General features: G+C 56.9%; 46 protein-coding genes, 2 tRNA genes and 1 riboswitch (2 of these 49 running past the window's edge). Of the genes, 29 read left to right on the top strand and 19 right to left on the bottom strand.

Translation table 11 applies throughout. The features are described from left to right. Positions 1–2,816, bottom strand: the 5' portion of a protein-coding gene (locus LF252_RS12775) for a SusC/RagA family TonB-linked outer membrane protein (protein WP_226269981.1). The gene continues 208 nt to the left of window position 1, outside the view; 2,816 of the gene's 3,024 nt are visible here — the first part of the coding sequence; its start codon is at positions 2,814–2,816; its stop codon lies off the left edge, out of view. A gap of 474 nt (positions 2,817–3,290) precedes the next feature. Next, a riboswitch (SAM riboswitch) is annotated at positions 3,291–3,382 on the bottom strand. Between the two features lie 381 nt (positions 3,383–3,763). Between LF252_RS12775 and LF252_RS12770 the strand changes: the two genes are divergently transcribed. The 7 genes from LF252_RS12770 to LF252_RS12740 all read left to right on the top strand — a co-directional run bounded on the left by LF252_RS12770 (position 3,764) and on the right by LF252_RS12740 (position 10,331). Continuing rightward, the gene (locus LF252_RS12770) at positions 3,764–5,083 is read left to right on the top strand and encodes an APC family permease (protein WP_226269980.1); all 1,320 of its coding nucleotides are present in this window, start codon (positions 3,764–3,766) and stop codon (positions 5,081–5,083) included. 66 nt (positions 5,084–5,149) lie between these two features. Next, positions 5,150–6,319, top strand: a complete 1,170-nt coding sequence (locus tag LF252_RS12765; protein ID WP_226269979.1) for an LLM class flavin-dependent oxidoreductase — start codon at positions 5,150–5,152, stop codon at positions 6,317–6,319. Positions 6,320–6,413: 94 nt separating this feature from the next. Beyond that, positions 6,414–7,553 (top strand): TlpA disulfide reductase family protein, encoded by a 1,140-nt coding sequence (locus LF252_RS12760; RefSeq protein ID WP_226269978.1) that lies wholly within the window; start codon positions 6,414–6,416, stop codon positions 7,551–7,553. A 354-nt stretch (positions 7,554–7,907) separates the two neighbouring features. Next, positions 7,908–8,600: a hypothetical protein gene (locus LF252_RS12755; protein WP_226269977.1), complete on the top strand. Its 693-nt coding sequence runs from the start codon at positions 7,908–7,910 to the stop codon at positions 8,598–8,600. Then, positions 8,597–8,920, top strand: a complete 324-nt coding sequence (locus LF252_RS12750; RefSeq protein WP_226269976.1) for a recombinase family protein — start codon at positions 8,597–8,599, stop codon at positions 8,918–8,920. Before LF252_RS12755 ends, LF252_RS12750 begins: the two co-directional genes overlap by 4 nt. Positions 8,921–9,361: 441 nt before the next feature. Further along, positions 9,362–9,616 carry a hypothetical protein gene (locus LF252_RS12745; RefSeq protein WP_226269975.1) on the top strand — a complete coding sequence of 85 codons (255 nt, stop codon included), beginning with the start codon at positions 9,362–9,364 and terminating at the stop codon, positions 9,614–9,616. A gap of 418 nt (positions 9,617–10,034) precedes the next feature. Next, positions 10,035–10,331, top strand: a complete 297-nt coding sequence (locus tag LF252_RS12740; protein WP_226269974.1) for a hypothetical protein — start codon at positions 10,035–10,037, stop codon at positions 10,329–10,331. A 78-nt stretch (positions 10,332–10,409) separates the two neighbouring features. Here LF252_RS12740 and LF252_RS12735 read toward each other — a convergent pair whose 3' ends face one another. The 4 genes from LF252_RS12735 to LF252_RS12720 all read right to left on the bottom strand — a co-directional run bounded on the left by LF252_RS12735 (position 10,410) and on the right by LF252_RS12720 (position 12,646). Continuing rightward, on the bottom strand, positions 10,410–10,604 hold the full coding sequence (locus tag LF252_RS12735) for a hypothetical protein (protein ID WP_226269973.1): 195 nt from the start codon (positions 10,602–10,604) through the stop codon (positions 10,410–10,412). 107 nt (positions 10,605–10,711) lie between these two features. Then, positions 10,712–10,785 (bottom strand) — tRNA-Arg (locus LF252_RS12730). Between the two features lie 129 nt (positions 10,786–10,914). Then, positions 10,915–11,640, bottom strand: a complete 726-nt coding sequence (locus tag LF252_RS12725) for a TVP38/TMEM64 family protein (protein ID WP_226269972.1) — start codon at positions 11,638–11,640, stop codon at positions 10,915–10,917. 70 nt (positions 11,641–11,710) lie between these two features. Continuing rightward, on the bottom strand, positions 11,711–12,646 hold the full coding sequence (locus tag LF252_RS12720; protein WP_226269971.1) for a DUF2167 domain-containing protein: 936 nt from the start codon (positions 12,644–12,646) through the stop codon (positions 11,711–11,713). Between the two features lie 211 nt (positions 12,647–12,857). Between LF252_RS12720 and LF252_RS12715 the strand changes: the two genes are divergently transcribed. The 3 genes from LF252_RS12715 (at position 12,858) to LF252_RS12705 (ending at position 18,230) form a co-directional block, all read left to right on the top strand. Further along, complete coding sequence (locus LF252_RS12715; protein ID WP_226269970.1) at positions 12,858–13,997, top strand: cystathionine gamma-synthase; 1,140 nt, start codon at positions 12,858–12,860, stop codon at positions 13,995–13,997. A gap of 140 nt (positions 13,998–14,137) precedes the next feature. Beyond that, positions 14,138–14,854, top strand: a complete 717-nt coding sequence (locus LF252_RS12710) for an SGNH/GDSL hydrolase family protein (RefSeq protein ID WP_226269969.1) — start codon at positions 14,138–14,140, stop codon at positions 14,852–14,854. 631 nt (positions 14,855–15,485) lie between these two features. After that, positions 15,486–18,230 carry a TonB-dependent receptor gene (locus tag LF252_RS12705; protein WP_226269968.1) on the top strand — a complete coding sequence of 915 codons (2,745 nt, stop codon included), beginning with the start codon at positions 15,486–15,488 and terminating at the stop codon, positions 18,228–18,230. Positions 18,231–18,313: 83 nt separating this feature from the next. On the opposite strand, the gene LF252_RS12700 is transcribed toward LF252_RS12705, so the two are convergent. Together LF252_RS12700 and LF252_RS12695 are read right to left on the bottom strand one after the other, a co-directional pair. Further along, positions 18,314–19,762 (bottom strand): hypothetical protein, encoded by a 1,449-nt coding sequence (locus LF252_RS12700; protein WP_226269967.1) that lies wholly within the window; start codon positions 19,760–19,762, stop codon positions 18,314–18,316. Between the two features lie 53 nt (positions 19,763–19,815). Next, complete coding sequence (locus LF252_RS12695) at positions 19,816–20,823, bottom strand: OmpA/MotB family protein (protein ID WP_226269966.1); 1,008 nt, start codon at positions 20,821–20,823, stop codon at positions 19,816–19,818. A 163-nt stretch (positions 20,824–20,986) separates the two neighbouring features. Between LF252_RS12695 and LF252_RS12690 the strand changes: the two genes are divergently transcribed. From LF252_RS12690 to LF252_RS12655, 8 genes are all read left to right on the top strand, one after another. Continuing rightward, entirely contained in the window at positions 20,987–22,039 is a 1,053-nt protein-coding gene (locus LF252_RS12690; RefSeq protein ID WP_226269965.1) for a class I fructose-bisphosphate aldolase, read from the top strand. A 367-nt stretch (positions 22,040–22,406) separates the two neighbouring features. Then, positions 22,407–23,291 carry an acetyl-CoA carboxylase, carboxyltransferase subunit beta gene (gene accD, locus LF252_RS12685; RefSeq protein ID WP_226269964.1) on the top strand — a complete coding sequence of 295 codons (885 nt, stop codon included), beginning with the start codon at positions 22,407–22,409 and terminating at the stop codon, positions 23,289–23,291. Between the two features lie 239 nt (positions 23,292–23,530). Next, entirely contained in the window at positions 23,531–24,268 is a 738-nt protein-coding gene (locus tag LF252_RS12680) for an OmpA family protein (protein ID WP_226269963.1), read from the top strand. 361 nt (positions 24,269–24,629) lie between these two features. Further along, on the top strand, positions 24,630–25,334 hold the full coding sequence (locus tag LF252_RS12675) for an OmpA family protein (protein ID WP_226269962.1): 705 nt from the start codon (positions 24,630–24,632) through the stop codon (positions 25,332–25,334). Positions 25,335–25,421: 87 nt separating this feature from the next. Further along, positions 25,422–26,183, top strand: coding sequence for an endonuclease III domain-containing protein (locus LF252_RS12670; RefSeq protein WP_226269961.1), 762 nt, complete (start codon positions 25,422–25,424; stop codon positions 26,181–26,183). A 91-nt stretch (positions 26,184–26,274) separates the two neighbouring features. Further along, positions 26,275–27,258, top strand: a complete 984-nt coding sequence (locus tag LF252_RS12665) for a radical SAM protein (RefSeq protein ID WP_226269960.1) — start codon at positions 26,275–26,277, stop codon at positions 27,256–27,258. Positions 27,259–27,285: 27 nt separating this feature from the next. Further along, on the top strand, positions 27,286–27,804 hold the full coding sequence (locus tag LF252_RS12660) for a gamma carbonic anhydrase family protein (protein ID WP_226269959.1): 519 nt from the start codon (positions 27,286–27,288) through the stop codon (positions 27,802–27,804). Between the two features lie 101 nt (positions 27,805–27,905). Beyond that, positions 27,906–28,436 carry a hypothetical protein gene (locus tag LF252_RS12655; RefSeq protein WP_226269958.1) on the top strand — a complete coding sequence of 177 codons (531 nt, stop codon included), beginning with the start codon at positions 27,906–27,908 and terminating at the stop codon, positions 28,434–28,436. A gap of 69 nt (positions 28,437–28,505) precedes the next feature. Here the strand turns inward: LF252_RS12655 and LF252_RS12650 are convergent, their stop codons facing one another. Next, positions 28,506–29,837: a hemolysin family protein gene (locus LF252_RS12650; RefSeq protein WP_226269957.1), complete on the bottom strand. Its 1,332-nt coding sequence runs from the start codon at positions 29,835–29,837 to the stop codon at positions 28,506–28,508. A 226-nt stretch (positions 29,838–30,063) separates the two neighbouring features. Between LF252_RS12650 and LF252_RS12645 the strand changes: the two genes are divergently transcribed. Beyond that, positions 30,064–32,274, top strand: a complete 2,211-nt coding sequence (locus LF252_RS12645) for a protein-disulfide reductase DsbD family protein (protein WP_226269956.1) — start codon at positions 30,064–30,066, stop codon at positions 32,272–32,274. A 337-nt stretch (positions 32,275–32,611) separates the two neighbouring features. Here LF252_RS12645 and LF252_RS12640 read toward each other — a convergent pair. Next, positions 32,612–32,726, bottom strand: a tRNA-Glu gene (locus LF252_RS12640). Between the two features lie 157 nt (positions 32,727–32,883). On the opposite strand from LF252_RS12640, the gene LF252_RS12635 reads away from it, so the two are divergent. The 3 genes from LF252_RS12635 (at position 32,884) to LF252_RS12625 (ending at position 34,955) form a co-directional block, all read left to right on the top strand. Beyond that, complete coding sequence (locus LF252_RS12635; protein ID WP_226269955.1) at positions 32,884–33,369, top strand: AsnC family transcriptional regulator; 486 nt, start codon at positions 32,884–32,886, stop codon at positions 33,367–33,369. 262 nt (positions 33,370–33,631) lie between these two features. Beyond that, positions 33,632–34,567 (top strand): energy transducer TonB, encoded by a 936-nt coding sequence (locus tag LF252_RS12630; protein WP_226269954.1) that lies wholly within the window; start codon positions 33,632–33,634, stop codon positions 34,565–34,567. Between the two features lie 82 nt (positions 34,568–34,649). After that, the gene (locus LF252_RS12625) at positions 34,650–34,955 is read left to right on the top strand and encodes a hypothetical protein (RefSeq protein ID WP_226269953.1); all 306 of its coding nucleotides are present in this window, start codon (positions 34,650–34,652) and stop codon (positions 34,953–34,955) included. Between the two features lie 82 nt (positions 34,956–35,037). On the opposite strand, the gene trxA is transcribed toward LF252_RS12625, so the two are convergent. From trxA to dnaE, 6 genes are all read right to left on the bottom strand, one after another. Continuing rightward, a complete protein-coding gene (gene trxA, locus LF252_RS12620; protein ID WP_044003005.1) occupies positions 35,038–35,367 on the bottom strand; it encodes a thioredoxin in 330 nt (109 codons plus the stop codon). A 199-nt stretch (positions 35,368–35,566) separates the two neighbouring features. Further along, positions 35,567–35,935, bottom strand: a complete 369-nt coding sequence (locus LF252_RS12615) for a hypothetical protein (protein WP_226269952.1) — start codon at positions 35,933–35,935, stop codon at positions 35,567–35,569. 95 nt (positions 35,936–36,030) lie between these two features. After that, positions 36,031–36,960, bottom strand: a complete 930-nt coding sequence (locus LF252_RS12610; RefSeq protein WP_226269951.1) for a TIGR01777 family oxidoreductase — start codon at positions 36,958–36,960, stop codon at positions 36,031–36,033. Between the two features lie 107 nt (positions 36,961–37,067). Next, a complete protein-coding gene (locus LF252_RS12605; RefSeq protein WP_226269950.1) occupies positions 37,068–37,589 on the bottom strand; it encodes a GbsR/MarR family transcriptional regulator in 522 nt (173 codons plus the stop codon). A gap of 54 nt (positions 37,590–37,643) precedes the next feature. Continuing rightward, the gene (locus LF252_RS12600) at positions 37,644–37,892 is read right to left on the bottom strand and encodes a hypothetical protein (RefSeq protein WP_226269949.1); all 249 of its coding nucleotides are present in this window, start codon (positions 37,890–37,892) and stop codon (positions 37,644–37,646) included. Between the two features lie 363 nt (positions 37,893–38,255). After that, positions 38,256–41,972, bottom strand: coding sequence for a DNA polymerase III subunit alpha (gene dnaE, locus LF252_RS12595; RefSeq protein ID WP_226269948.1), 3,717 nt, complete (start codon positions 41,970–41,972; stop codon positions 38,256–38,258). 175 nt (positions 41,973–42,147) lie between these two features. On the opposite strand from dnaE, the gene LF252_RS12590 reads away from it, so the two are divergent. The 7 genes from LF252_RS12590 (at position 42,148) to LF252_RS12560 (ending at position 50,972) form a co-directional block, all read left to right on the top strand. Further along, a complete protein-coding gene (locus LF252_RS12590; RefSeq protein WP_317197854.1) occupies positions 42,148–43,332 on the top strand; it encodes a DUF4249 domain-containing protein in 1,185 nt (394 codons plus the stop codon). A gap of 68 nt (positions 43,333–43,400) precedes the next feature. Beyond that, positions 43,401–44,561, top strand: coding sequence for a DUF4249 domain-containing protein (locus LF252_RS12585; RefSeq protein WP_226269947.1), 1,161 nt, complete (start codon positions 43,401–43,403; stop codon positions 44,559–44,561). A 71-nt stretch (positions 44,562–44,632) separates the two neighbouring features. Then, positions 44,633–45,733 carry a DUF4249 domain-containing protein gene (locus tag LF252_RS12580; protein WP_317197853.1) on the top strand — a complete coding sequence of 367 codons (1,101 nt, stop codon included), beginning with the start codon at positions 44,633–44,635 and terminating at the stop codon, positions 45,731–45,733. Positions 45,734–45,894: 161 nt separating this feature from the next. Further along, complete coding sequence (locus LF252_RS12575) at positions 45,895–47,037, top strand: DUF4249 domain-containing protein (RefSeq protein WP_226269946.1); 1,143 nt, start codon at positions 45,895–45,897, stop codon at positions 47,035–47,037. A gap of 30 nt (positions 47,038–47,067) precedes the next feature. Beyond that, positions 47,068–48,246, top strand: a complete 1,179-nt coding sequence (locus tag LF252_RS12570; protein ID WP_317197852.1) for a DUF4249 domain-containing protein — start codon at positions 47,068–47,070, stop codon at positions 48,244–48,246. 83 nt (positions 48,247–48,329) lie between these two features. Next, complete coding sequence (locus tag LF252_RS12565) at positions 48,330–49,511, top strand: DUF4249 domain-containing protein (protein WP_226269944.1); 1,182 nt, start codon at positions 48,330–48,332, stop codon at positions 49,509–49,511. A 327-nt stretch (positions 49,512–49,838) separates the two neighbouring features. Continuing rightward, entirely contained in the window at positions 49,839–50,972 is a 1,134-nt protein-coding gene (locus tag LF252_RS12560) for a DUF4249 domain-containing protein (RefSeq protein WP_226269943.1), read from the top strand. Positions 50,973–51,073: 101 nt separating this feature from the next. On the opposite strand, the gene LF252_RS12555 is transcribed toward LF252_RS12560, so the two are convergent. The 4 genes from LF252_RS12555 to LF252_RS12540 all read right to left on the bottom strand — a co-directional run. After that, the gene (locus LF252_RS12555) at positions 51,074–51,859 is read right to left on the bottom strand and encodes a LysM peptidoglycan-binding domain-containing protein (RefSeq protein WP_226269942.1); all 786 of its coding nucleotides are present in this window, start codon (positions 51,857–51,859) and stop codon (positions 51,074–51,076) included. A gap of 38 nt (positions 51,860–51,897) precedes the next feature. Then, on the bottom strand, positions 51,898–54,102 hold the full coding sequence (locus tag LF252_RS12550; RefSeq protein ID WP_226269941.1) for a LysM peptidoglycan-binding domain-containing protein: 2,205 nt from the start codon (positions 54,100–54,102) through the stop codon (positions 51,898–51,900). Positions 54,103–54,322: 220 nt separating this feature from the next. Beyond that, positions 54,323–57,316, bottom strand: coding sequence for a TonB-dependent receptor (locus tag LF252_RS12545; RefSeq protein ID WP_226269940.1), 2,994 nt, complete (start codon positions 57,314–57,316; stop codon positions 54,323–54,325). Between the two features lie 125 nt (positions 57,317–57,441). Next, on the bottom strand, positions 57,442–57,671 hold the final stretch of the coding sequence (locus LF252_RS12540; protein WP_226269939.1) for an O-methyltransferase. The gene runs 415 nt beyond the window's last position; the window shows 230 of its 645 coding nt (coding positions 416–645); its start codon lies off the right edge, out of view — the gene reads right to left on this strand; it ends in the stop codon at positions 57,442–57,444.

The raw sequence follows: 57,671 nt of genomic DNA, 5'->3' as shown, positions 1-57,671 counted from the left end.
TAGCCCAGCGAAATGGTGCGTAGGCGCAGGAACGAGCCATCCTCCAGGTACCGGTCGCTCAGGTTTTGCACCACGCCCCCGTAGTTGTTGGAGGCTGGGTTGGTGGTCAGGCGCGGAATGTCGGTGATGTCGCCGGGCTTCTGCCAGCGGTCCAGCTGTTCGCGCAGGTAGCCGATGTTGCTCTGCGTACCGCCGTGCACCAGGAAGAAGCGGTTCATGTTCATGATTTTCGCCCCTTGCTCGAAGTTCAGGGTGAAGCCAAAATCCAGACCTTTGTAGCTCACCGAGTTGGTTACGCCCCCGAAATAGTTGGGCCAGGCGTTGCCCACCAGCTGGCGGTCGGCCACCGAAATTTGCCCGTCGCCGTTCACGTCCTCGTACTGGGCGTCGCCGGTTTCGGGGTTCACGCCGGTTTGGTGGTAGAGCCAGAACGAGTAGAGCGGGGCGCCTTCCTCCAGGCGGAAGATGTCGCGGGAGCCCGAGGTAATGGGAGCCGCCAGCTTCTCGATACGGTTCACGTTGCGGGCCACGTTGGCGGTTGTGCTCCACTGCACGGCGGCAGTGCGCGGCAGCCAGTTGGCCGTTATCTGCACCTCGAAGCCCTTATTGCTTACGGCCCCGTAGTTTTCCACCACCGAAGCAAAGCCGGTCTTGCGCGGCACCGGCACGTTTAGCAGCAAGCCCGAGGTGTACTTGTCGTAGTAGTTCAGCTCCAGCAGCAGGCGGTTTTGCAGCACGGCCGCATCCAGGCCTACGTTCCACTGCCGGGTGCTTTCCCAGCTCAGGTTGGGGTTGGCCAGCTGCAGGGGGGTAGTGCCGGGCAAATCGAGGTAGTTGGCCCCGCCCTGTACTAGCCCACGGGCGGCAAAGTCGCTGATGCCGGCCTGGTTGCCCGTTTTACCCAGGCTGCCGCGCAGCTTCAGCTCCTGAAACACGTTCAGGTTCTTGATGAATTCTTCCTCGCTCAGGCGCCAGCCCAAACCCACGGCCGGAAAGTAGCCCCAGCGGTTATCGGCCCCGAAGCGGGAGGAGGCGTCGGCCCGCAAACTCACATCGGCGGTGTAGCGCTGCTTAAAGCTGTAGGTAGCTTTGCCGAAGAAGGATAACAGCCCGGCCTGGGAGCGGGACGAGGAACCCGTTTGGGTAGCGGCCGAGGCAATGCTGGTCAAATCGTTACTCGGGAACTGCTGGCCCGAGAGGCTAGTGCGCTGGAAGGTGTTTTTCTGGATGGTATTGCCCACCAAGGCCTGCAACGAATGGTCCTCGCCGAAATCCACCGAGTAGTTCAAAGTCTGCTCGTTGAGCAGAGTGATGTCGCGGGAGAGGAAGGAAGTAGCCGTGCCCCGGGGCTGCCCGGCCAGGATGAGCGTGTTGTTGAAGTTGTTCTCGTACATGTCGTTGAAGTCGATGCTCCAACTGCTGCGCAGAGTCAGGTGCTTGCCGAACTGATACTGCCCGTACACGTTTGAGATGACGCGTGAGCCCACCGCATCATTGTTCAGGTTGTTGATGAGCGCCAGGTGGTTGTCAAAGGAGCCGTACTTGGCGTAGGTGCCATCAGGATTGTAGATGGGCAGGTTGGTGCGCGGGAACAGGGCCGAGTTGATAACGCCCACCGGGTTGTTGTCGTTGCTGCTCACGTTGCGGTGCGTGCGCGTGAGGGCCGTGCTGGTGCCGATGCGCAGCCGATCCGTCACGGAGTTATCCAGGTTCACGCGCAGGCTGAATCGGTCGAAGTTGGTCGGCTTAGCAATACTCTCCTGCCGGAAATAGCCGCCCCCGATGTAAAACTGGGTTTTGGCCGAGCCCCCGGCCGCCGACAGCTCGTAGCTCTGGGTCTGGGCCGTGCGAAACACGTCGGAGAGTCGGTCGTAGGTTTGCTGCTCCTCGGGCAAGCCCCGCCCCCCAGAGGCCGTTGAGCGGTAGGGTAACTGGGCCGGGTTGCCGCCGTCATTCAAAAACCGCTCATTCTCCAGCTGAGCCAGCTCCGGGCCCGTTACCAGCTCGTACTGTTTGGGCGCCTTCGACCAGCCGTGGTAGGTGTTGAAGGTGATGCGGGTTTTGTCGCCGGCCTTGCCGCGCTTGGTCTGGATGAGCACCACCCCGTTGGCCCCGCGTGACCCATAGATGGCCGTGGCGTTGGCGTCCTTCAGGATTTCGATGCTCTCAATATCCTGGGGGTTGATGTCGGCCAGCGGATTGCTGGATACCTGGTTGCCCAGGCCGGTGGCAATCAGATTGGTGTTGTTGATGAACACCCCGTCCACCACGTAGAGCGGGTCGTTGCTGGCATTCACGGAGTTGCTGCCCCGGATGCGGATGAACACGCCCCCGCCCGGCACCCCGGAGTTGGCCGATACCTGCACGCCGGGCGCTTTGCCCTGCAACAGCTGGTCGGGACTGGCCGCCGGAATGTCCTTGAGCGCATCACCCTTCACCGAGCTAATAGCGCTTGTTAGGGTACGGCGGTTTTGCTCGCTGTAGCCCGTCACCACCACTTCCGAAAGCTGCTTCACATCGGCTTTTAGGGCTACGCTAATAGGGCCGGCAGTGGCCGCAACGGTTTGGCTTTCGTAGCCGACGGCACTGATGATTAAGGTGCTGCCGGCGGGTAGATTCAGCGAAAAAGTGCCATCAGGGCCGGTAGAGGCACCTACGGTGGTGCCTTTCACTACCACCGTAACCCCCGGTAGAGGGGTACGGTCCGTGGCGTCAATGATGGTGCCGGTTGTGGGGGCGGCGGCCGTCTGGGCGAAACTCGCCGGGGCCAGGCCTGCCACCACTACTGGCACCGCCAGAAGGGTAGAGGATTTCATATGCAGGAAATGCAAGGAGTGAGCACGCGCAGCCATACCTACAGCCCACTCAGTGGCTGCGTCGGCGCGTCAAAAGGTGAATTCTGAAGAGGATGAAACCCTAGTAAAACCTCCAGTCCTACGCCCAGCTTGTGCACAGCTGGGGGCTAGTGAGCCGGCAAAGGGCCAACGGAACTAGCAGGTTGCGGAGAGAGGAAGCAGGGAGGAGGAGGCAGTTCTGGGGCCGAAGCAGCCGGCGCCAAAACAAGCCCTACAGGCCTGAAAGGCCCAGGTACAGCGTAGAACAGTGGCGCGCTACCGCTCCGCTCTACAGGCAAGCAAAAAGCAAAAAAGGGTAACCTTATGCCTTAGCAGCCCATGTCCACCATCCGCATACAGACGGAGCCACGCATCAGGCCACAACATCCATGCTGTACGGATGCGCGGGTACGGGTACTGCTGGGGGTGCTGGTGAAGGACTTCACGGCGTTGTTGTTTTTATATGGTCAGGACTTGGCACCGTTCCGGATGTTCCGGGGGTTGTCGGCGGTTCATCGAGCCTGTCTCTCCGCGCCTCTGTATAAAAACAATCCTTTGTGGGGTAAAGAATTGGTAGTGCAAATGTACTGGTGGATTTTTATAAAATCCAAACTTTGTATTCAGTATGTTCTTGTAACTATCAGTTTATCAATGTGTAAGTAGTGGCAAAAAGCTGGGAGAACATACTAACTTACCTGTTCCGCAGCTTGCACGGCTTTCCCTCGTGCCTATATTTGCCCCCAGCCTCAAAATGGCTACACTACTGCCCGGCTGCCCACTGAGGGGCTTTTCGCCGCCGCTTCCCGTTGCATATGCTGTCCGAAATTCTGCTGAAACACTGCTGTTGTTGTTGCCCCGCAACATCCTAACGTCACTGTGCGCTGGCGCCCACTGGGCCGCCGGCATTTCCGCCGTTTTTCTGCTTGCTCATGCTATCTGCTCCCGATGCCGCCCCGCGGCCGGACCTGGTGCGCGGTATCCGCCGCTGGGATTTTGTGGCCCTAATCATCAATATCACTATTGGAGCCGGTATTCTGGGCTTGCCGGCCAAGCTATATGCCTTGGTGGGGGCCTACAGTCTGTGGGCCTACGGGGTCAGTGCGGCCGTTGTCACGCTCATCGTTCTGTGTTTTGCCGAGGTCAGTAGCCGCTTCCAGGGCAGCGGCGGGCCCTACCTGTACGCCCGCAAGGCATTTGGGCCGCTAATCGGGTTTGAGGTGGGGTGGCTGCTGTGGATTTCCCGCCTGGCCAGCTTTGCAGCGCTGTGTAACCTGCTAGTGGAGTACGCAGCTTACTTCTGGCCGGTGGTTGGCCACGGCGCGGGGCGGGCCCTGCTTATGGCCGGGCTGATTACAGGACTTACCCTGCTTAACTTAATAGGCGTGCGCACGGCAGCGGCCGTCAACAACTTGCTGACGGTAAGTAAGCTGCTGGTATTTGGCGTATTCACGGGCGCCGGACTGTTTTTTGTGGACTGGCAGTCGTTTTCGTTTGCCGCCGCGCCTCCTGCGGCCAGCTTCTCTGGGGCGGTGCTGCTGCTTATCTTCACCTTTTCGGGCTTCGATGTAGCGGCTATTCCGGCCGCTGAAATTCAACAGCCCCAGCGCACTGTGCCGTTTGCCTTGTTTACGGCCATTGGTACGGTAGCAGTGCTGTTCGTGCTGGTGCAGGTGGTGTGCATTGGTACGCTGCCGGGCCTAGCCACGGCTGAGCGACCCTTGGCCGCGGCCGCCGCCCAGTTTATGGGGCCGGCCGGGGCCGCACTGATAGCGGCAGCCGCTATACTCACGGCCTTGGGCACGCTCAACGCCCTGATGCTGGCCGGCCCGCGGCTGCTGTTTGCCCTGGCCGAACAGAAGCAAATTCCGGCGGTATTTGGGGCCACGCACCCACGCTTCCGGACCCCTTACGTGGCCTTGCTGGTATCGGCGGCGCTGAAGTTGGTGCTGGCCATTTCTGGCACGTTCATCTATGCGCTTACACTAAGCACTATTATCCGGCTCACGTATTTTGCCCTCACTTGCGCGGCCCTGCCGGTGCTGCGGCGGCGTGCTCCCAACCAGCCGGCCCCGTTCCAAGTAGCTGGGGGCGGGGTGGTGGCCGTGGTCTGTATTGCGTTGTGCCTGTGGCTGCTGCTGAGTAGCACGGGTACCGAGGCGCGCGACGTAGCCCTAGCTGCCGTGGTGGGCCTCGGGCTATACGCCGCCTTTCGCCAGCGGCCAACCTCCGGGTCGTCCGCCACTTCGTGAACCCATGTCTTGGTGCCTGATACCAGTCTGGCTTTTCAACCTTCCTCCCCAACGCCCCATCCACCGATGTCCCTTTCCCTGCCTATTACGTCCGTGCCCATCCGTACTCCGCAGCGGGTAGCCGAAATATCCTGGTTTGATGACCTCTGCGGCGGCGACACGCAGTACCTAAGTGTGCTCGACGGGGCCTACCGCAGCTCCTGGGCCCACTGCCGCGACATCGTGCTGAAATCGGAGCAGTTAGGGTACTCCAACATCTTGCTACCCACTTCTTATACTGTAGGGCAGGATGTCATGACATTTGCTGCCGGCATGGCCCCGCAGACCTCGCGCATCAACCTGCTCACCGCCATCCGTACCGGCGAGATTCACCCGCCTATGCTGGCCCGGGCCCTGGCCTCGCTCGACCACATGCTGGAGGGCCGGCTCACCATTAACATCATCAACTCCGATTTGCCCGGCCTGCGCGAAGTGCCCGAACTGCGGTACCAGCGCTGCGCCGAAACCATCCAGATTTTGCGTCAGGCCTGGACCCAGGAACGCATTGTACACCGGGGCGAGCTGTACCAGTTTGATATGCCCTCGGACCCGGCCAAGCCCTACCAGCAGAATGGTGGCCCACTGCTGTATTTCGGGGGGACTTCGGAGGGTGCCCGCGCCGTGTGCGCCGAGTACTGCGACATGTTTCTGATGTGGCCCGAAACTGAGGAAATGCTTTACGAAACCATGCAGGATCTGAGCGCCCGCGCCGCTGCCCACGGCCGCCAGATCGATTTTGGCCTGCGCATCCATGTTATCGTGCGCGAAACCGAGGAGGAGGCCCGGGCCTACGCCCGGAAGCTGATGTCGAAATTTGATCCGGTGAAAGGAGCTGAAATCAAAAGTCGGGCCCAGGACTCTTGGTCGCTGGGGGTGCACCGGCAAAATCAACTGCGCGAGCACGCCGACATGGAAGGCTTCGTGGAACCCCTGCTCTGGACCGACATCGGCAAGGCGCGCTCCGGGGCCGGTGGGGCCCTCGTCGGCAACCCGGACCAGATTGTGGAAAAGCTTAACCGCTACATGGACATGGGCTTCCGGGCCTTTATCTTTTCGGGCTACCCTTTGCTCGACGAGGCCGACTATTTTGCCCGCTACGTACTGCCGCGCCTGCCCAACGTGTCTATGCCCGATTTGCAGGGTCGCCGGCCAGCTACTACGCCAGTCACACCGCTCACCACAGCTCCGCTTAAGTAGCTATATTCAACCAGCCTGCAAGGCTGTAGCTGCATGGCTTTCAGCAGCTACGCTTGCCAAGCGGTGTTTTCTCACGCTCCTTTTCATACTTCTCATGAAAAATCTACTATACAGCGCACTGCTGTTGCTGCCCGGCCTGGCGCAGGCCCCCGCCGAAAACTTCGTGGTGAAAGGCCGCGTGGGTGCCAAAGCCGGCATTTCAAAGGCTTACCTGGGTTACTCACTCAACAAAGTCTGGACTACGGACTCAGCGGTGGTAAAAAAGGGCCGTTTTGAGTTCAAGGGCACGCTACCCGAGCCAAGCCGCGCCTCGCTCACCTTCGCCCACAACGGCACGCCGTTCAAGAAATCCAAGGATAGTAACCGGCAGTTCTTTTATTTGGAAAAAGGCACTATTACCGTCACCACGCCGGATTCGGCCAAGCGCATCGTGGTACGCGGCACGTCCCTTAACGACGAAAATGCGAAGCTGACAGCTGCCCTGAAACCTTTGGACGACCGGTACGAGGCCATCATCACAGAATACCGGGTCCAGCCCGAAGCCACGCGCAAAGACGCGGCGTATCTCAAGCAGCTCGAAGCCAAGATCGACCCCATTGAAGCTGAGCAAAAAAAGATTCGGACTGACTACGTGAAGTCGCACCCCGATACGCGCTTCAGCCTGTTTGTTCTGCAGGATGCCGGCGGCTCGGTGCCTGAAGTGGGGCCCTACGCCGCGCTGTTCCAGGGCTTGAGCGCCACCGTGCGCAACTCGCCGCGCGGTCAGCGTATTGACGAGCAAATTAAGCGCCTGCAAAAAGTAGCTGTAGGCGCTACTGCCCCCGACTTCACCCAAAACACCCCCGACAACGTACCGGTTAAGCTCTCCAACTTGCGCGGCAAATACGTGCTCATCGATTTCTGGGCCAGCTGGTGCGGCCCCTGCCGCCAGGAAAATCCTAATGTGGTAAAGGCGTACAATCAGTTCAAAGACAAAGGCTTCACCATTCTTGGTGTGTCGCTTGATAGGGAGGGTGCGCGCGAAGCGTGGCTGCGCGCCATCGAGAAAGATGGGCTGACCTGGACGCACGTCTCGGACCTGAAGTTTTGGAACAACGCCGTAGCCCAGGAGTATGGCGTGCAAGCCATTCCGCAAAACTTCCTACTCGACCCGCAGGGCAAAATTGTGGCCACTAACCTGCGCGGTGAGGCGCTGCAAACCACCCTCAATCAGCTATTGAACAAGGTTAACTAAAACGCTTCTACCATAATCTACACACCGCAATGCCGCGGCTGCCCTCCATGTTAAGCAGCCGTGGCGTTGCGGTGTCCTCATAACTAGGTATATGCATTCTGCTTTTTCACAGCAATACGCTCTAGTTCGCGGCGTCCCCGAAGTGACGGTTTGTTTGCTTACTGAGTAGCCTACTTAAAACGAGTAATTGTCCGAAAAAGCGACGGTTTACGAACAGTCTGACCGGCCATGAAAACGCCCCCGAAAACGCGGTTTTTGAGGCGTTTTTTATACCCTTTTCTGGACAGATAATCGTGTTCACAAACTGAGTCCTTTCTAGACGGGGTTTTGTAGGTTTATGCCAACTCAGATAAAATGCTCCTTATGACTTATTCCTACGTTTTCGATTGGAAGCTCTTTCTTGAATACTTAAAGGTGTTCATATCATTTCCCTTCGTTGTCTTGGTATTAGTAGGGCTTTTTTTTACCCTTTACAAAAGGCCGCTTGTTGCACTACTAGGGCGTATGAAAGAAGCGAGCATAGGAGGGGGAAAAGCAACATTTGATTCTGAGCTGTATCAGAAGCAAATGTTGCTTTTTGAGGAAAAGCAGGAGGCTGTGAATGCAGTTATTCAACGCATGCCTGAAGGAGAGGAGAAACTGGCACTGCAGCAACTCCAGGAGCAAGCAAAGGAAATGGCCCGTCAGGAGGCAATAATTTCTAGTTTAAGGAATGAGATAAAAGAGGTCTCACCCCCTGTATTCAATTTGCAAGAGTTTGAACGGCTTGGCCCGATGATGCTCGGTGCTTCGAATATGGCCTCAATCCAATGGGGTTTTGAGAGAACAATTACTAATGCAGTAAATCAGGCTAAGTCTGAAGTTAAATTTGAGGAAGGGAATAAAGAAAGTTTTTACAGATTGAAGGAAAAAACCGATGTAATTGTTGATCGTTGCCTTAATCTCCATCCTGCATTTATTCACTATTACGGCAAAGGCATAGTTGAAAAAATGGTTAGAATGGCTGTTGTCAGCAGGATCGAGGCCCTTAAGGATTTACAGTCTTGAAAGTAGCCATCTATGCCCGCGTAAGTACCCGCGACAAAGACCAGGACAACGAGAACCAGCTGCGTGAGCTGCGGGCCTTCGCCGAGCGCAAGGGGTACTCTGTCTATCAAGAGTACACCGACCAGGAAAGCGGGGGCAAAGCGGATCGGCCGCAGTTTCAGCAGTTGTTCCTAGACGCGCACCAGCGCCGCTTCGACGTGGTGATATTCTGGGCCTTAGACCGCTTTAGCCGGGAGGGTGTCGTCGAAATACTCAACCACCTGCAGAAGCTTTCGGCCGCAGGCGTACAATTTCTATCCTTTACCGCGAGCAGTACCTAGACAGCACGGGTATGTTCAAGGAGGCCATTATTGGTATACTAGAAGCTATTGCCAAGTAGGAGCGGGTGCGGCTCGGGGAGCGAACTAAAGCCGGCATGGCCAAGGCCGTGGCCAAGGGTAAGGTGGTGGGGCGCCCAACGCTGATAGCCGGCGTGAGCATGTGCTGCGGCTTAAGGCCACCGATAATACCAAGGCGGGCCAGCGCGGCGGGGCTGCTGCTACGGCGCCCAATGCCAGCGCTACGGCTACCACTGAGAAAGGAGGCACCCCGTGGTGGGTGTATGCCCTCCTCATCTGTGGAGGGGTGGTAGGTGGTTGGTTGCTGCGAGGTAAAGCCTGTGGGTGGAGCTGGTTGCCCAGTTGGGCGCGGCCGGGTTAGGCTGTCATATTTTCTGTCAAAAAAGCCCCGACGTATGCCGGGGCTTTTTCGTTTCTTCGTTTATGCCCATCCCTAGCTTCTACGCCTTCAACCTACTGCCAGTACAGACGCAAATCGGCATTGTGGTATTCGAGGGCACCTTCCTCTGCAACCGCTTGGGCGGGAAAGGCGACTACATCAATCTCTACCACCTGGGCGACTTCTTTGCCGAGCTCTACTACGATGCCGAGATGAACGTGCTGCACAACTGCCGCAGCTTTCGTAGCGCCTCGCAGTTGGAGGCCTACACCCACCTGATTGCTTTACCTGAGTTGTAGCCTTTGGCTGGCCTCAATGCCTTTGATGCCATACACCTGACGTAGCAGTAACGACACCTCCACTTCTTCTATCGAGAGCTGGCCACGTACATACTGTTCTAATAGATGACGCTCGTATGCATCTGGGGCCAGGGGCGTCCCCTTTGTAAGTGTAAGCGCCATGCGCACATATCTGCTTCGTCCTTCTCGTGTCAACATACCGGGCTATACGCAAGGAGGCACCCGATTCTGTGGTGAATAAATACGGAATCTATCCCACATTTACCCTGAATTTTGTGGTTACAACACGCAGGTGGGTACCTGCATACAGAGCTAATTATGGTATTGCGGGACACCCAACGCCTTTTCACAATCGGCAGTCCCTAAAGCATAGGTTTTATATAGAAATATAGCTAGATAATAACCGGTATCTTTAAGGATGCAGCACCGTTTCATGTCCACGGAGCGGCTTTGCAGCATGGGTGTTCTCCCGTTTCATCTGTTTCGATTCCTGCCTCTGGCTGCACAGATTGAGCTTACGCTGCTAGAAGGCACCTATTTAGGCGCTCGTACTGGGCCGCTAAATACCGAGATTCAGTTGTATCTCATGAAGGATTTTTTTGTGGAAGTGAGCTACGATAGAATTGTACAGGTGTACTACCACTGCAAAGCGTTCCAGGATAAAGCACTGCTCATCGCCTATGCTGACTCGGTGGACCTGTCGGCTTTTCTCTAGTAGTGAGTAGTCTGCTATCATCAAGCGCAGCACAACAAGTAGTTGGTCGTAGATAGCAGCCACTGGTTACCGTTTCGGTTAAAAGGCCGGCTGGCCAAACGTGCGCAGCTCATCCTGGTAGTAGCAATCCCAGTGCCCATCATCCAGCTGGTACACGGCAGCGGAGTAGCCATCGGGTTGCGGCACCAGACCACGCCACAGAACGGTGAATACTTTCTTGCGTCCGGGCATCACCACCAGAGCGCCTTTCTCGAACCAGTATGGGTAGCTCATTGAGGGTAGGAGAGAGGGCAGGCAAATAGTATTTCACACACTACGTCACACACTGAAAACACAAAACCCCGATTTCAAGCTGAAATCGGGGTTTTGCAGGTGTGTAGTGGTCACGTAGGGAGTCGAACCCCAAACCTTCTGATTCGTAGTCAGATGCTCTATCCAATTGAGCTACGCAACCATTTTTACCATTTCGGGAGCGTTTCTCCGTTTTGGTTGTGCAAAGATAGAGGGTAAAAACCGGGCGGTGCAAGCTGGTGGTGAAAAAAACTGCTTAAATGCCGAGCGAAAGACTGCAAGATGCTGAAATTCAGTTGAAATTTTTTTCCTCTTTTTCGGCTCCTTGCGCCAAAACTCGTTTCAAAGCTTGGGTAAATAGGAAGTATAGCCCAAACAGTGACACTGCCATCAGGACGACTACCAGTACCTTCCCCGCCGTGCCCGTATCAGGGTCCTGAATCAACTGCAACACATCCTGCGCTTTGGTACCCAGCCAGTAAAAAAACAGGGTGCGGGGCAGCATACCCACTACTGAGGCCGTGAGAAATTGCCGTTTGGGTACACCTACCACCGTGAGAATAAAGGTGATGAGGGCAAACGGCAACACTGGCGAAAGGCGCGTCAGCAGTACTAGCCGCCAACTGTCACGGCGTAGCTCGTGCATAATGGCGTGGGCCTTCGGAAACCGCTCCAGCAAGCTAATCAGCTTGCCTTGGTCTAAAGAGTGGGCAATGAGGTAGCCCCCGTAAGCCGCCAGCATGTAAGTAAGCAGCATGCCAATGAACCCCGGCCAGCCGAAGAAAAAGGCGGTTACCAGCACCACCACGGTAGTATGCGTGAGAGAAAGCGTCATGGTGCAGGCCACTACCACGAAGTAAAGCAGCATCTGCCAAGCAGAAGGATGCACCAGCCATTGTTGATTTTCGTGTAGGGTCCAGGCTAGTACACTGTCGCCGGCCAGTGGCAGCACGGTGAGTAATACTAGTGAAACCAGGGTGGACTTATTCTGAGAAAGAAGCTCTTTGAAAAAGGACATAGGCAGCAAACAAACGGGCCGGCATTGGCAGGCCGGCCCGAAGGTATGAACGTAATGATGGGGCGTAAGGCTACGCTTCCGGCTCCGGAGAAGGCCCTTCCAGGGCAGGCTGCCCTTTTTCGTCGGGGGTGCGGCCGCCGAAAAAGCGCCGGATGGCTGTCCAGGCACCGGCTACCAGGGCCAACAGAACTTTCCAGAATTTCAGCACCAAGGCGAAGAAGCCCACCTTGGCGAGTACTTTGCCGGCAACCAGCCCGCCAATGCCGTAGGCCGCTACATCGTCGAGGTCGGGGTTGAAATCGGCGTAACGCAGGCCTTTGGCAAAGGCTACGCTCTGAATCACGGCCGGGATGGTACTTTTGATTTCCGGGAGCTGGCTTGGCGTGCCAACGGCGTTCAAATTGAGCACGCCCTTCCGGCCCAGCAGGCGCACATTGTAGTTGAGCGTGCTGATTTCTTCGCGGCCAAATCGTAGCTCTTTGGCCCAGTGCAGCACGTTCAGGCCTTTGTCGTAGTAGGGCTTGGCAGCCCAGCCTACCAGCATTACCGGCTCATAGCCGGCTTCAATACGCTCCTTATTGCTTTCCTCCGTGTCTTCCTGCATTTCCTTCAGCAGGTCATCGTAATTGATGTCGGCCGCATCGTCGTCCTTCACATAGCCCATGCCTTCGTACTGCAGCACGAAAGCCCAGTTATTATCGCTCAGGGGGCCACGGTCGGCCGGGAACAGCATGCCCAGCGACTCCCCATCGGGGTTACCCCAAATCTGGGTTAGCAGACGCTTGCTCTGGTCGGCATCGAGGTAGCGGAAACCCCTGGGCACCGTCAGGTCGCCCAGACTTTCGGGTAGCTTCACCAGGCCAGTCTGGTAGTGAAACGTTGCGTTGATGGAATCCACTACCGCTTTTTGCCGGGCAGCCGAGTCGGCGGCTGTGGGCAGGGTAGGAGTGGCCTGGGAGCTGAGGTGGGCCACCAACAAGGTGGCTAGGAGTAGTAGTTTTTTCAAGCTGCTACGGGATAAAGGTTATGGATAAATTGTACATCGAAAGATACTTGGAGGCACTACTGCTGTCCAAGCCAACACGGTGGCTTTCCAGGAAAAACACAGGAAGTTCCCGTGCTGATGCCAAGGTGCAGTTTGGCTGTGCGGCTCTCGGGAAAGCCTCCTACCTTTGCCCGCCGGGCATCCATCCAGCCCGTACTCAACGCCCTACGATATGAAATTCGGAACCAAAGCCATTCACGCTGGCGTGCGCCCCGACCCCGAAACCGGGGCCATTATGACGCCCATCTACCAGACCTCAACCTACGTGCAACGCTCGCCTGGCGACCATAACGGCTTCGAATACTCCCGCACGCACAACCCCACCCGCACCCAGCTGCAGGACGCCCTGGCGGCCCTCGATAACGGCAAGCACGGGCTGGCGTTTGCTTCCGGTATGGCGGCCATCGACTGCATTGTGAAGCTGCTGCAACCCGGCGACGAGGTAATCAGCACCAACGACCTGTACGGGGGCTCCTACCGCCTGTTCACGAAGGTGTACGCCACCTACGGCATCAAATTTCACTTTGTGCCCATGCACGACATGACGGCCGTGGAAGCCGCCGTAACAGAGCGTACCAAGCTGATTTGGGTGGAAACACCTACCAACCCGCTGCTCAACATCATTGATATTGCCGCTGCCTCGGCTGTGGCCAAGAAAGCAGGTGCCCTGCTGGTAGTGGATAATACCTTCAGCACGCCTTACCTGCAGACGCCGCTGGAGCTGGGCGCCGATATGGTGATGTACTCACTGACCAAGTACATGGCCGGCCACTCCGATACCGTAATGGGTGCCGTGGTGGTAAACGACGACGAGCTGCACCAGCGCCTGAGCTTCTACCAGAATGCCTGCGGTGGTACGCCCGGTCCCCAAGACTGCTTCCTAGTGCTACGCGGCCTCAAAACCCTGCACGTGCGCATGCAGCGCCACTGCGAAAACGGCCGCAAAGTAGCCGAGTACCTCAAGGCCCACCCCAAAGTGGAGAAAGTGTACTGGCCCGGTTTCCAGGACCACCCCAACCACGCCGTAGCGGCCCAGCAAATGCGTGACTTTGGTGGCATGATTTCCTTCGTGCTGAAAGGCGACCGGAAAGAGGACGCCGTGGCCTGCCTGGAAAAGTTTCAGCTGTTTTCCCTGGCCGAAAGCCTGGGCGGCGTGGAAAGCCTCTCGGGCCACCCCGCTACCATGACGCACGCCAGCATCCCGGCTGAGGAGCGGCGCAAAGCCGGCTTGTCCGACTCGCTGATTCGCCTGAGCGTGGGCATTGAGGATGTGGAGGACCTTATTGAAGATCTGAAGCAAGCCATTGGCTAGCTAGCTGGCTTATGCTGGTAATTGCCAGGCGCCCCCGAAACGAACAGTTTTGGGGGCGTTTTGCGTTGGTAGCATGCGGCTGAAACCAGGCAATCTGCTTGGGGCGGCCAGCCGTATGTGCCAGGGTTAAATTACTGCTAATGCTGTTTCATTTTCGTTGTGTCTGGCTGCTGCTATTGGTGTTGCTAGGCTGTACGGAGCCAACCTCCGCGCCCGCGCCCAATCCGGTTACGCCCGCCCCGGTGCCTACCACCCCGGCCAATCCGGTAAGCTACTTGGCCCTGGGCGACTCCTACACCATTGGGCAGAGTGTGCCGGCCTCCGACCGGTGGGGTGTGCAACTGGCGCAGCTGGCCCAGGCTGAAGGTGTGCAAACCCCCGACATTATTGCCCAAACCGGCTGGACGACCGGGGAGCTGCAGCAGGCCATTGCGGCGGCCAATGTGCAGAAAACCTACGGGCTGGTGTCGTTGATGATAGGCGTGAACAATCAGTACCGTAGCTTGCCGCTGGATACGTACCGTACCGAGTTTCGGCAACTGCTGCAAACCGCCATTCAGTTTGCTGGGGGCCGGCCCCGGCGCGTGTTTGTCCTGTCCATTCCCGACTGGGGGCAGACTCCGGCCGGTCGGGGCTACCCCCAGGCCCGCATTAGTCAGGAAATTGACCAGTTCAACGCCGTAGCCCGCGAGGAATGCTCGAAAGTGACGGTGGAGTTCGTGGACATTACCGACCTGACCCGTAACACCAACTTCGACCCCACCCAGTTTGCCCCGGATGGGCTGCATTACTCGGGCCTGCATATGCGCCAGTGGGCTACCCGCGCGCTGCCCGTGGTGCGGGAGCTGGTGAAATAAAAAGTTTGGTAACTCAGCGGCAAGCTGGGTCAAGCATATTATGCTGTAAATCAGGGGGTAGTTGGCTAAATATTCTGATTGTTTTTCCGTATGAAACAGGTCTGCCCTCGGGCCGAAGACGGTAAAATAGCTGGAATGGCAAACAAAATCTGCCGCCACCTGTAGTACACGCACCTGACCCGAAAGCTGCCGGCTTCGGGGACGTTTTTAGTTTTGTCGCGTGAAAAATTACCTCTCAGCCGCCCTTGCTTTGCAGGAAAGCCGGTTGATAACAGCCCGCTTGTCCTCTGCCACCTCTGCTCACCTCGTTTTTGGGGTAGGAGCGGGGTGCTGTTGCTGTTGTTGAGAGTTGTCTTGGCCGGATTGTGCTATTCGGGCCGTTTTCACCGCATCCTGCTTTTTCTGAGCTGAACGCTACCGGCCGGGTACCGGCGTGGTGCGTATGCCGCCTGAAAGGCGCGTAGAAAAAACCTCCCTTTCGTGTTGCTGACCCGTGGTTGCTAACCGGTAATCGGCTTTCCTGTTGCAGGAAGCGGATCTAGCTGGCGTGTTGGTTGCTGTTGTTTGACTTTGCCTCCGGGCCCCGCATGGCTGGCCGGGGCGGCAAGAATTTCTTTTTTTTCTTCTTGTGATGAAACACCTATTCTCCCCTCGTTTGGGGCTGGTAACGGCGTTGTCGTTGACCAGCTTTACTGCCGTTGCCCAACAAGTGGGCGTATCGGGGCGCGTGACCAATGCCGCTGGTGAGGGCCAGCCCGGCGTAACGGTGCTGGAGCGCGGCACCAGCAACGGCACCAGCACCGACGCCGACGGTCGGTACCGCCTGGAAGTTTCGCCCACCGCCACGCTGGTTTTCTCCGCTATTGGGGCTACCACCCAGCAACTACCTCTCAATGGCCGCACCAGCCTGGATGTACGCCTGCAGGACAATGAAACGGCTCTGAACGAAGTAGTGGTAACCGGCTCCCGAGCCACGGAGGGCCGCTCCAACATCCTAACTACTTCGCCCGTCGATGTTATTTCGGCCCGAGAAATCAAGGCCTACGCTCAAACGGACGTCACCCAGATTCTTACCTACATTGCCCCATCGTTCCAGAGCACGCGCCAGACCGTAACCGACGGCACCGACTTCGTGGACCCCGCCACCCTGCGCGGCCTGGGCCCCGACCAGGTGCTGGTGCTGGTAAACGGCAAGCGCCGCCACACTTCGGCCCTGGTAAACATCAATGGTACGCCCGGCCGCGGCTCGGTGGGTACGGATATGAACGTCATTCCGCCGGCCGCCATCAAGCGCATTGAGGTGCTGCGCGAGGGCGCGGCCGCCCAGTACGGCTCCGATGCCATTGCCGGCGTCATCAACATCCAGCTCAAGGACGATACCACTGGTGTGCAGGCCAGCAGCACCGTGGGCCAGACGGTGGAAGGCGACGGAGAGCTGTTTCAGGCCGATGCCAACGCCGGTTTCGGGCTGGGCCGCCGGGGCTTTGTGAATGTGAGCGGACAGTTCAGCAACCGCAGCTACCTGGACCGCAGCCGCCCCGATACGGCCCCGCTGATTTACTTGGGCAGCAACGGCAACTATCCCAGCGGCCTCTCCGATCAGCAGAAGCGCGACCTGAAAGCTCATGATGATGCCTTGGTAGCGGAGCGGGGCTTCAACCGCCGCGACATTCGGGTGGGCAGCTCCGACGTGCGCACCTACGGGGGCTTCGTGAATGCCGCCTACACGGTAGCACCCGCCCTCAACATGGAAGCGTACGTGGCGGGCGGCCTCACGCGCCGCACCGGCCGGGCCGGGGCCCTGTACCGCTTACCCAACCAGGCCACCCAGAGCGACCTGACGATTTATCCGAATGGCTACCTGCCCTTTATCAACAGCATCGTGGATGATGCTTCGCTGATTATGGGCCTGCGGGGCACGGTGCTGGGCTTCGCGGCTGATTTGAGCAACACCTACGGCCGCAACAGCCTGCGCTACGACGTCACGAACACGCTCAACGCCTCTTTGCCCCAAGGCACCAGCCCCACGGAATTCTATGCCGGTACGCTCACCTTCCAGCAGAACACTGTGAACTTGGGCTTCTCGCGCAAGTTTACCAGCGTGCCCACCCTGAGCACCCTGAACGTGGCCTTCGGGGGTGAGTTCCGGACGGATATGTTTGAGATTGAAGCCGGAGAAGAAGGGTCTTATCTGGCCGGTACCCGCACCGTAAACGGGGCCCGCGCCGCTTTCGGGGCCCAAGGCTTCCCCGGCTATAAGCCTCAGGACGCCGCCAGCCACACCCGTATTAACGTGGCCGGCTACGTGGATCTGGAAAGCGACATCACCGAAAAGCTGCTGGTGAGCGTGGCCGGCCGGGCCGAGCGGTATTCTGATTTCGGCAACAACGTGAGCGGCAAGCTGGCCGCCCGCTACAGCATTCTGCCCGACCTGGCCGTGCGCGGCAACCTCGGCAACGGCTTCCGGGCCCCGTCCTTGCAGCAGCGCTACTTCACCAACTCCAGCACCCAGTTTACCAGTGGGGAATTGCGCGAGGTACTCACCACCAACAACGACGACCCCCTGACCCGGGCCTTCGGCATTGGCTCCCTGAAGCAGGAAAAATCGAAGAACTACAGCCTGGGCCTCACGGCGCGGGTGCTCCGCACGATTACCCTGACGGTGGATGCCTACCAGATTGATATCCGGGACCGGATTGTGCTCAGCAGCCAGTTCAACCGTAGTAACGCCGCCGTTAACCAGATTCTGGGCACGCTGCCGGTGCAGGGCATCCAGTTTTTCGCCAACGCCGTGAACACCCGCACCCGCGGCCTGGATATAGTGGCTAATGAGCGCCTACAGCTGAGCGCCGACAGCCGCCTGACCCTCACGGCGGCGGCCAACTTCAATGAAACGAAGGTGCGCAGCTTCAACAGTTCGCCCTTCATTGATGCCAACCCCAGCCTGCAGAATACCTTGTTTGACCGCGCCCAGCGGGCCCGCCTCGAAAACGGTCAGCCCCGCAGCAAAATCAACCTCAGTGCCGACTACGGCTACAAAATCTTCAGTGTGAACCTGCGCACCGTGCGCTTCGGGGAAATCCAGACCAAGGATGCCAACCCCGACCGGTCCTTCATCGACCAGACCTTCTCGGCCAAGTGGGTAACGGATTTGGTGCTCAGCGCTCAGGTAATCAAGAATGTAGGCGTGAGCATCGGGGTAAACAACCTGTTCAACGTCTATCCGGACCGGCTCTACCAGGACCCCAACAACAACGAGCAAAGCCTGACCTATTCCACGCTGGACGCCACCAACCGGGGCCGCTTCCCCTATAGCTCCAACCAGTTCGGCTACAGCGGCGCCTTTTATTTCGGCCGCGTAAATGTGTCGTTCTAACGGCTGGATGGCTTTTCGGCTGAACACAAGACGGCCGGCTTCCTGTGCAGGAAGCCGGCCGTTTTGTTTCTAATGATGTAGCGTTACTCGCGCAGCAACCGGAACTGCTGCTGTCCATCGGCGGTGCGGGCTATGTACAGGCTTGGTGCCAGTGCGGCTGTAGGTTGCCACTGTACGCTGCCATCGGGGCGGCTGGTAAGGTGGGCTACTGCGCGGCCCAGGCCATCGAATACCGTGATACGCTGCGTGCCGGGTTTATCCAAGGAAAACTGCACCTGCTCACGGAATGGAGTGGGGTAGGCGCTTCGTAACGGCCCTTTAGCTGTGACTGAACCTGTGATTACACGGTTGGTTACCTCAAACGTAATAGCCCGGATTTCTCGACCAACCTGCTGGCATAGATCATCATTTACTGTTACGGCAAACGTGTAGCGGCCCAGCGGCAATGAGGCCGATACCTGCCACGTAAAGCGCGCCTGCGTAGCAGAAATGCTTTGGATAGCGGGAAAGGTAGTAGAAGGATACAGTGCACTGTACAGCAAAGGCGCAGAGCTGCTGAAACGAAGCGGCTGCCCAACATCAGGGTCGGTAGCTGTGAGGGTCAGGTCAATGGTTTGCCCAGGGTTTACAGGAATGGGCCGCGTGAAGTCTAGAGTGGTATTCCCACGCTGCAGTGTGGTGAAACGAGGATTTCGATTGGCGCTAAAATCAGTCCGGGCTATGTAGAGAGCGTCATACTGCACACTGCCGATTTTAGTCCAGGTGCCATTCAGCCGCCGAAATTCATTGGCCTGAATAGTTACTATAAAGCTACCCTGCACAAGAGTAAACGGTACTGTTTCCAGTACCCCGGTAATAGCATCAAGCCGAAAATGCGGTGGCTGTACGAAACCTATGGCTGGCTGAGAGCAACTCTGGGTGGTAAACCCTTGCATGGGTGTCACAAACTCATAAGCAACTGAATCACCATCAGTCTCCGCCGCTTTTGCCGTAAACTGGTGGTATTGGGTTCCGTTTAGATTAAGCAAGTTTGTGGAAACGAATTCCGGCGAATTATTGAACAGTCCGTTTGAGTTGTTCAGGGTTGCCGAAATAGTACCGCTGGTATTTACCGAATTGATGATGTTAAGTATGCCGCTTTGTCGGTTTGCATTGTCAACCAGCAATGTCCATCGGTTTGGAGGTAATGTAACTACACCTGTGTAGTAATTCTTCCTGACATTGGATGAGCCGCACTGAGTAGAGCCTACTATCTCAGAACGCTGCCGGGGTATGCGCAGGATAAATCCATTCTGTTTAGCAGTAGCACACCCGGCTTCTAGATTCGGCAAGCAATTCAATATCGTTTCAGGCTCATCGGCCACATTGGGCGAAGCATCTGTGTACAAAATAACCTGCACCTCATACTGATTGGGCTGTGGAAGGTGGCGGTAGGTGATGGTACCAGCCAAGTAGTGCGTGGCATGAGCGGCAAAGCTACCGCATAGCAATAGAGCGCAGATAATCAGGCGGGGAATAAAAGGGTGCTGCATAGCTAGATAGATGTTAATTATGTTGAGTAATATCAATAAAAAGCTAAAATGTTCTACTTCCCGCCTGCCGTGGAGTTGCTGTCCAAAATTTTTAGCAGCTCGTTGAGTTTGGGCGTCAGGATGATTTCGGTGCGGCGGTTGAGGGCCTTGTTCTGGGGCGAGTCGTTGGAGGCCACGGGCACGTACTGGCTGCGGCCCGAGGCCGTCACGCGCTCCGGTGCTACGCCGCCAGTGGTAAGCAGGCGGGCAATTTCGGTGGCGCGCAGCACGCTCAGGTCCCAGTTGTCCTGCATGGCCCCGGCCGGGCGGCTGAAGGGTACGTTGTCGGTGTGGCCTTCCACTACCACGTTCACATCGGGTTGCTGCTGGAGTACGGCAGCCAGCTGTTTCAGTGCCTCCTGGCCTTTGGGGTCTACTTTGGTGGAGCCCGATTTGAATAAAAGCTGCTCGGAGAGGGACACGTACACCTTGCCGTCCTTCATCTTAACCTGCAGGTCGGTGCCCTGGAAGCCGCGCAGGGCGTTGCTTACGCTGGCTTTGAGGGCATCTACGGCCCGGTCTTTCTCCGCCAGGGCTTTTTGCAGCTCGGCCAGCTTGGCTTCCCGGGCCGTGAGGTCGGCAGTGAGTTTGTCGATGTCGGCGCGACTCTTGCGCAGGTTGGTATCCAGCTCGCCCAGCTCGGCCTCACGGCGGGCCAGGTCCTTGGCTACCTTGTTGTAGTCGGCCGATTTATCGGCCATGGCGCGGTCGGAGTTCTTCAGCAGCTTATCGTAGCTGTCGGTGAGCTGGGTGTTGAGTTGGCGGGTGCGGCGTAGGTTGCGGCCGGTTTCGGTGGAGTCGTCTACCAGACGGCGGGTTTCCAGGCGCAGCTGGGCCAGCTCATCCGAGGATTTTTTCAGTTCCGTCACGGCTTTGCGGTATTGCTGCTCCGCCTCGGTTTTGGCTTGTTCGGTGGCGGCCTGGCGGGCTTTCAGGTCGTCGTATTTTTTGGAGGCTACGCAGCCGGGCAGGGCAGAAGTGGCCAGCAGCGCGCAGAAAGCAAAAGCGGGAAAGTGTTTCACGGCAGAAAAGAATCAGAAGAGACAAGCGGAAATACCGACCAAATGGTTGTAGCGGCTTCCGGGCGGCAAGGTAAGGCCCCGGCGGCGGATGTGCTACCGGTAGCTGCCGGGGCGGCCATTACGTAAACGGCTGGTTCCGCATTCTTTTCCAACGTCTTCCCTCATGGCTTCCATCCTCGACTCCCTGCCCGCCGAAACGGCCGCATTGCTGGACTACCAGTGCCATACCTTCCCCAAAGAGCAGCTGCACCAGCCTGGCCCCGACTTTCTGGACCGGTGCTTTGTACCCGGCAACCGCACCCCGCAGGTGCTGCGCAGCCTGGGTCAGCTCTACAACCACGGCCGGCTGGCCGGCACTGGCTACCTAAGTATTCTGCCCGTCGACCAGGGCATCGAGCACACGGCCGGGGCCTCGTTTGGGCCCAACCACATGTACTTCGACCCCGAAAACATCATCAAGCTGGCGGTAGAAGGGGGCTGCAACGCGGTGGCTACCACGTTTGGTACCTTCGGAACGGTGGCCCGGCGCTACGCCCACAAAATCCCGTTTCTGGTCAAAATCAACCACAACGAGCTGCTGACTTACCCCAATAAATACGACCAGATTCTGTTTGGCTCGGTGGAGGAAGCCTGGAATCTGGGAGCCACGGCCGTGGGCGCTACCATCTACTTTGGCTCCGAGGAGTCGGGCCGGCAGATTCAGGAAGTATCGGCGGCGTTTGAGCGGGCCCACGAGTTGGGCATGGCCACGGTGCTGTGGTGCTACCTGCGCAACAACGCCTTCAAAACCGATGGTAAAGACTTTCACGTCGCCGCCGACCTCACCGGGCAGGCCAACCACCTCGGCGTTACCATCGGGGCCGATATTATCAAGCAGAAACTCCCGGAAAACAACGGTGGCTTCTCAACTCTGAAGTTCGGCAAAACTCACCCAGCCATGTACGAGCAGCTCAGCACCGATAACCCCATCGACCTGACGCGCTACCAAGTGGCCAACTGTTACATGGGCCGCATCGGCCTCATCAACTCCGGGGGCGAAAGCCTGGGCGCCGGCGACCGGGACGCGGCCATCCGCACGGCCATCATTAACAAGCGCGCCGGTGGGCAGGGCCTTATTTCGGGCCGAAAAGCCTTCCAGCGGCCCTTCACGGAAGGCGTCGATTTGCTGCACGCCATTCAGGACGTGTACCTGGATGAGCGGATTACGCTGGCATAGAACGGAGCGGAACATAATACAGAACAGAACGTCATGCAGAGCCGAAGGTGAAGCATCTCGCGTGCTGATGTTGTCAAACTATCTGTCATGCTGAGCATGTGGCGCATCAAGCCAGGGTCCGAAGCATCTCTACCGCTTCGTTTAAATTACTATTGCAACCTCAGCACGCGAGATTCCTCGACTTCGCTCGGAATGACGGTCCACCTTGTCCTCCGTCAACTGTTCTCTCGTCACCTCATTTCCCTGTCACTATCTTTACCTTTCGCACTGTTGGATTCTGCCGTAACTTGCACCTCGGCAGTGAAAGCTGTGCGTCAGTTGCAGCCTTCAGGCACTCCTCTCTATCGACTCAAGCACCCCTCTCAATATGTCATCCTGGTTTAAGCGCAAAGAAAAAGGCATCGTAACGCCCACGGAGCAGAAAAAAGAGACGCCCGATGGCCTCTGGTACAAATGCCCTGAGTGTAAAACGGTGGCCACCATGGCCGAGCACAAGCGCCTGCTGTCCACCTGCGGCAACTGCGGCCACCACGACCGGATTGACGCTGCCGACTATTTCGACTTTCTCTTCGATAACCACCAGTACCAGGAGCTGGACGCTGATATGCACTCGGCCGACCCCCTGCACTTCGTGGATACCAAAGCCTACCCCCAGCGCGTGGCCGCCACGGAGCGCAGCACCGGCCTGAAAGATGCCGTGCGCTCGGCCCACGGCCAGATGAACGGCCTGGGCTTGGTGGTAGCCGCCATGGATTTCAAATTCATAGGGGGCTCGATGGGCTCGGTAGTGGGTGAGAAAATTGCCCGGGCCATTGACTACGCCCGTCAGAACCGCCTGCCCTTCCTCATGATTTCGCGCTCCGGTGGGGCCCGCATGATGGAAGCCGGCTACTCGCTGATGCAGATGGCCAAAACCTCGGCCAGGCTGGCGCTGCTTTCCGAAGCGGGTTTGCCCTATATTTCTCTGCTCACCGACCCCACCACGGGCGGCGTAACGGCCTCTTTCGCCATGCTCGGCGATTTTAACATTGCCGAGCCGGGTGCCCTCATTGGCTTTGCCGGCCCCCGCGTTATCAAGGAAACTATCGGTAAAGATTTGCCGAAGGGCTTCCAGAGCGCCGAGTTTGTGCTGGAGCACGGCTTCCTCGATTTCATTGTGGACCGGAAGGAGCTGAAAAATAAACTTACCGAGCTGCTGACCATGCTGAAGCCGGTTGAAGTAGCTGCTAATCAGCCTGCTGTCATTAGCTAACCAACCATAGCTACTGCTGCCGGAAATTTTCGGCAAGCTTTTTGGCTAGAGCCCGTTAAATGCGCATTCGGCGTGTTTAGCGGGCTTTTTATTTTGACAAGCACTGGGTCTGCGCATTACCAATCGGTGGTATAGGCGTAAATCTATATTCACCGAACATTTTTACCCCAACCGCAGTAAGAACCTGCAAAACCAATCAAACCGCTCTTTTCTCTCCACCAAGTTTCTTTCTCCTTCTTATGACTTCTCGCAATTCGCTTCTGACGTTGTTGATGGCCTTCGTGCTTTTCGTAAGCTCCTGCGCCACCACCCGTAACCCCAACATTCCGGAGGCTGACACCAACGGCACGGGCCCCCGCAAAACCGGCATGAGCAAAACCGCTAAGGGCGGTATCATCGGGGCCGGTGGCGGTGCCGTGGTAGGTGGCGTGCTGGGCCGCGTAATCGGCGGCAAAAACGGTACGGCTGCCGGCGCTATTATCGGGGCTGCCGTGGGCGGTACCGGTGGTGCCCTCATCGGCCGCAAAATGGACAAGCAGGCCGAGGAACTGCAGCGTGACATGCAGAACGCCAAAGTGGAACGTGTAGGCGAGGGTATTAAAATCACCTTCGACTCGGGCATCCTCTTCGATACCAACAAGAGCGACCTGCGCGCTGCTTCGATGACGGAAATCCAGAAAATGGCTGAAATCCTGAAGAAGTACCCCGACACCAACGTACTGGTAGAAGGCCACACCGACAACACCGGTTCGGACGCCATCAACCAACCCCTGTCGGAGCGCCGGGCCCAGGCCGTGGCTAACTACACCACTGCTCAAGGCGTTGATGCTGCCCGCATCACCACTAAAGGCTACGGTTCAAGTCAGCCTATTGCCGACAACACCACCGTGGAAGGCAAGCAGGCCAACCGCCGCGTAGAAATTGCCATCTATGCCAACGAGAAAATGAAGAAAGCCGCTGAAGCCGGCCGTCTGTAAGTTCTCAGCAATCTGAATGTAAAGGCCACCTCCTAGGAGGTGGCTTTTTTGCGTGTAGCGCACAGCATAGGCCCACGTAACCAGTTCCCCAATGCCAAGCGCCAGCTGATTTTTTTATGTAATTAGATGGTGGCCAACTGCCTGATGACAAAGCAATACGAGGTGCCATCAGTGCATTGAAAAGTGCCCTGAAACACAATTGATGCGGTATTTTGATAATTTTCTGCTGGCAAAACCGTTTTTGGCAAGGTGGTTGCAAAAGTTCAGATACGAGGGGCAGCAAGCCTACTTACTTTCGTACCGAGCCTTTTTGCTGCTTTTCCCTTTACTTCACACCAACACACTAACCTCCCCCAACCTCATGAAGAACCTTCGTTCGTTATTCGCCCTGATGCTGGCTGTACTGCTGCTGGGCAGCAACTATGCTGAGGCTCAAACCACTACCACTAAGAAGCCGTGGAGCAAAACCGCTAAGGGTGCCGTTATTGGTGGCCTGGGTGGTGCCGCCGGTGGTGCCGTGCTGGGCCGCGTAATTGGCGGTAAGTCGGGCACGGCCAAAGGGGCCATTATTGGTGCTGCCGTGGGTGGCGCTGGTGGCGCACTCATCGGCCGCCGCATGGACAAGCAGGCTGCTGAACTGAAAAGAGAAATGGCCGGTGCTAAAGTGGAGCGCGTAGGCGAGGGTATCAAAATCACCTTCGACTCGGGCCTGCTGTTTGCCAAAAACTCGTCGGCCCTGACTTCGGCTGCTCAGCAGAACATCCAGGAGTTGGCTAAAACCCTCATCAAGTACGGCGACACCAACGTAATTGTAGAAGGCCACACCGACAACACCGGTACCGATGCCATCAACGACCCCCTGTCGCAGCGCCGGGCCCAGGCCGTGGCTAACTACACCCAGCAGCAAGGCGTAGATGCTTCGCGCTTCACGGTAACCGGCTACGGCTCCAAGCAGCCCATTGCCGACAACTCTACCGAAGCTGGCCGTCAGGCTAACCGCCGCGTAGAGGTAGCCATTTTCGCTAACGAAAAGCTGAAAAAGGCTGCTGAAAAAGGCACCATCTAAGCCTAGTTGCCAGAGTTTTTTGGGCGGCCCCGTCACCAGTTTGGTGGCGGGGCCGTACTGTTTTCAGTGCTTTTGTACCTGTGCCCTATGCCCGCCACCTACACTTCTTCGCCCGCCGACAAAACTCAGGAAGACCACGCCATCCTGAACCAGTTTTATCCCCCGCTTACCCTGGACAAGCCCCGCCGTTCACCTATGCGGGAGCTGATTTCCACCGTGCTGTCGCACCGTACCACCCACGCCGATGAGGAGTTGGCTTACAACCGGATGCTGGAAGCTTTCGGCGACTGGGCCGGGGTGCTGGCCGCGCCCACTGCGGAGCTGGCCCACGCCATCCGCACCACACGCTGGCCTGATACTCAGGCCCCGCGTATCCAGGAGATTCTGCGCCGCATCAAGGCCGAGCGGGGTGAGTTCAGCCTGGATTTTCTGGCGGACTGGACGACGGAGCAGGGCATGCAATGGCTGAACGATATGCCGGGTATCGGGCTGAAAACGGCTTCTTTGGTGCTGCTCTTCAACTTTCATAAGCCCGTGCTGCCCGTGGACACGCACGTGCACCGCATTGCCCAGCGCGTAGGTATGATCGGGCCCAAGGCCTCTGCTGACAAAGCCCACCAGGTACTGCTGGAGCACTTGCCCAAGGATGCCCTTACGCTGCTGAACTTCCACAAACACAACTACTGGCACGGGCAGAAAATCTGTTTGTATGCGAAACCCGACTGCCCCCGGTGCCCGCTCAAAGGTTTCTGTAATTACTACCTGGAACACTATGGCCCAGCTACACCTGAGGCCCTGGCCGCTACGCCCGCGCATTGGGATGAAGCCTGGGGCAAACTGCCGCATTAATTCTTCGGCTGTTAGCTGATGGCTATTAGCTGTTAGCTTTGGAGCGGCATTGCTGCTAACAGCTAATAGCCATCAGCTAACAGCTAAAAACATGCGTCTTGTTCGTCACCCGGTTCTGTGTAATTATTACGTCACCTACCGGTGCAACGCCAAGTGCTCCTTCTGCAACATCTGGGAGAAACCCTCGCCCTATATCACCCTGGCCGACGTGGAGCAGAACCTGCGTGACCTGAAGCGGCTGGGCGTATCGGTGGTGGACTTCACGGGTGGTGAGCCGCTGCTGCACCGCCAGATTCACGAGTTTCTGGCGCTGGCCCACGACATGGGCTTCATCACCACCCTCACCACCAACTGCCTGCTCTACCCCAAATACGCCGAGCGGTTGCGGGGTAAGGTGGATATGCTGCACTTCTCCCTGGATGCCTCCGAGAAGGAAGTGCACGACCGGGGCCGGGGCGTAGCCTGTTTTGATTTTGTGCTGGAAAGCATCCGGGTGGCCCGGGAGTTGGGTGAGCGGCCGGATATTCTGTTTACCGTGTTCCGCGAAAACTTGGCGGACTTGGAAAAAGTGTACCGGGAAATCACGCAGCCCAACAAGCTGGTGCTGATTCTGAACCCGGCCTTCGAGTACAACTCCGTAGAAACCGGGGAGCAGCTGACGGCGGAGGAATTGGATTACCTGTCGGCGTTTGGCAAGCGGCCGGGCGTGTACCTCAACGAGGCCTTTATCCAGCTCCGCCGTGACGGGGGTAACCACGTAGCCGCACCCGTGTGCCGGGCCGCCAGCACTACCTTGGTTATTTCGCCCAGCAATGAGTTGGTGCTGCCCTGCTACCACCTGGGTGAGCAGAAATTCCCGATTGAAGGCCGCCTGCACGAACTCTACCATTCCGGCGAGGTGCAGCGGCTGGCCGCATTGGAAGGCCGCCTGCCCCAGTGCGAAGGCTGCACCATCAACTGCTACATGCAGCCCAGCTTCGCCGTGGAAACCAGCAAATACTTCTGGCAGGCCCTACCCAGCACCCTCAAGTATAACTGGGAAAAAGGCACCTGGAAACGGATGCTGGCCCGCTAAACTCTCTTACCATATACTGACCCACCCATGCCCGCCCTAATTCTCCCCGTGCAGGATAAACACCCTCAGTTTGGCCCCGACTGCTTTCTGGCCGATAATGCCACTGTGGTAGGCGACGTGACGCTGGGCCGGGGCTGCACCGTGTGGTTTCAGGCCGTGGTGCGCGGGGATGTGAACAGCATCCGGGTAGGCGACGAAACCAACATTCAGGATGGAGCCGTCATTCACTGCACTTACCAGAAGGCGGCTACTATCATCGGCTCCCGCGTGAGCATCGGGCACAAAGCCATTGTGCACGGCTGTACCGTGGAAGATGACGTACTCATTGGCATGGGCGCCATTGTGATGGACCGCGCCGTGGTGGGTGCGGGCTGCATTGTGGCGGCTGGGGCCGTGGTGCTGGAGGATACACAGTGCGAGCCGGGCTATTTGTACGCGGGCGTTCCGGCTCGTAAAATCAAGCCTGTAAGCGAGGAGCAGCGTGCTGGTATGCGCCAAACGGCCGCCAATTACCAGCTATATGCTAGTTGGTTTGCTAAAAAGTAAGCGCTGAGTGAAGCGTGGTTTTGGTAACTGAATACGAGGCGAGTAATTTGGATTATGAAAAGGTAATGGCCTTTTCTATTCACTTTCCTTACTCCCTATTCATGTTCAAATTTTACGCTTACCTGGCTGGTACTGTGCTGGCCGCTACTTCCCTGGCTTCGTGCAGCAGCAGCCACTATGCTTTTCGGCCAAATACGCCGGCTTATCATGAGGTAGCCAGCCAAGTGCAGGTACAACCCGCGCCGGCTGCCACGCCATCTGCTACGCCCGCCGAGCAACCAGCCGCCACACCCGCTGCGCCGGTTTCGGCGGCTGCACAAAAGCCGGCTGTAACCCCAGGCCGCAAAGCAGTGGCTCCGGCCCGGCGCTTGGTACTGCCTGGGAAAGTAGGTCTGCTCCAGCGTGCGGCATTGGCTAAAGTAACCAAACAGCTGCATCGCCAACCCGAAATAGCTAAAGCCGGGCAGGCTCAGTCGAAGGCCGGTACGGCCGGTATTGTGATTGGCATTGGCCTGGTTATCCTGCTGATTGGTGGGCTGATTGGCGGAACCAACTTTGTAGCCACCATTGGTGGCGTCACTTTCCTAGTGGGCCTCATTATGCTGATTATTGCGTTGATAAGCGGAAAATAATCTGCTCAGCAGCTGCACAAAAAAAGCCCGGCTACACATCGTAGTCGGGCTTTCTTTATGCAGTTGTGGTTACAAAGCCAAAGTTTCACCGGTTTCTTCCGTGCGCTCCTCGGCGTTGGTTACGCGCAACTGCACCAGTTCCACGGCCCGACGGGAGCGTTGCAGCACCCGGAACTCGTAGTTGTCAAGGGCGGCCACGTCGCCTACTTCCGGGATGTTGCCGTACAGCACGTTCAGCAGGCCCCCCACGGTTTCGTAGTCGTCGCCTTCGGGCAGCGGGTAGGGGAGGTACTCGTTGGCATCGGAAATGGGCGTAGCGGTATTTACGCGGTACTCCGCTTCCGATATTTTTTCCACTACCGGTACTTCGTTGTCGTACTCGTCCTGGATTTCGCCGACCAACTCCTCCACAATGTCCTCCATCGTCACGATGCCCGATACGCCGCCAAACTCATCCGATACCACGGCTATGTGCATGTGCTTGCGCTGAAACTGGCGCAGCAGACGGTTGATTTTCTTGGTTTCGGGCACAAAATAGGCCGGGCGCATGATTTTGGCCAATTCAACGGGCTCCTGCCGACGAATAATCGGTAGCAAATCCTTCACGTAGAGCACGCCCACGATGTTGTCGATGTTGCCCTCAAAAACCGGCATCCGGGAAAAGCCCTCGTTGTACACGGTTTCCAGAATAGCCTCCTGGGGCGTGTTGATGTCGATGGCCGAGAGCTTGGTGCGGGGCACCATAATCTGCTTCACCATCCGGTCGTTGAACTCGAACACGTTTTCCAGCAGCTCGTGCTCCGACTCCTGCAGCTCCCCGCTTTGCTTGCTCTGGTCTAGCAGCAGGCGCAGCTCCTCGGAGGTGTGCACCTCGTGCTCGTGCACCGACTCCACCCCGAACAGGCCTAGCACTAGGTTCGAGAGCTTATCCAAAAGCCAGATAAAGGGGAAGGTGATAAACGCAAACGCCCGCAGCGGAATGGCAATGGCAATGCTCACATTTTCCGGCTTCCGGATGGCCAGTACCTTCGGAGCCTGTTCGCCCAGCACAATGTGCATGGTGGTAATGAGCGTGAACGAAGTGCCAATGGCAATCTTGTGTACCGTGGCCTCGCTCACAGTTAGCCCCAGCTTGTCAATAATGGCCAGCACTACTTCGGCTACCACACTTTCGCCCACCCAACCCAGGGCCAGCGAGGCTACCGTAATACCCAGCTGAGTGGCCGAGAGGTAGTAGTTCAAGTCGTGCAGCATGCTCTGCACCAGCTTGGCCAGGCGGTTGCCGCTCTGGGCTTTGATATCAATTTGTGAAGGCCTCACCTTCACAAAGGCAAATTCTGCTGCTACAAAAAAGCCATTCAGCAATACCAGCAGAATGGTCAATACTATATTTAAAGCCATAGGTGCGGAAGCCGGACTCGACCGGTCGGTCTTCCATTGTAAGGCAAAAATACGACATTCGGCGCAAGCGGTTGGAAAATACCTGCGTACTACCCGTCGGAAGCGCCGCCGTAGCCGGTGTTTGGTGCAGCTTTGGCCCCGGAAAAACTACTTTCCCCCGTTAGCTGTTGCGGTTTCTCCCGACCTTTGCCTTATTCCCGACTCGTTGTCGTTTTTTCCCTGTTACATGTCCCGGCATTTCTCTGTTTTATTTTCGCTGCTTCTAGGGTTGCTGCTTGCCACGGCGGCAACGGCCCAGGTATTGCAGCCTACCAAGCTCTCCACGGCCCTCAGCAAGCCGACCGTCAAAGTAGGCGAGGAGCTGGACCTGATTGTTAACGCCCGCATCGACGACAAGTGGCACCTGTACGCCACCGATTTCGACCCCGACCTGGGCCCTACCGTATTTGCCTTCACGTTTGCTAAAAGCCCGGCGTACGAGCTGGTGGGCAAGCCCAAATCCATTGGCGCTACCAAGCACTATGACGAGGTATTTAAAGGCAACGTCACGTACTTCGAGAAAACCGGCCGCATTACCCAGCGCATACGGGTGCTGCAGCCCGGCAGCCTCACCATCAAAGCCGAAACCGAGTTTCAGAGTTGCACCGATGTGGATGGCCGCTGCATCCCCGGGGAGGAAAGCCTGAGCTTCGGCCCCATTGAGGTAACCGGTGCGGCGGCCGCTCCGGCCACGCCAGCCCCCGCCAAAGGCACCACCGGCGCCGTAATGCCTGCTGCCTCCACTACCACTTCTACGGCCAGCGCCGCCGTTGCCCCTGCGGTGACTCCCGACTCGGCAGCTCCAGCTCCCGCCGCTCCCGCAGTGGCAGCTACCACCGACTCTGCTACGCCAGTAGTGGCGTCAACGGCGGCCGTGGCTGCTGCTACCACAACCGCAGCGGCCCCTGTAACGGCGGCCACCCCAAGCACCAGCCTGTGGGGATTTGCCCTGCTGGCCTTCTTGTCGGGCTTGGGGGCATTGCTTACGCCTTGCGTGTTTCCGCTCATCCCCATGACGGTTTCCATCTTCACCAAAGGGTCCGAAAACCGTCAGCAAGGAATTCTAAAAGCCCTGTTCTATGGGCTGTCCATCATCTTCATCTATGTGGTGGTGGGCCTGCTGACTACCGTACTGCTGGGGGCCGATGGCCTAAACCTGATCAGTACTCACTGGCTGCCCAACCTGATTTTCTTCGTGGTGTTTGTGGTGTTTGGGCTGTCGTTTCTGGGGCTGTTTGAGATTACGCTACCCCACGGCATGGTCAATAAGATTGACGAGCAAGCCGACAAAGGCGGCTGGGCCGGCGTTTTCTTCATGGCCCTCACGCTGGTAGTGGTATCGTTTAGCTGCACCGGCCCCATCGTAGCCTCTATTCTGACTATGGCTGCTCAGGGCCAGCGCATCCAGCCGGTTATCGGAATGCTGGGCTTTTCACTGGCCTTCGCGCTGCCATTCATGCTGTTTGCGCTGTTCCCCACGTGGCTGAAAAGCCTGCCTAGCTCCGGTGGGTGGCTGAATACGGTGAAGGTGGTATTGGGCTTTGTTGAACTCATGCTGGCTCTGAAATTCCTAAGCATGGCCGACCTGGCTTACCACTGGAACTTGCTTCCCCGCGACCTGTATCTGGTGCTCTGGATTGCGTTGTCGGGCTTGCTGGGCGTGTACCTGCTGGGCAGGTTTAAGCTTTCCCACGATTCGGACCTGACGCACCTGAGCGTAGGGCGGCTGCTGATGGCCGTGCTGGCCTTCAGCTTCATGACGTACCTGATTCCTGGCCTCTTTGGCGCGCCGCTGCCTTTGCTGGCCGGTTACCTGCCGCCCCAAAGCCGCCAGGATTTCTCCCTGGCTAGCAATGCTGCTCCCGCTATACCGGCAGCCCTGCCCAATAATAGCCAGTGTGAAGCCCCGCGCTACGCCGACTTTCTGGAGCTGCCTCACGGCCTGCCGGGCTATTTTGACTTGGAGCAGGCCAAGCGTTGCGCCAAAGCGGCCGGCAAGCCACTGTTTATCGATTTCACCGGCCATGCTTGTGTAAACTGCCGCAAAATGGAGGCGTCTGTGTGGAGCGACCCGCAAGTGCTCAAGCGCCTGCGCGAGGACTTCGTAGTGGTGGCCCTGTACGTGGACGATAAGCAGGAACTGCCCCGCAACGAGTGGTACACCTCTTCCCACGACCACAAGGAAAAATCCACGCTCGGCAAGAAAAACGCCGATTTGCAGCTCACCGGCTTCAATGTAAATGCTCAGCCCTACTACGTGCTGCTCGACCCCAACGCCCCGGCCGACTTGGCGCACGTGCTAACGGCCCCGGTTGCCTATGAGCCCAATGCCGGAAACTTTGTGAAGTTTTTGGATGCTGGCTTGGCCCGTTACCGTCAGCAGGTAGCAGTTCGCTAAGTATTAGGCCGCAATAACAATAGCCAACGCCCCTCCTGGTATGTTAACCGGGAGGGGCGTTGGCCATTATTAATTTATTGGTTTTACGGGCCTGTAATGCAACCTGCTAGCAGCTTTTTTGCCTATATATCGTGCAATTCTTCCAAGAAAACCTGACCTTTGCGGCCGAAAAGGAAATCGGGCGAACAGCGGATAACTCAGCGGAAGGCGGTGCGATGTTGCGGATGCATACAAAAAGAAAAGGCGGCACCCACCCAGATGCCGCCTCTCGATTCAGAACGTACCCACCCAGATACGTCCCGTTTTTCCTCCTCACAAAGTCCACCCTTTTTTCTTGCTGTAGAAGAAGGATTCGAACCTCCACAGAGTGGTTAGCCGGCCGCCGGACCAGTTTTTCCCGAATCTCCACCCCCGAGAGAGGAGGGCGTGTCTGCCAGTTTCACCATTCTACATTCTGAAAAACAATCCTACGCCGCTTGCGTTGGATTATGACAAATGTACTAGGTTGATTGAAGTAATAAAATAATTTCAGACATTTGTATAAAAATTTACATAGTTTTTAAAAATCGAGGTTTTTCATTGAAATATAGATAATCAACACCCTGAAAAATGGCCCGTAATTACGAACTTGACGACACCGACCGGAAGATTCTGGCCCTGTTGATTGAAGATGCCAAAATGCCCTACACGGAAATTGCGCGTAAAGTGCATGTTTCGGGTGGTACGGTACACGTGCGCATGGCTCGCTTGGAGGAATTGGGGATTGTGCAAGGCGCAACCCTCAAAATAGATTACCAGAAACTCGGCTACGGTGTACGGGCATTTCTGGGCATCTACCTGCAGAAAAGCTCGGTGTACGAGAGTGTGGTAGCGGCGCTGCGCCAGATTCCGGAAGTGGTCAGCATCGACTTTACCACCGGTGCTTATGGCATCTTCGCGCGCCTGATTTGCCGGGATACTAACCACTTGCGCGAAGTACTGCACGAGCAGATTCAGTTGATTGAAGGCATTGAGCGCACCGAGACGCTGATTTCCTTAGAAGAGGCCTTTAACCGGCCCATTCAGCTGCAGGAGGTAGAAGAAAAGGCCAGCTAGTAGCTCGTTGCTACTGCTGCTCCTGTATCGGCGCCGCTGCTCCAGTAGTTGGGGTAGCGGCTGCTGCGTTTCTGCCCGGCTGCTGTGTAATGCCTGGTACGATGGCAAAATTGGGCCGCAAGTAGCTGAGATTGTATTTTTCTGCTGAAGTTAGATTGGCTGTTGGGGCTTGATCTGCTGCGGGTTATATTTCGTAGGTACATCCTGACAACCTCTTTAGGAGCCAGCCTTGCATATGCGCATCCCTGCTTTTCTACTACCGATGCTTGTACTGGCTCAGGTGGGCCGGGGACAGAGCATGCCGGCCGTGTATCTGAACGACCGAGACGAGGCCACCGTGCCCGACAGCGCTACGCATTACCGCGTTGTAGACCGGCGCAACGAGCTGCTGGGAACGTACGCCATGCGGGAATATTCCTTATCGGGCACAATGCTCTTAAAAGGCACCCTTTCAGCTATTGATCCGCCCGTGCGCAATGGGCTACTCACTTGGTTTCACCCGGATGGCAGCAAAGCCGCGCAAGTGCATTACCACGATGATGAAGCCGATGGCCTGTACCTGGGTTGGTACGAGGACGGCCAGGTAAGTCAGCGCGGCGACTACGTGGACGGGCAACGGGTAGGGCGCTGGATTACCGTGCACCGCAACGGCCAGAAACGCTCTGAGGGCCGCTACAACGCCGGGCGGCCGGTAGGGGAGTGGCGCTACTACTATGACACGGGTGAGTTGAGTGCCATTGAAATGCCCGACCGCCTAGGTAAGCCTCTGGCGCTGGCTTTCTTCAATAAAGATGGCTCTCCATATATGGGCCGGGTGCGTACCCGCGAGTTGCCGCGGTTTCCCGGCGGCGAAGCCGCTATGCTCAATTATATTGTCCGCAATACCACTTACCCGCGTACTATCCGCCGGAAAGGCATTACGGGTAATGTGTACGTGAGCTACACTGTGGGTGAGGACGGCCGGGTGAGCCAGGTGCGGGTGGTGCAGGGCTTAGCGCCCGATGCCGACCTGGAAGCACGCCGGGTGGTAGCCAGCCTGCCGGCCTTTGAGCCGGGCCGGGAGTATAATCTGCCCACAGCCATGACGTTTACCATTCCCATTCATTTTGCTCCCAACTTCTCATTGGTTTCGGGAGTGAAGCCCCCGCAAGTACCACCTTCGGAAGCCCGCGCCGCTGCTCCCGACCCGGAGGAGTGACGGATTTCGCCGCCCAGATTAAACCTCGGCAACTTGCTTTACTCTCACTGGCAGAAACTTCCTCCCCTTAACTGTTTTTGCCATGAAACGCTTCTCATTTTTCGTTGTTGCTGCGCTTAGCTTCAGTCTCTCAGCCTCCGCGCAGGTGGTACCCCGCCGCCACGACCAGGCCCGCATCCGGCAGGGCGTACGCTCTGGGCAGCTGACCCGGGCCGAAGCTGCGCGGGTAGAAGCAAAACAAGCTGAGGCAGCGCAAGCCAGGCAAGCTGCCCGGGCCGATGGCGTAGTAACGCCCGCTGAGCGCCAGGTTGTACGCCGCGAGGAGCGCCAAGCCGACCGTTCTCTGTATCGGCAGAAGCATGACGGCCAAATGCGCCGGGTACAGTAACAGGTATCCAGCCAATCCCCCAAGCACACAAAAGCCCCGCTCTTTTAAGGAGCAGGGCTTTTGATTATAGCCTGGTTTTAGCTTAGGCAGTTACCTGGGCATCCAGTTTCTGGGCCAGTACGTGCTTCGGTACGGCGCCTACTTGCTTATCAACTACCTGACCGTTTTTGAATACCAGCAGCGTAGGAATGCTGCGGATACCAAATTTGGCGGAGGTTTGGGGGTTGGAGTCTACGTCAACTTTGCCAATTACGGCTTTGCCTTCATATTCGCCAGCTAGTTCTTCTACTACCGGGCCTACCATGCGGCAAGGGCCACACCACTCGGCCCAGAAGTCCACAAGCACCGGCTTATCGGAGTTGATGATTTGGTCGAAGTTAGCATCGGTAATTTCGATGGCTTTATGTCCCATAACAGAAGGGGGTTTGATGGATTAGATGTGCTGTTTACGGTCAACCGGGCCGCAAGGTAGCAGATTGCGTTTCAACAAGCAGCGCGCCGGAAAGTTCACTTCGGCCAGAGTGGCAGTAAGCCCGGCCAATAACCGTAATGCCCCGGTGGCAGTGGCTGGGCGCGGGCCGCTGCTACCGGGGTACCACACGAGCTATCCATTACGAATGATAGGCCCGGGCATACTCCTGTGCCCGGTGACGTAGCTTATAGAACACGTAAAGATTAAAGAAGTGCATGCCTCCAAGAATCAGAATGATAGTGCCAATCTTGATGCTGAGCGTTTCCACGCTGGCCTGGTAGCTGGTTACGGGTTCCGTTGTGCGGAGCGTGAGCGTGGCGTAGCCGATGTTGATGAGGTAAAAGCCGGTCAGCAGCAGCTTGTTCACAGAGTCAGCCAACTGCTCATTGCCATGAAAAATATCAACCAGAAACAGGCGGCCATTTTTGAAGAGTGTGCGGGCAACCCATACGGTCAGCAGCACAGTAACGGGCAAGTACACGCCGTACACGAGGAGGTAGTAATTCATGACGTTGGGGATGAAGGTGAAAAGTGAAGAAGTGAATGGTAATGAGGTAAATGGCAAAAGGCGACAGATGAGTAGCTGACTTATGCCGGAACCGGCTAGCTGCCAATGTCAAGCTGCGGCAGTAAATCAGCCAGGGCTTCTGAACAAGCCGGGAAGCGGAATTGGAAGCCGGCTTCCAGCAGCCGATGGGGAGCCACCTTGCGGCTCTTAAGAATTAGCTCGGTTTCGGTGCCTAGCACAAGCGCCCCAAGTTCCAGTAGCCACCGTGGTTGTGGTAAGTGCCATTTTGGCTGATAGTGCTGATCCAGGAGGTGCATAAAATCCTGGTTTTGAAGAGGCTCAGGGGCGCACAGGTTGAACGCGCCTTCCAGAGCTGGGCGTGCCACTACAAATTCTACCGCCCGGCAGAAATCTGCAATGTGCAGCCAGCTCATCCACTGCTGCCCGTCGCTCTGGGGTGTGCTGAGGCCTAATCGAGCGAGCCGGGCTATGGTGGGAAGAGCCCCGCCATCATTCCCTAGCACAATGGCGGTGCGCAGGACCACGCGCCGCGTCCGGGGAGTGGGCGTCAACCAGAATTCCGCCTCCCATTTCTGAGCCACCATTTCGGAGAAGGTGCGGCCAATTCGGCCAGCGGCTTCCGTATTGGCAGGAGCGTTGCCGGTGGTATGCTCGTAAATGGTGGCCGTGGAAGAGTTCAGCCATACGGCGGGCGGATTCCGACACTGCGCCACGGCTTCACCCAGTACCCGCGTGCTTTCGGTGCGGCTGCGCACTATGGCGTACTTATTGGCAGCATGGTAGCGGCAGTCTACTGTTTTGCCAGCGAGGTTGATGAGTACTGCTGCGCCTTCCAGCTTGCTGGCCCAGGGCCCGAGGGTGCGCCCGTTCCAGGCCACTTCTCCAAAACGCCGGGCACGCCGTGTCAGCGTGATAACCTCGTATCCTACTTGCCGGAAATAGCGCGCCAAGTGCCGACCCAGAAAGCCATTGCCGCCGGCCAGAATCATCAGAGGCTGATGCATGAGGTGGAAGAGTAAAATGTGGGCAGAAAGAATAAATGAATGTTTTGATTAATAATTTTAAACTTTCAGAAAATAATGAAAGATTAAATCAAAAAAATAAGCCAGCCTCAAAACCGGCTGCGCATAAGCTTCATAAAGGTGCTGACAAACCAGTTCTCATCGGCCTTAATGAGGGTGTTAGCCGCTTTATCAGCGAAATCGGCGAAACTTTGAATACTGCCTATCATCTGCGTGAATGCCTGAGTTTCCTCTGGGGTAGCGGCAGGCGAAGGCTCTACCTGGCTGATTTCGCCCAGCACGCGCATAATAGGAGCCAATTCCCGCTTATGGCGCTCCTGCAGAATGAGGGTGGCTACGCGGTGAATGTCTTTCTCGGCTGAGAAAAACTCCCGCCGCTCACCCGGCCGCAACTCCTTGCGCACGAGGCCCCAGTCCATGAGGGCGCGCACGTTCATGTTGGCGTTGCCTCGGGAAATCTGTAACTGTTCCATAATGTCCTCGGTGCTCAGCGCCCCCGGCGACACCAGTAGCAACGCGTGCACCTGCGCCATCGTCCGGCTTACGCCCCAGGCCGAGCCCAGGGTGCCCCAGCCTTCAATGAACTTGCTTTTGGCTTCGTCGAGTTGCATGGTGTAAATGTAGTAGAGTATTTGAAACTTTCAATAAAAATTGAAAGAATATTTTCAGTGCAGTAGTTCCACAATTGTTCGGACGACACCAACCCCTGCTGCTACTACTCCAAGGCCCGCCAGAACACTCAAAGCCGGCACCACGGGCCACAGGATCAGGCACAGCACCGTGAGCACCGCCGCGCCTGCCAGGTAGGCCAGCACCAACAAAACGCCCAGCACGGTGCTGCCAACGCCAGTTGAGTTGCGGGTTCCCAAGTGGCGTACCTGCGTATGCTGCTGGACAGCGTGTTTAGGTGACACATATGCAACTAATGGAGCAGGAATAGTACGCAGCAGATTACTTCGTCGCTTCACAGTTCGCGAGGAGCCAGATGCAGGAGGTGTTACGCAAGAGGAATGAAGCGCAGAAACAGTCGCCGCGGCAGAAACTGCAGACTGTCGCGGAGCAGTGGTATCCTGAGAACAAGACGCCTGCAGAACAGTAGAAGCTGGCAAGGGCAAAGGTTGCGTAGCAGTGCAAGCCGTTTGTAGACAGACAACTAAGCCAAGTAGTAGTGTTCGGTGGGCGATTATCACCATATATATAAAGCCATAAAAGCCAGTGTGGCTGCTTACCGGAGTCGGTAAGCAGCCACACTGGTTGCATTATGAGCGTGCCGAAAACTAAATCAGCTGGCAGGCGTCGATTTCCATTTCGCGCATTTTGCGGATGAACTCCTTCGGCTCGATGCGGTAGCGGCGGGAGTAGGTGTCCACGGTGAGGTGCTCGTGGGGCTCGGCAAACTTGATTTCCAGCTTTTTGGAGCCGGCGCAGCCTTCCACGGCTTCCATGAAGCGGTCCATGAAGGGCTCCGTGATGGTGCGTAGGTCCAGCTGTACCCGCACGCCATTGGCCAGCTTCTCGGCCACGTTGAACAGGGGCTCCATGGTCAGGATCTTGAACTCAAATTGGTCGGAGTCGCGGAAACGTTGAGCGTACTTGCCCCGGATGTACATGGGCGGCACCTGCTCCTTGTCGTAGTTGCGCGGGTTGATGAGGGCCGAGAACCGGCTGTAGTCGTCGCGGAACAGGGCCAGGTTCAGCGAGGACTCGTAGTCTTCCACACTGAACGAGACGAAGGGCTGGCCGGTCTTGGTGGTTTTGAACAGGACGTTGGAAATCAGGCCGGCTACCGTTACCTCGCGGTTTTTGTAGTTCTCCACCTTATCCAGGGAGCAGGTGCAGTAGGAGTCAATTTCCAGCTTAAAGTCATCCAAGGGATGGCCCGAGAGGTAGAAGCCTACCACTTCTTTTTCGCGGCGCAACTGCTCGGTGGCGGGCCAAGGCTCCATATCGGCCACCTTGGGTAGGGGCATGGCTACTGCGCCAAAGGCACCACCGCCAAACAAGCTCTGTTGGGCGGAGTCCTGCTCTGCCTGGTACTGCTGCCCCATCTTCACTGCTTTGTCGATGAGGTGCTGGTCGCCGGCCGGGGCCTCCACGAACTGGCGGCGGTGGTACCGCTCGAACGAGTCGAAAGCGCCTGATAAGGCCAGGCTCTCGAACGTTTTCTTATTCACGGCGCGCAGGTTCACGCGCTTCGAGAAGTCGAAAATGTCGGTGTAAGGGCCCTTTTTGTCCCGCTCGGCCACAATGTTTTCAATGGCGGCCTCGCCCGCGCCTTTCACGGCAGCCATACCGAAGCGAATCTGCCCCTTTTCGTTTACGTTGAACTTGAGGATGGATTCGTTCACGTCGGGGCCAAGTACCTGCACGCCCTGCCGGCGGGCCTCCTCGATAAAGAAGGTTACCTTCTTGATGTCCGACATGTTGTTGGTGAGTACGGCGGCCATGTACTCGGCGGGGTAGTTGGCCTTGAGGTAGCCCGTCTGGTAGGCTACCACCGAGTAGGCGGCGGAGTGGGAGCGGTTGAAGCCGTAGGCCGCAAACTTCTCCATCACGTCAAACACCTCGTTGGCCTTCTTCTCCTTGATGCCGTGCAGCTCTAGGGCGCCCTTGCAGAATTTCTCCCGCTCCTGGGCCATCTTCTTCATGTCCTTTTTACCCATGGCGCGGCGCAGCAAGTCGGCGCCGCCCAGGGAGTAGCCGGCCAGAATCTGGGCCGTCTGCATGATCTGTTCCTGGTACACCATGATGCCCTGGGAGTAGTTCAGGATGGGCTCCAGCAGCTCGTGTGGGTACTCAATTTCCTCGCGGCCGTGCTTGCGGTTGATGAAGTTCGGGATGAACTGCATAGGGCCCGGCCGGTAGAGGGCGTTCATGGCAATCAGGTCCTCGATGTTGGTGGGCTTGAGGTCCTTGAGGTACATGCGCATGCCTTCCGATTCGAACTGGAACGTGCCGATGGTGTCGCCGCGCTGATACAGCTCGTAGGTCTTGGGGTCGTCGAGGGGGATGTCGTCAATGTTGATATCAACGCCGTGATTTTTCTTGATGAGCTCCAGGGCATCGACGATGATGGTCAGCGTCTTCAGGCCCAGGAAGTCCATCTTCAGCATCCCGGCACTCTCAATCACCTTGCCGTCAAACTGCGTCACCAGTAGATCTGAGTCCTTGGAAGTGGAAACGGGGATGTACTTGGTGATGTCGTCGGGGGCGATGATGACGCCGGCGGCGTGGATGCCGGTGTTGCGCACCGAGCCTTCCAGCTTCTCGGCCAGGCGCAGAATCTGGCCCCTGAGGTTGTCGGGAGCGTCGTCGCGGCGGATCATGTCCAGCTCCTGGTTTTCGGCAAAGGCCCCGGCCAGGGTGGTGCCGGGCTTTTCAGGTACCATCTTGGCCAGCTCGTTGGTCACGGGCAAGGGCAACTCCATGGCCCGGGCCACGTCCTTGATGCTGGACTTGGCGGCCATGGTACCGAAGGTGATAATCTGGGCCACCTGGGTTTTGCCGTACTTGTCCACCACGTAATCAATTACCCGCTGGCGGTTCACGTCGTCGAAGTCGATGTCGATATCAGGCATCGACACGCGCTCCGGGTTGAGGAAACGCTCGAACAGCAGGCTGTACTTAATGGGGTCGATGTTGGTGATACCCACGCAGTAGGCTACGGCCGAGCCGGCCGCCGAGCCCCGGCCCGGACCTACGGCTACGCCCATATCCCGGCCGCGGTTGATGAAGTCCTGCACGATGAGGAAGTAGCCGGCGAAGCCCATCGTCTCGATGATGCGCAGCTCATAATCCAGCCGCTCCTCGATTTCCGGAGTGCGCTCCGAATACCGGGGGGGCTTGGTCATCGTCAGGTTGCCTTTGCCCGCACCCGGCCCGAAAGCACCCACGTAGGTCAGCTCGCGCAAAAATTCATCGGCGTTGGCAAAGGGCGCAGGAATGGGGAAGTTGGGCAGCAGAATATCACGCGCCAGCTTGGGTGGCGTGATTTTATCGACGATTTCGTTGGTGTTGTCCAGGCTTTCCGGCACGTCCCGGAACAGCTGGCTCATCTCCTCCTGCGTTTTGAAGTAGAACTGGTCGTTGGGGAAGCCGAAGCGGGAGCGAGGCCGGGGCATCTGGGCCTCCTCATCAATGCGCATCAGCTGCCGGCGGATCTGGTCGTCGGAAGAGGCCAGGGGGCGCAGGTTGTCGAGGTGGTCATAGAGCACCTTGTTGTCCGACGACATCAGCCGGAAGTATTTGGTCTGGAAGTCGCCCACCGGGATGCTATGCTCCTCGCCCGTGTTCACGCACAGCAGCAAATCGTGGGGCGCAAAGTCCTCCTGATTCACATAGTGCGAGTCGTTGGTGCAGATAACCTTGACGTTGTACTTCTTGGCCCACTTCAGCAGAATCTGGTTGAGGTCTTCCTGACTTTTGCCGGTATTGTCGATGTTCTCAATACCGTGGCGCTGGATTTCAATGTAGTAATCCTCGCCAAATACATCCAGCCACCACTTCAGCAGCTTTTCGGCTTCTTCCTCCGATTTCCAGAGTAGCGCCTGCGGAATTTCGGCCCCGATGCAGCAGCTAGTGGCAATCAGGCCCTCGTGGTACTGCAACAGCAGCTCCTTGTCAATACGGGGGTACTTGCTGTACACACCCTCAATAAAGCTCATGGAGCAGAGCTTGGCCAGGTTCTGGTAGCCGGCCTGATCCTTGGCCAGCAGCAGCTGGTGGTGGCGCACGTCTCGCTCGCCCTTTTCCCGGCTGAAGCTTTTCTTGTGCCGGTCCTCCACCAAGTAAAACTCGCAGCCCACAATGGGCTTCACGTTGTACTTATTCGCCTCGGCCACGAAGTTGAAGGCCCCGAACATGTTGCCGTGGTCGGTGAGGGCCACCGCGGGCATGCCGTCGGCCTGGGCCTTCTTCATCAGGGCCGAAATGCTGGCCTGACCATCAAGCAGGGAATATTGAGTGTGGCAGTGCAGGTGCGAGAATACGGGCATGGGCAAGCGGCTCCGCGCCGTTAGGGCGCCAAGCGTAAGGTAAAGTTACCGACGAAGCGGGGGAAAGGAAAATTGGAAAAACGGTGCTTTTTCCGTATTCTGATAGATAAAAGGAATAACTTGCCTGAGTTAAATTTGGAACGATAGCAGGACCGTATTGGCTAAAATTATATTCGTGAAAAGTATATTTGGTCTTAGAGTGATAACAGGCGCGCGGCGGCGGCAAATTATTGGCCTGTTGTTGCTTGCGGTGGTTCTGGGGTTGTCGAGTTGTATTGAGCCATACGAGCCGAAAGTGGAAGGACAGACCGCCGGATTGCTGGTGGTAGACGGGTTCATCAACAGTGACGGGGTGAGCACCATCCGGCTCTCACGCACAGCGGGCCTGAGTCAGAAAGTTGCTTCGCAGGCGGAGACTAGAGCCAAGATGTTCATTGAACTGGCCAACGGACCACGCTACTCCCTGACGGAAACAGGAACAGGCACCTACACCTCGGGGGCACTGCACCTGCCCGCAGGCGTGCTGGTCCGGCTGCGCTTCACTACGGCCACGGGCCGGGAGTATGCTTCCAATCAGACAACCATCCTGCTCACGCCCGCCATCGACTCGCTGACGTGGCGCACGCGCAACGACCGGCTGTACGTGTATGCCAATACCCACGAACTCGGCAACCAGGCCCGCTACTACCGCTGGAGCTTCGGCGAAACGTGGGAGTTTACCTCGCAGTTTGTGTCGGGGCTGGAGTACAAAAACGGCCGCATTGTATCCCGAAACGAGAACATCTATCGGTGCTGGGCCTCTGAGGCACCCACCAAGATTGTGCTGGGCAACACGCTACGTTTAAACCAGAACATTATCTCAGAGCAGATCATTACGCAGCTGCCCGATACGAGCGTGAAGCTGCGCACACTGTATAGCACCCTGGTAAAGCAATACGCGCTAACGGCGGAGGAATATACCTACTGGGAAGCTTTGCGCAAGAATACGGAAATTGTGGGCGGACTCTATGACCCACTGCCTACCCAGCTCACCGGCAACGTATACTGCCTGACGGACGATGCCGAGCCAGTGCTGGGCTTTGTAGGCGCGCAATCAGTGCAGGAAAAGCGCCTGTTTATCAGCCGGAGCCAGCTGCCCCCCGGCTGGCCCTACGTGACCGGCTACGAAAAATGCGTGCTGTACGATATCCCGACGTTTCCGGACCCTAACCCGCCAACGCTGGAACAAATCATTGATTTTTTCAGGCAAGGGCCCGCCATTCCGGTTGCCCCTTCACTAACGGGGTATTATTACTCAACAGCCGAGTGCGTAGATTGCCGAAAAAGAGGCACTAATGTGAAACCGAGCTTCTGGCCTTAGTTAATCGTATTTCAAAGGCCAGTGCATAATAGTGGAGCTAACGCTACGAGGTCATTTTTACTGAATTGATGAAACTCTTACAAGTATATTTCACGTGCGGTTGGATTATGCTGCTGCTGTCACTTGCCAGTTGCGTTGATTCCTATGAGCCGAAAGTAGATGGCCCAACTGCCGGCTTACTGGTAGTGGATGGGGGAATCAACACGAATGGCATCACTACCATCCGCCTTTCGCGCTCCATGGGACTGACGCAAAAGGGCAACCCCGTAGCTGAAACCAAGGCCAAAGTGTTTATTGAAGTGGCCGACGGCCAGCGCTACTCGCTGGTGGAAACGGCGGCCGGTACGTACACTTCCCCAACACTACGCTTGCCAGTAGGTGCGCAGACCCGCTTACGGTTTACTACGGCTGGGGGCCGGGAGTACGCCTCTGACCAGACCACCATTTTGCTTACGCCCGCCATCGACTCCTTGACGTGGCGCACGCGCAATGACCGGCTGTACGTGTACGCTAATGCGCACGATGCTACCGGCCAAGTGCGCTACTACCGCTGGAGTTTTGATGAAACCTGGGAGTTTACGGCCCGCTACCGTTCCGATTTCATCTACCGCAATAATACTATCGTAAACCGAACCCTCGACGAGAATATTTATAACTGCTGGGGCTCAGAGCTGCCATCCAAAATTGTGCTGGGCAACTCGCTACGGCTGAATCAGAACATTATTTCGGAGCAGCCAATCGTGGAGATTTGGGGCGATTCGCCCAAGCTGCAGCTGCAGTACAGCACGCTGGTAAAGCAATATGCCCTAACGGCAGAGGAATACGCCTATTGGGAAGACCTGCGCAAGAACACAGAAATAGTGGGGGGGCTCTACGACCCCTTGCCGAGCCAGCTCACGGGCAACGTGCACTGCCTGTCCAACGAAACGGAGCCCGTGTTGGGGTTTGTGGGGGCACAATCGGTAGTGGAACAGCGCCTGTTCATCAAGCGCAGCGAAATGCCCGCCGGTTTCCCGCGGGGGACCGGCTACGGCTTTTGTGACATTTTCGTGATACCGCAACCCGACGACCCAGATCCGCCCACCTACGCGCAGATTATGGAGTTCTTTGAAAAAAGCGGGGCAGTACCCTTATCCAAAGGCCCTGGTTTTTATGATTATGCCTCACCCGAATGCGCCGACTGCCGCACCAAGGGTACAAACAAGCGGCCCAGCTTCTGGCCTCGGTAGGGTCAAGATTAGAGTTTATGCAGTTGACTATCAGTGGTTTATATGTAGTAAAGTGATGCGGTTGGAATGATATGGTGAATAATAGGTGTATTGTTAATATAATGTGCCTAACCGTGTCAGCCATGCTGGGTGGCTGCATTGATCCTTACACGCCAGAGGTACAGCGCCAGCCTGGCCGCCTGTTGGTAGTGGATGGCGCTATCAATAGCAAAGGCATAAGCGTGGTTCGGCTGTCGTATGCAATGGCAGTGAGCCAGAAGGGAAACCCGGTACCCGAAACAAAAGCCCGCGTCTTTATTGAGGAGGCAGAGGGGGCTCGGTATCCTCTCTCAGAAACTAGTGTTGGCACGTATACCTCAGCTGCGCTTCAACTCGCTGCGGGCAAACAAGTACGCCTGCATTTTACCACCGCTACCCAGCGGGACTATATATCGGACTATACCACGGTAAAAGATACGCCGCCAATTGACTCTATATCGTGGGCCATCAGGAACCGAAAGCTGAATGTGTACGCCAACACGCACGATGCCAGCAACCTGAGCCAGTACTTCCGGTGGACGTACGTGGAAACCTGGGAATTCACTTCAGCCTTTCAGTCGGTTATCGAGTACAAGAGCGGGAGCATTGTGCCCCGTCGTGACGATGTGTACCATTGCTGGGGTACCGAGGCTCCCAGCACCATTGTATTGGGCAGCACCACTCGGCTGGCGCAAAACAGGGTTTCCGAACAAGTCATTTCGCAACTACCAGACGCCTCGCCCAAGGTGCGCATTCAGTACAGTATTTTAGTAAAGCAATACGCACTGACCCCGGAAGAATACGCCTATTGGGAACAGATGCGCAAGAATACCGAGAGCATCGGTAGTCTGTTTGATGCTTTGCCCTCCCAACTTACCGGGAATGTACACTGTCAGACGGAGCCGGCTGAACAGGTGTTGGGGTTTGTAGGGGCACAGTCAGTAGAAGAGAAGCGTATTTTTATTGAGCGGCAGCAGCTTCCCGCTGATTGGCCTTACGTAACTGGGTATGAAGGCTGTTTCCTGGACACCATACCGCGCAAAAACCAGCAAGCGCCACCTCTGGTATCTATTCTGGAGTTTTTCCGGGCTGGCAATGCTGTGCCCGTGACGTACGGTGGGGGGTATATCTGTTTTCTACCGCTGATTGTGTAGACTGCCGCCGACGGGGTAGTAATGTGAAACCTAGCTTTTGGCCTTAGCAGCAGCTACCTGCGCCAGTGCTGCTGGGAAGGGAATGCAAATGAAAGCATGTATAGTAACAAGTATATTCCGTTATGATCTTATTAATACGTCTGATTTAACTAATATGTATCGTGCTGTTGCTAACCGCTTGCCTGGAGCCTTATGTGCCGGAGGTCATACAAGCACCGCACGCGTACTTGGTAGTTGAGGGTAGCATTAACAGCCGGGGTAGCAGTACTATTCGGCTATCCAGAGCAATCAGCCTCAGCACTGTTACCTCGCCTCCCGCCGAAACCAAGGCTACCGTATTTATTGAAGAGGAAGGAGGTATGCGCTACCCACTTACGGAGAAAAAAGCCGGCACCTATACCTCGGCGGTGCTATCCTTGAATGCTGGGCGCCGGGTGCGGCTGCGCGTAGCAACAGCTGCGCAGCAGGAGTATGTTTCTGACTTTACCCAAGTCATCGTTACTCCGGTCATTGATTCTATCACTTGGAAGCCAACGGGGCACGGTCTGCAAATTGCTGCCAATGCCCACGATGATACCGATCAGCTCAAATATTTCCGGTGGGAGTATGAAGAAACATGGGAATTTGCCACACCATTTTATTCAACAGTTCGATATGATAGTATTAAGCACCGGGTAGTTGATAGAACTAAAAGCATTAACAAGTGTTGGCAAACAAAAGTGTCTACTAATATACTGTTGGCTACCACCGCTAAACTCGGAAGAAGCCAGATATCTGAAGCGCCTATACTATTGTTGCCGCGAACATCCGATAAACTATACAAAAGATACAGTATTCTGGTTAAGCAGTATGCAATGACAAAAGAGGAGTATAATTATTGGGTTGGGCTACAAAAAAACACCCAGAATATCGGAACCCTATTCGACCCGCTTCCAAGTCAAATTGCCGGCAATATGCATAGTGTGCATAACCCTGAAGAAGTGGTGCTAGGGTTCATATCCTGTCAGTCGGTCACTGAGAAACGCATATTTGCAGATCGAGCGAAATTGCCGTACGATTGGCCCTATGTGAGCGGATATGAACTGTGCATGGCAGATACGTTGCCTAAAAAGAATGATTATAGAATGACCAGTAATAGGGAGCTGTTTCAATTATTCGAGAATGTAAATTACATTATTCCAATAGAGCGGCTGAAAGTAGCCAAGATAAATGGCAGAGATACTATCTATTATTATTCTTTCTCAACGGCTGATTGTGTTGATTGTCGCACCAGAGGTGTACTTAAGAAACCAATTTTTTGGTAGTAAATAAATATTGTATAAAACAGTAGATCTATGAAATATGCTGCCCTAATATATACTGGAGTTATGCTGGGGCTTATACTCAGCGTAAGCAGTTGCGTGGAGCCGTATGCGCCGGAAGTAATTCAGGCAGCAAATAATTATTTGGTCGTAGAAGGCAGCATTAATAGCCGAGGTGTTACCACCATTCGGCTCTCGCGTTCGGTCAATTTAGCCAATACCAGTGCCCCACCGGCTGAGAGCAAGGCCAAGGTTTTTATTGAGCAGGAAGCTGGCGGACAATATCCCTTGCGGGAAGGAAAGGTGGGCACCTACACCTCCGCCGACCTAACGCTGGCGGCGGGCCAACGGGTACGCCTGCACCTGACTACGGCTGGCGGGCGGGAGTACACCTCCGAATTTGTGTCGGCACTGGTTACCCCGGCCATTGATTCAGTCACGTGGAAGCCCACTGCCCGGGGACTGCAAATTGCGGCTAACGCGCACGACGATGCTAATCAGACGGATTTCTACCGCTGGGACTACGAGGAAACCTGGGAGTTTACCACGCGCTACGTTTCTAAAGTAGAGTACAAAAACGGGAAGATGGTTGACCGCCTAGAAGACATCAACCGATGCTGGACGACGCAGGCATCGACCAACGTGGTGTTGAATACGGCAGAAAAACTTTCCCAAAGCGTCATTTCGCAAGCTCCAATAGTGCTGCTGCCGCGCGATACCCCCAAGCTCTACTACAAATACAGCATTTTGGTGCGGCAGTACGCTCTGGGCAAGAACGAATACGCTTACTGGGATGCCCTGCGCAAAAACACGCAAAATTTGGGCACCCTCTTCGACCCGCAGCCTACGCAGCTTACCGGTAATGTACACAACGTGTCCAACCCTGAGGAGGTAGTACTGGGCTTTGTGGGGGCGCAGTCGGTGGCCGAAAAGCGACTCATCATTGCCCGCAATCAGTTACCCTTCGACTGGCCTTACGTGACTGGCTACGAGCATTGCGTGGACATTGACACTATTCCCCGGCCCTCAGAAGATCCAATGGACTGGCCAACACCAGAAGAAGTACTGGCATTTTTTAAGTCGGGGCACCCGGTAGCACTCGAAGAATTGCATTTCCCTGCGCTGGACCCCCGGCCGTTCTACGTTTTTTCGTCGGTTGACTGTGTGGATTGCCGGACGCGCGGGGTGAAAACCAAGCCAGCCTACTGGTAAGCATCTATGGGCTGAATGGCCTATGTTACCTTAGAGACATAGAATAGGCAGCAGTTATTATCAACCTTCTGCATCTGAATAGTATGTCAAAGTTTATACCCAAGTATATTTCTTATTGCGGAGCAGCGCTTCTGCTTAGTATAAGCGGGTGCATCGATTCATATTCGCCCAGCGTGCCCGAAAACCAGAGTAATTTTTTGGTAGTGGATGGGGGCATCAACAGCCAGGGTGTTACCACCATTCGGCTGAGCCGCACAATGAGCCTGGCCAGCAAAAAACAAGCACCGGTTGAATCCAAGGCCCGCATGTTTATTGAGCAGGCCGATGGCCAGCGGTACCCGCTTACGGAAAGCGCAAGCGGCACCTATACATCCGCGTCGCTCTTGCTGCCGGCCGAAAAGCTGGTGCGGTTACGCTTTACTACGGCCAGTGGCCGGGAATACGCCTCCGATTACACGGCCGCTAAGTACACCCCGCCCATTGACTCAGTTTCGTGGCGGGTGAGGCCGGATGGGGTACAGGTGTACGTGAATACCCACGACGATGTGCACCTCGCCCGCTACTACCGGTGGTCGTTCGACGAAACCTGGGAGTTTACTTCAATTGCTCGCTCTACGCTCGAGTACAAGGACGATAGTTTGGTCTACCGGAACGAGAATATCTATAACTGCTGGGGCTCCGAGGCGCCTTCTACAATTCTGTTGGGTAACACGCTGAAACTGTCGCGCGACGTCATTTTTGAGCAGCCCGTACGGCTGCTGCCCCAAAACTCAACCAAGCTGCGGTATAAGTATAGTACGCTAGTCAAACAGTATGCTCTTACGGTAGAGGAGTACAACTATTGGGAAGCGTTACGCAAAAACACCGAAACCCTGGGTACGCTAACGGACCCTATGCCCACGCAGCTTACCGGCAACGTGCACAACGTGCTAAACGCGGAAGAAATAGTCATTGGATTTGTTGGTGCCCAATCGGTGCAACAACAGCGCTTATTTGTTAGCCGAGCCCAACTCCCCGACGAGTGGAAGTTTCTGACAGGCTACGAAGGGTGTGAGGTGTTTGTATTGCCGATACCCTTTTCTAACCCCGTGTCGCATACCAAAGCGGAGTTAATGGACGTATTCAAGCGTGGAGATGCTATTCCGATTTTAGAAATTCTGGACCCACCGCCCGGCTATGCCTCTTGGAGTTATTTCGTTGCAATTCCAGAATGCGCTGACTGCCGTAAGCGGGGTACCAATGTCAGGCCTCCATTCTGGCGTTAAACCGGTTATAGATTTTCGAACTCAAGCTGCAAAGCGCAGCCCATGCAGTTGCCGGGAAGGCGCGACAAGCCAAGCATTGCTGGCTCCAATGCACTTGGTTCCCTCAGAAGGTGGCGGCGGAAGATGGGCTTATAGTCATTCGCCGCAGCCTTTCTCATGCCGGTTCAGAGTGGAAACGAAACGGAATCTGTAATAGCTGAGCAAAACAGTCTGTAACTGAGCTATATTTGGTTACTTGTAGCTCATTGCTCGTAGTTTATGCATCAGCGGTATACACTTGTTATTATCCTTGCCCTGTTAGGCGGTATTAGTTGGCTCGCCGGTTGCGTGGAGCCCTACGCCCCCAAAACCCTAACGGCCCCCAATAACTACCTGGTGGTAGATGGCCGAATTAACAGCCCAGGGACAACTACCATTCAGCTTACCCGCTCCATCAACATTGCCGACAAGAAGGCAACACCCGTGGAGAGCCGGGCCAAGGTTTTTATTGAGGTAGAAAACGGAGCCCGATACCCGTTGACAGAAGGTGTGCCCGGAACTTACACCTCCGGCTACTTGCGGTTTGATGCCGGCAAGCGTGTGCGGTTGCGCTTCACTACAGCCGCGCAGCGCGACTATGCTTCCGACTACACGGAAATAAAGAATACACCAGCCATTGACGCCGTGAGTTGGGAGGTGGTGCAACAGGGTGCTAACCCAGGGGTGCGGCTGTTTGTGGATACGCACGATGAAACGGGCGCGGCCCGCTACTACCGTTGGGAATATGAGGAAACGTGGGCGTTTACCTCCTCGCACCGCTCATACTACAAGTATGAGAATAAGAAAATTGTGCCGCGCACGGAGGATATCTACCACTGCTGGGGCAACGAGCCATCTTCGGCAATCAAGCTGTTTAGCACCCTTAAGCTACAGCAGGACCGGGTAAGCCACTATCAGCTGCTGGCGTTGCCTAGCACGTCCAAAAAGCTGCAGAATAAGTACAGCATTCTGGTGAAGCAGTATGCCCTTACAGCGGAGGAGTACGCCTATTGGGACCAGCTGCGAAAGAATACCGAAACGCTGGGCACCCTGTATGACCCGCTGCCCTCCCAGTCCGTCGGGAATATACACTGCCTTACTGACCCCGATGAGCCCGTGCTGGGCTTTGTAGGGGCCCAGTCGATGACGCAACAGCGGATTTTTATTGACTACGGGCAGCTGCCACGCACCTGGGTGTACATAACCGGCTACGAGTCGTGCTTCCCGGCAGGCCAAATGCCACTCGATAAAGGCGAGTACCCGAAAAATACTTACCCGACGCCTGAGCAGGTAATTGATTTCTTCCGGGGAGGGTTATTCATTCCTATTGAAGACCTCCAACAGGACCCGGACTCCAAGGACCGAATCTATACCTATCAATCGGCTGACTGCGTGGATTGTCGCCGACGTGGGTCCAACATCAAGCCTTCGTTCTGGCCATAATCAGAGAGAAGGACCAGCTTTAATGCTTGGAAAATCTGATTCAGCAAAAAGGCCAGCCCTGACAAGGGCTGGCCTTTTTGCTGAATCATGTTGTGGGGAGGTTACTTACCGGCTTCCACCACCAGCACTTCGCCAATTTTTACCGAAGGCTCGGCTTTGTCATTCCACTGCTGGAGCTGGGCGGGCGTAGTGTGGTAGTGGCGGGCAATGCTGAACAGGGTTTCACCCTTTTGCACAGTGTGGCGCTGCCCCAATGAGCCGGTTTTTTCGGCTGCCACCGTAGGCTTGCCAGAAGGCGTTACCGGTTTAGATGCGGCCGGAACAAGGCTGTTTGTGTTCGGCTGAACCTTGGATTTCGCGGCGACTGGTGCGGTGGGCATCGTGATGGTACCCATCGGAGCCGCCGTAGGCGCTTTAGCTGCCACAGGCTTAGCCGTGCCCATAAAACCGGAGGCGTGCAACCGCTCGGCGGCAGCCTGCAGCTCGGGTGTTTTGGCCGCACGGGCATCGAAGCCCTTGTACTGCGGGCTACGCAGCAAGGTGTTAAGCTCCACTTGCCAGGGCTGCTGGCGCAGGCGCTGGGCCAGCAACTGCTGTTGCTCGCGGGGCAGGCTGGCGGTGTAGTGGCTCAGGCGCTGATTGAGCACTGGAATATCTACCAACGCCGCGTCAATCAGCTGCACAGCCTTGGTATCGTTCGACTCGAAATAAATAGCCCGCAGCCGCCGCACGCTGGTTTCCACCAACCCCGACATAACCCGCACGGAATCTTCGGAAAGCGCGGGAGCTACAGTAACGGGTTGCCCGGCGGTTTGCTGAGCCTGGGCGGCGAAGGATGCCAGGGTGCCTGCCGCTACAAGCAACGAAGAAGCAAAAAGGAAGCGCATGAAGAATGAGCCAGAAAGAAAGCGTAAGCGAATAGAGACTAATTGGCGGGCTTGATAAGCAGTACCTCCCCGGGCTTCACTGAGAAGTCGGGCTTGTTGTTCCACTCCATAATCTGCTTAATGGTGACGCCGTACTTGCGCGACACGCTGTACATCGTTTCGCCGGTTTGCACCGTGTGGCGAATGGCTGCCGGCGCGGTAGCTGGGGCGGGAGCGGGTGTGGCGGGCTTGGCAGCAGTCGGGGCCGGCTTGGCGGGTACCGGAACGGCAGCCGGGGTAGCAGCCGTGTCAGGGGCTGTTACGCGCAACACTTGCCCGATGCGTAGGGCCGGCTGTTGGGGGAGGTTGTTCCACAGCACGATATCAGCCGGGCGCAAACCGTAGCGGCGAGCTACGGAGTACAGGTTTTCCTTGGGCTGAACGGTGTGCAGACCGTTGGCGGGCACTGGCTCTACAGTGGTTGTAGGTGCTACCGGGTTGGGCAAAGCTGTAGCTGCTTGCCGTGGGTTGGGGGCAGAAACCGGTGTTGACGCCGGTACAGGCTTGGGTGCCGGGGCCGGCGACGCCGGTGTCACTCGTGGAGCTGGAGCAGGTGCTACGGGGCGGAGGGCTGGCTCCGGGGCAGGCTCAGCATCGGCAGGCTCGTCGGCAATGGGAGCCGATGCGGGCAAGGGCTTTTTAGGTAGGGGAGCCGCGGGTTTAGGGGCCGGGGTAACGGCAGGCGTAGTGGCCGGACGAGCGGGTGCCGGGGGCAACTCATTCAGATTTTCCGTGTGCTCGTCGGTGGCGCTGTCGGGCTGTACGACTGTGGTAGACGTTTCATCTTCCACGGCATCCTCCAAAATGCGGTTGGAGTTGGCGGTGCCGCCCATGTAAGGCTCCGCTTCGTCCTGTTTCTTTTTCTTCTCGGGTTGCTTGGCGGGTTGCGGGGCCGGCGCGGCGGTATTGGTCGGCTTTTCGAAAGCTGCCAGCGCGCCGGGGTTGGTACCGTCGGCGTATTCAATGGCTACATTTTTTGGCCGGGTGTGCTGCAGCCACAGCACGCGGCCGGGGCGCAGCTCCTCGTTGCGGGCCATGCGGTTCTTGCTCCAGATAGCTTTGGCCCGGATGCCGTACTTCTGCGACACCGTTACCACACTCTCGCCAGTTTGCGCCACGTGGTACTCCACGGCGGCTTTGTCGCGCTTCTTCTGCACGAAGTAGGGCTGGCCGGCCACAATATTGTCGAAGGGAAACAGGTCGTTGAACTGCATGAACTTGCGCAGCTTCACGCCCGCCCGTTTGGCTAAGCCTTCTTTGGTATCGCCGGGCAGCGCAACCACGGCCTTCAGGCCGTTCACGCGCACAAAGTCAGCGTTTTCGGGGTCGGGCTGGGGTTTGTTGAGGAGCTGACCGGCGGTGGCGTTTTTTTGCTGCGCGGCCAAGGCGGTGAGCTGCACGGGGTCGGTGATGGGCACCAGCATGGTATAGATGCGGTCCGTGGGCACGGCCGGAGCCAGCAGCCAGCGGTTGTACTTCAGCAGATCGTCGGGGTTCTGCTGCATAGCCTGGGCCATAACAGCCAGGGGCTGCCCGGCCGGGGCCGGAAACTCCTGAAACAGCAGTGGGGGCTTGGTATTGAGGCCGATGGCCGGCTCAAAGGCAATTTTGTGGGCCAGGAAAGTGAGAATGTACGGGTGCGTCTGCTCCGAAATTTCCATTTCCGCAGCTCCGGCATCAGTCGGCAAAGTATAGGGCTTAGTGCCCGTGAGGCCCAGGTTGTAGCTGAGCAGCGTATTTACCCAGTTGCGGAACACCTTGTTGCTGCGCAGCAGGTACTGGGCCGCCGCCTTCGAGGAAGCCGTAATGTGCTTTCGCTCGTCAATAGCTTCGTTCATCAGCAGCCCAAAGTCCTGGGCCGATTCCCGCTTGAACTGCCAGTAGCCCACGGCATCGTGAATACTCTGGGCATCTCCCTGCAGGCCACTTTCCTGCAAGGCCAGAAAGTGGAAGTCCAGCGGCAGGCCTTCCTGCTGAAATACCCGGTCGATAAGCGGGAAGTAGGCATCGGCCAGCACCACGTGGGCCTGAAAGGAGGCAGGATGGCGGCGCAGGGCATCTACTTTTTGCTGGAGGGCAGTGCGGCCTCCATCCGTGAGGCGCAGGCGCAGGCCCGCCACACTTAGCTGAGCCGGTACTGGCACGGTTTGGGCCGCTACCCACAGTGGCAGCAGCAGCAATACCAGTAGTACAATTCGTTTCATAAGCGGGAAAAAGCAACCACGCGGAGCCCTCGTGTGCGCTGATTTGCTTGGCCGACTCCGTTAGCTTACAAAATAGCGTAAAAAAAGCCGGTGAATCGGCCTCTCTGCCTCAAATCCAACAGAATGGTAGAATACTACTGCCGCAGCCTGTAAAGCAAAACAGCAGGTTCCCATCCTAAAGTGAGGATAGAAACCTGCTGTTTTGCTTTTGAATGAGCTTCTACATACCACCACCGGGGGGCGGGCCGAAACCACCGGGGGGCGGGCCTCCACCGGGCTGGCCGAAACTGCCGGGGCCACGCCGCTCAGGGCGGCCTTCTTCGGAGCCGGGCAGGGCATCACCACGGCCCCCGCCCGCAAAGCTGCGGATGTTGTAAGTGAACATCAGCATAAAGTAGCGCTGCAGGATATTGGTCTGCACGTCCTCGGTGTAGGCGGCAGCAATATTGCGCTGAATGCTGTTGTTCTGGCCCAGCAAGTCAAAGCCGTACAACTTGATTTCAGCCTGCTGCTTCTGGCCCAGTTTTTTGCCTACCGAGGCATTCCAGAGCACAAAGTTGCGGTTGTAGCCCGCCGAGAGGCCCTGGTACAGCTGGTGGTTCACATCCGACTGCACCGTAAGGCCCTTCATAATAATCCAGCTGAAGCGCAAAGCCGTGTTCTGGCGGAAATACTGGCTGTTGAGCTGCTGGCGCAAGGTATTGCGCACGTAGCTCTGGCTGGAGTTGCTACTGAGCGTAAAATCCAGTTGCGGGCTGATGTTGCTGCTCAAGGCCACGCCCAGTCCGGCCGTGGGGGTGCGGCTGTAGTTCAGCTCCCCGAACACTAGGCCCGGCGTTTGGGAGTAGGTGCCGCTGGCGTTCAGGTTCAGGTTGGATTTCATGAACGTGAGCGGTAGGCTATAATTCACGAAGGAGCGCAGGGTGTACTGCTGGTTCAGGTTGACGGGCCGCGTGAGCTGGCCCCCGGCCGGAATAGTGATGTTGTCCACCGTAATGGGGGCGGTGCCGGCGTAAATGGTGTTGTTGGTGATGTAATTGTTGACGTAGGAGCCGCCCAGCAGCGCAAAGAAGGAGCGCGACTTCTCGGGCACCGCCGCTGAGTAGCGCACAAACACGTTGTGGCGGGTTTCCTGGCGCAGGTTGGGGTTGCCAGTGGTCAGTTGGAGCGGGTTGGAGTTGTTCACCACTTCCTGCAGCTGGCTGATGCCGGGCGGGTTGGTATTGGCTCGGTAGTTCAGGCGCAGGTTTTGCTGCCGCGAGAAGTTGTAGCGCAGCTGGGCGTTGGGCAGCACATTCACAAACGTGCGGCGCGTGAGGCCGGGCCGAGGAAACTCCTGGTCGGAGCGGAGCTGGGCGCTCTGCAGGGCTGCCCCCACCGACCACTGCAACTCCCGCGTCTGGAAGCGGTAGGTTACTTCGCCGGAGTTGGTGAGGTAGCGGCTCTTAAATACGCTGCTGAGCGTGTCGTTCAGGATACTGTACTGCTGCTCTCCGGGCGAGAAGTTGTAGGTGCGCTTGTCGGAGCTGTTGGGCGTGTAATTAAGCGAGTAGGCTAGCTGCAGAATACTTTTCTGGCCCAGCGGCTCGGTGTAGTTGGCGTTGCCGCTCCAGGCCCAGCCCGTCTGGGTCAGCTCCGAATACTGGTTCAGGCCGGTGGTAAGGGGCTGGCCATTGCGGTAGTAGGTAGTGCTCGACAACAGATTATTGTCGCCGTTTTTGTCGTTGTAGGTGGTATTCACGCCCAGCGAGAAGGTGCGGCCCCGGCGCTGAAAGCGGTGCCGGTACAGCAGTTGGTTAGCCGCGGTAATGCCCGTAAGGGCCGAGCGGAAGGTGCTGTTGTTAGCGCCTTGGTCGGTGTTGGATGCATTGGGGCTTACCAGAAACGTGTTGCCATTGAGCAGGCTGTTGCCGGTGTTGCGCTGCACCGAAAGGCTGGGCCGCCACAACAGAGAGTTTAAAGAGTCAAACTTGTGCTCCAGGCGCAGATTGAAGCGGTTGTTGATGTTACGGCTGGTGTTCAACGACAGCTCGTTGTAGCGCAAATCCTGGGTTTGGCCGGCCGGGGCCACGTAGCGGCGCAGCAGATTGGTGCGGCTGGTATTGTCGCTCAGGTTGAAGAAGTAGCTGGCCTGCACATCGGTTTTGGTACCCCAGGTATCGGAGTAGTTTATGCCGAGGGCGTGGGTTTTGCTGATGCCGCCCTGCTGGCTCACCAGGAAGTCGCCGGCATTGTTGCCGCCCCCTCCGCCGCCGAAGTTACCGCCGCCCCCGCCTACGCGGCCGCCGCCCTGGCCCCGCTGGCCCTGGCCGCCCCCGCCACCCTGGCGCGAAGAGCCCACTACGCCCAGCAAATCCTCGGTGCCGAAGTTCTGCTCGTTCACGTTGTTGCTCTGGGCCACTAGGCTCAGGCGCTGCTTGCCTTTGAACACGTTCACGTTGCCGCTCAGGCGGTACCGGTCGTCCTGGGGGCCGTAGCCGGCCAGCACCCGCCCAAACTTGCCGTTGCGGAAGCTGGGCTTAGTGACGATGTTGATGGTTTTCTGCTGGTTGCCGTCGTCGAAGCCGGTGAACTGGCTCTGGTCCGAGGACCGGTCGTACACCTGAATTTTATCGATAACCTCGGCCGGAATGTTCTTGAGCACGGCGTCGGGGTCGTTGCCGAAAAACTCCTTGCCATCCACCAGCACCCGTTGCACCTGCTCGCCCTGGGCCTGCACCTTACCGGTACCGGGGTCTACGGTTACGCCAGGCATTTTGGTGATGAGGTCTTGGGCGTTGGCGTCGGGGTTGGTTTTGTAGGAGCCGGCGTTGAACTGGGCCGTGTCGCCCTTCTGCACAGCGGCGGCGGCTTTGCCTACCACTTCCACGCCCTTCAGGACAATGCCGCCCCCGGCTTGCAGCGAAAGGCTGCCCAGATTAAGCGGGGCGCTGGTTACCTCCACCGTGCGCCGCAGGTTCTGGTAGCCCAGAAAGGAAACGGTGAGGACGTAGCGCCCGGCGGGTACGCTGGGCACCGTAAACGAGCCGTCGGCATCCACGGCCGCGCCTCGCTTGGTGGAGTCTGGTATCTGGGTGAGCAGCACGTTGGCCCCAATCAAGGGTGATTGGTCTTTGGCATCCAGCACCCGGCCGCTTACCGTGGTGGTCTGGGCCTGGGCTGTGCCGGCCAACGTGGCCAATAGCAACAGTAATAAGAGGAAAGGTCGGAACATGCGTCGAAAAGGATAGACTACAGCTGCAATAGACGCAAAACCGGCGGCGGCGTTTAGCTTTCCGACCTTCCAAGCCCGGAAAAAACCGACGAATCCCGAAGATTCATCCTCCTAACCAGCTGCTTTTACCGCTTGCGCACCAGCAATAAACCGTCGCGCAGGGGCAAAAACACGTTTTCCACTCGTTCATCCGCCTGCACTTTATCGTTGAAAGCCCGCACCGCAATAGTGTCTTTATCTGACGGCTTTATGGGGTAATCGTCCAGGGCCTTGCCGCCCCACAGCACGTTGTCAATCAGCAGAAACCCGCCGGGCCGCACCTGCGGCAGCACCAGCTCGTAATAGGTGTCGTTGT

The sequence above is a fragment of the Hymenobacter pini genome (assembly GCF_020421205.1).
Classification (GTDB): Bacteria; Bacteroidota; Bacteroidia; order Cytophagales; family Hymenobacteraceae; genus Hymenobacter; species Hymenobacter pini.
The sequence above is the reverse complement of the archived record's forward strand: the minus strand, read 5'-3'. Positions and strand labels throughout refer to the sequence as shown.

Bases quoted from the DNA above. Each gene is read 5' to 3' on its own strand.
- LF252_RS12760 (WP_226269978.1), top strand. From the start codon at position 6,414: ATGAAAAATCTACTATACAGCGCACTGCTGTTGCTGCCCGGCCTGGCG.
- LF252_RS12625 (WP_226269953.1), top strand. From the start codon at position 34,650: ATGAAACGCTTCTCATTTTTCGTTGTTGCTGCGCTTAGCTTCAGTCTC.
- LF252_RS12570 (WP_317197852.1), top strand. From the start codon at position 47,068: ATGAAATATGCTGCCCTAATATATACTGGAGTTATGCTGGGGCTTATA.
- LF252_RS12765 (WP_226269979.1), top strand. From the start codon at position 5,150: ATGTCCCTTTCCCTGCCTATTACGTCCGTGCCCATCCGTACTCCGCAG.
- LF252_RS12675 (WP_226269962.1), top strand. From the start codon at position 24,630: ATGAAGAACCTTCGTTCGTTATTCGCCCTGATGCTGGCTGTACTGCTG.
- LF252_RS12585 (WP_226269947.1), top strand. From the start codon at position 43,401: ATGAAACTCTTACAAGTATATTTCACGTGCGGTTGGATTATGCTGCTG.
- LF252_RS12700 (WP_226269967.1), bottom strand. From the start codon at position 19,762: ATGCAGCACCCTTTTATTCCCCGCCTGATTATCTGCGCTCTATTGCTA.
- LF252_RS12705 (WP_226269968.1), top strand. From the start codon at position 15,486: ATGAAACACCTATTCTCCCCTCGTTTGGGGCTGGTAACGGCGTTGTCG.
- LF252_RS12725 (WP_226269972.1), bottom strand. From the start codon at position 11,640: ATGTCCTTTTTCAAAGAGCTTCTTTCTCAGAATAAGTCCACCCTGGTT.
- LF252_RS12715 (WP_226269970.1), top strand. From the start codon at position 12,858: ATGAAATTCGGAACCAAAGCCATTCACGCTGGCGTGCGCCCCGACCCC.
- LF252_RS12650 (WP_226269957.1), bottom strand. From the start codon at position 29,837: ATGGCTTTAAATATAGTATTGACCATTCTGCTGGTATTGCTGAATGGC.
- LF252_RS12770 (WP_226269980.1), top strand. From the start codon at position 3,764: ATGCTATCTGCTCCCGATGCCGCCCCGCGGCCGGACCTGGTGCGCGGT.
- LF252_RS12665 (WP_226269960.1), top strand. From the start codon at position 26,275: ATGCGTCTTGTTCGTCACCCGGTTCTGTGTAATTATTACGTCACCTAC.
- LF252_RS12550 (WP_226269941.1), bottom strand. From the start codon at position 54,102: ATGAAACGAATTGTACTACTGGTATTGCTGCTGCTGCCACTGTGGGTA.
- trxA (WP_044003005.1), bottom strand. From the start codon at position 35,367: ATGGGACATAAAGCCATCGAAATTACCGATGCTAACTTCGACCAAATC.
- LF252_RS12735 (WP_226269973.1), bottom strand. From the start codon at position 10,604: ATGAGCTACCCATACTGGTTCGAGAAAGGCGCTCTGGTGGTGATGCCC.
- LF252_RS12545 (WP_226269940.1), bottom strand. From the start codon at position 57,316: ATGTTCCGACCTTTCCTCTTATTACTGTTGCTATTGGCCACGTTGGCC.
- LF252_RS12755 (WP_226269977.1), top strand. From the start codon at position 7,908: ATGCTCCTTATGACTTATTCCTACGTTTTCGATTGGAAGCTCTTTCTT.
- LF252_RS12690 (WP_226269965.1), top strand. From the start codon at position 20,987: ATGGCTTCCATCCTCGACTCCCTGCCCGCCGAAACGGCCGCATTGCTG.
- LF252_RS12710 (WP_226269969.1), top strand. From the start codon at position 14,138: ATGCTGTTTCATTTTCGTTGTGTCTGGCTGCTGCTATTGGTGTTGCTA.
- LF252_RS12580 (WP_317197853.1), top strand. From the start codon at position 44,633: ATGGTGAATAATAGGTGTATTGTTAATATAATGTGCCTAACCGTGTCA.
- dnaE (WP_226269948.1), bottom strand. From the start codon at position 41,972: ATGCCCGTATTCTCGCACCTGCACTGCCACACTCAATATTCCCTGCTT.
- LF252_RS12670 (WP_226269961.1), top strand. From the start codon at position 25,422: ATGCCCGCCACCTACACTTCTTCGCCCGCCGACAAAACTCAGGAAGAC.
- accD (WP_226269964.1), top strand. From the start codon at position 22,407: ATGTCATCCTGGTTTAAGCGCAAAGAAAAAGGCATCGTAACGCCCACG.
- LF252_RS12565 (WP_226269944.1), top strand. From the start codon at position 48,330: ATGTCAAAGTTTATACCCAAGTATATTTCTTATTGCGGAGCAGCGCTT.
- LF252_RS12635 (WP_226269955.1), top strand. From the start codon at position 32,884: ATGGCCCGTAATTACGAACTTGACGACACCGACCGGAAGATTCTGGCC.
- LF252_RS12660 (WP_226269959.1), top strand. From the start codon at position 27,286: ATGCCCGCCCTAATTCTCCCCGTGCAGGATAAACACCCTCAGTTTGGC.
- LF252_RS12680 (WP_226269963.1), top strand. From the start codon at position 23,531: ATGACTTCTCGCAATTCGCTTCTGACGTTGTTGATGGCCTTCGTGCTT.
- LF252_RS12555 (WP_226269942.1), bottom strand. From the start codon at position 51,859: ATGCGCTTCCTTTTTGCTTCTTCGTTGCTTGTAGCGGCAGGCACCCTG.
- LF252_RS12655 (WP_226269958.1), top strand. From the start codon at position 27,906: ATGTTCAAATTTTACGCTTACCTGGCTGGTACTGTGCTGGCCGCTACT.
- LF252_RS12645 (WP_226269956.1), top strand. From the start codon at position 30,064: ATGTCCCGGCATTTCTCTGTTTTATTTTCGCTGCTTCTAGGGTTGCTG.
- LF252_RS12740 (WP_226269974.1), top strand. From the start codon at position 10,035: ATGCAGCACCGTTTCATGTCCACGGAGCGGCTTTGCAGCATGGGTGTT.
- LF252_RS12605 (WP_226269950.1), bottom strand. From the start codon at position 37,589: ATGCAACTCGACGAAGCCAAAAGCAAGTTCATTGAAGGCTGGGGCACC.
- LF252_RS12745 (WP_226269975.1), top strand. From the start codon at position 9,362: ATGCCCATCCCTAGCTTCTACGCCTTCAACCTACTGCCAGTACAGACG.
- LF252_RS12630 (WP_226269954.1), top strand. From the start codon at position 33,632: ATGCTTGTACTGGCTCAGGTGGGCCGGGGACAGAGCATGCCGGCCGTG.
- LF252_RS12615 (WP_226269952.1), bottom strand. From the start codon at position 35,935: ATGAATTACTACCTCCTCGTGTACGGCGTGTACTTGCCCGTTACTGTG.
- LF252_RS12610 (WP_226269951.1), bottom strand. From the start codon at position 36,960: ATGCATCAGCCTCTGATGATTCTGGCCGGCGGCAATGGCTTTCTGGGT.